Consider the following 47,228-nt stretch of genomic DNA (forward strand, 5'->3'; position numbering starts at 1 on the left):
CCTTGAAACCGCACCCACGCCGGCCGGCGTGCCGGTCATGATGACGTCGCCGGGCGCCAGCACGAAGAGCTTCGAGAGTTCGGCGATGATTTCAGGCACTTTCCAGATCATCTGGTTGAGGTCGCCGTCCTGGACGCGCCTGCCGTTCTGCTCCAGCCAGATCCTGCCTTCCGCGGGATGGCCGAGGCGGCTTGCCGGGACGATCGCCGAGACTGGGGCGGAATGTTCGAAAGCCTTGGCGAGCTCCCAGGGGCGGCCGAGCTTCTTGGCCTCGCCCTGCAGGTCGCGGCGGGTGAAATCGATGCCGACGGCATAGCCGTAGATGCAGTCCAGCGCATCGGCGGCCTGAATGTTGGCGCCACCCGATTTCAGCGCCAGCACGCATTCGACCTCGTAGTGCACGTCTGATGACAGCGGCGGATAGGGGAAGGCGTTGCCCGGCGGCAGCAGGTTGTCGGCATTCTTCTGGAAGAAGAAGGGCGGCTCGCGAGAGGGATCATGGCCCATCTCGATCGCATGATCGGCATAATTGCGCCCGACGCAATAGACGCGGCGCACCGGAAAGCGCTCGTCGCTGCCCTCCACCGGCAGCAGAACCGGTGCGGGACGCGGGATGACGGTGGCGGGATGGGGCATGGCGGGCCTTCCTGTGCTTATCGAGTCTTCGCTCATCTTAGACGGAAAACAGCAGGCCGGGGAAGCATCCTTGGCACGTTGACGATGTCGCCGCCGAGCGATAACGTCTCTGCCATGAGCAGGATTTTCGCAGTATCCACGTCGTCTACGACCACCGCCTGGCGGTGGGTGGCAGACGCGTGAACTGAATTCCGTTCATTGCAGAAGACACCAACCCGCCGGAAACGAGCGGGTTTTTTGTTGCCGCTCGTCTCCCGCATTCGAGGACGAGATCGTGGACGATATCCAGAAGCATCATCTAGCCGAGCGGGCGCTCGCCGCCGCCTGCAGCTGTGTGGCCAGCCGCTATGCCGGAGCCGCCTTCGCCTATGTCTCCGGCTCCATCATGCGCGGCGAGGGGACCGCGTTTTCGGATATCGATCTGGTCGTCGTGTTTCCATCTCTCAAACGGGCGTGGCGGGAGTCGTTCACGCTGGAGGGTTTTCCCGTCGAAGCCTTCGTCCACGATCCGCAGACGCTGGCGCACTACCTGCATGCGGATGCAGACAGCGGCTATCCCATCATGGCCAATATGGTGGCGACGGGCAGTATTGTCGGGCAGGATATCGAGCGCGCCCGCGCCATCCAGGCAAAGGCAGCAGGAATGCTGGCGGCAGGGCCGGAACCTCTTGCCGGTCCTGCCTATGATGTGCTGCGCTATCATGTGACCGATCTTGCCGACGATCTGCGTGGTCAGCGCCCGCCCGAAGAGATCGCCGCCATATCAGCACATCTCTACCAGAAGCTCGGCGACCTGATCCTGCTCGGACGCGGCACATGGGCCGGCCGCGGCAAATGGGCGCCGCGTCTGATGCGCAAGCTCGACGCGCAGCTGGCAGCCGAATTCGAAGCGGCGTTCAGGCTGGCGGCAGCGGGCGACTGTGCGCGGTTCCTGGCTCTGGCCGATCGGGAACTTGCCCTGCACGGCGGACGCTATTTCGATGGCTTCAGGCAGGAGGCTCCAGTGGAGGCGCGACGTGTGGAATAGGTGCGAGCGCTCAAGAGAGCCTCACCCTGAGGTGCCCCGAAGGGGCCTCGAAGGGCGAGGCGGGTGCGATGAATGCAAGGAGCAGCGCTGCGGCGCGTGCTTCGAGGCTCCGCCCTGCGGGCTGCGCACCTCAGCATGAGGAGCCTTGGAGAATGCCACGATAGCCCCTCACCGAGCGGTCACCGGGAAAACCATTGCGCTCGCCCTCAGGCTTTGGTCGCCGCCGCTCCGGCCGTTTGCTTCAGCAGGATGATGAGAAGCAGGCCGGCGACGATGAGTGCGGCGCCTTCGAGATGATAGCGTTGCAATTGTTCGCCGAGGAACAGGTAGGCGAGCACGGCGATAAAGATCGTCTGGATGTAAAGCAGCACGCCCGCCCGCGCCGCTCCCAGGGCCTCGATGCTGCGATTGAAGAGATAGTACATGACCGCGCCGCCGGGGATCGCGACATAGCCGAGCGCGATAAGGCCGCTGACATTCAGCGTCGAGCGCTCGTCGGAGACAAGCTCAGAGAGGTAGAAGGGCAGCGCCGTCAGCACCGCCGCACCGAGGAGGAGTACCAGGAGCGCAAGGCGATTCAGATCGAATTTCGCCCGGCGGAGCAGGACGGTATAGAGGCTGAAACAGAACGCGCCAGCGACGATCCAAAGCTCTCCGGGATTGAGGTCGAGACGCAAGAGTGCTGCCGGGCTGCCCTTGACGATGATGACGACGATCCCGAGAAAGGCGAGGATCGATCCGATCACCTGCCAGCGTCCCATCGGCTCAGCCAGAATGAAACGGGCAAGAATCATGGTGATGATCGGGATCAGGGCGATGATGATGCCGGCGGTCGTGGCATCGGCATGTTCGAGGCCGACAAAAATCAGGCCCTGGCAGATCGCAAGCCCCATACCACCGATGGCGAGCAGCTCGAGGCCGCGCGCCCGCACGAGTGCGACCATGGCGCCGAAATGCCGGTACACGATCGGCATCAGGATCGCCCAGGCGATCAGCACGCGCCAGAAGCAAAGCGCCCAGGGCGGCATCTCTGAAGAAACCCATTTGGCGGCGATATAGACGCCGGCCGACAGCAGCCAGCAGAAAACCCCCACGGAATAGGCAGCTGCAAGCGAACCGCCCGCCGCCTGTTCCGTCCCGACCGTGTCGCGATGGACCGCCAAGACATGTATCGCCATGGCCCAGTTATGCCACAATTCCCGAGCGCTGCACAGATGAAGGCGGCGGCACTTCGCCTATTGGGAAAGGACGACCTCCATCGTCGGCGGCCGGCTACGATTTCCCGATGCCTAGACGCTGGCTGCTTGGGACCGATTGCCGACGAGCCTCGGCCAGGTTAGCATCCAAGGTCGCCCGCGGCGGCGATGATCTCCGCTGCAGTCGGGAAGGTGGAGAGGCTGTTTGGTCCGTCCAGCGCCTCGATTTGGGCCCAGCCGATGGTGCCGTTCGCATCGACCAGGAAGTGCCCGACGAGCTGGGTAGCGTGGTTTGCGAAGATCGCGTGATCGGCTTCATCAAGCTCGAAGCCGTCCTTGGCGTTGAGTATCGTGTTGCCTTCCATCGGGTGTAGCGGTTGCGACAGCTCGCCCGTGGGGTTGATGCGTGCCGCCTGGAACTGCGCCATCGTCGCGGTATAAGGCCATTCGGGCTGCTCGCTGCTCCCATCGGGCAGGAACTCGGCATGCGGCACGCCGTAGGCCCGATGCGTCTGGCAGTCCGGGTCGCATAGTAGCGTTACCGGCGTCGGACGGTGGCGGAAATACAGGCGGGCGCGTTCCACCGGCGCGTTGATAACAGCCACGGTCTCCACCCCGGCGGCGCGCAGGGTCGGCTGTACGACGGCAAGCTGTTCTACCTGACGCCGGCAGAACGGGCAGTACAGCCCGCGAAAGAAGCCGATCAAGAACGGGCGACCGCTCAAGTCGGCGAAGGAGACCGTTCCGTCGAAGTTGGCGGCGGCGAGTGCGAACGCGGGCGCCGCTTCTCCAGGTTGCAGCGGATGCTTTTGGTCTCCCATGGAATAGTTCCTCTCTCGTATCGTCTAGGGTGAAACGACCGAAATTGAACTATATCACTTCTCGCAAGAAGGCCCACCGCTTCGACGGGCGTCAAAGCCGCCGCCGCGTCTTGCCTCTCCGTCCGGTAGAAGGCCCAACAGTCCGCAAGAGGACGAGGTGGAAGATCGTTCACTTCCGGAATGCGCCATAAGGCCATTCCGCCCCATGCGGGTGATCAGATCACGAATTCCTCCTCGTACGTCTTTGGCTCGGGAACGACTGCAACCTCGACCGGAATGATCCAATTGGCCGCGTAGCTCTCGGTGTCGGAACGCTGGAGGTCGGGCTGCACGCGCCCCGCTCCATCGGTCGCGCGACATTGCAATGTATGTCGCCCCACGTCTTCAGGGGTCCACATGTACTCCCACAAGCGCCATGCAAAGGGACGTTCTGCTTCGAGGAGCCTTGCCTCGCGCCAGCCCCTGCCATCTCCAGTGCAGACCTGCACCTGCCGGATAGCAGTCTCTCCGCTCCAGGCGGCTCCGAAAATCCGGTACGGTTGGCCGACGACGAGATGCGCGCCCTGTACGGGACGCGCGATCTGCGATTTGACCTCCATCTCCGCAAGGGGGACCAGCCCGGGTTCCCCGAGGCTGCGCTCCCAACGGAAATAGTCGCGCGCCTGCCAGTAGCCAAGGAACGGTTGCTCCACAACAGTGATATCAGTGATCCACTTGACCCAAGCCATGCCGAACCAGCCACCCACGACCGCGCGTAGCGGGTAGCCGTGATCGCGCGTCAACGGCTCTTCGTTCATCGAATAGGCGAGGATCGTGCTGTCAGCGATGGCCTTCTCAAGCGGTAAACTGCGCGCAAAAGCGATGGGGCCGGGAGAAGCCGTTTTCTTGTTCGCGTCGACGACGCCGCTGTCGGCGCCTGTGAGCAGAACCTCACGTGCGGTTGGCCTAACGCCCGCCAGTTCCAAAATCTCGCGCAGAAGAACACCTGTCCACGCGGCATTGCCGACGGCTCCGTTCTGCCACTGCAACCCTTCTCTCGGCGGCACATAGTAGACGCGCCCGTTCCCTGCGCACTCGACGACCGCTGATAAAGTCGTGCTCCGCATCGCCTTGATGCTGTCGAGGTCAAGTTCGATCGGCCGCTCCACCGCCCCGCCAACACGCAATCTCCAGTCTCGCGCATCGAGGTCCGGCGAGGGGAAATGGTTTCGCACGAAGAACTGCCCGGTTGGGATCAGCCAATCGGAGAGCGACGCAAACGGAAACTCGATGTTGGGTGGAGATTTCTGTCGAACTATCAGACTGGGTTGCTGTGGTGTCGGCATCGTCCTCGTCTCCCCTTGCAAGCACAACGTCGGCTTTCGGCCGTGCGAATTCCGGTTCGATCACACCGCCCCTCGCAGTGCGTCTGTCGCATTCCGTCTTCGGGCCACATTCTAGCACATACCGCACGTTCCTCGGATCGACCTCGAACGGCAGCAAAGGGCCGCTAGCGGTCGAAGCGTCACGGCAATTTTGTACCGATCGCGGACGCCACGCCCCTGCAACGAACCAACCTAACCAACAGTGCCTTGCGCGGCACAAATCCTGTCGATCAGCGCATCGAGTTCACCTCTCGGCGGACGGCTCTTCGCCAGGCGCTGCTTGAGATGCATGATCGGCTCGGCGAGGATCTCATCAAGGCTCTCGGCGCAGATGAAGTCGCCGGCCACGCGCTTGACCTTCGAATTGTCGAAAATGGCCGTCCAGGCCTTGTCGCCGAGGAGGGGGCCGATCCATTCGGGATTGTATTTGATCAGCGTGTCCGTCGGGACGTGGAGGATCTTTGCTTCGACGCCCAACAATCTTGCGATCGTCTTCTGGATATCGTCCCAGATGTGGGCGCGATCGGAGGTGATGTGGAAAATCTCGCGGAGCGCCGCCGCCTTGCCGAAAAGCCCGACGAAGGGCACGGCGAAATCGACCGAGCGGGTCAGCGTCCAGGGCGTGTGGCCGTCGCCCGCGACGATGGTGGGCTCGCCGTCCAGCATGCGTCTTGCCATGATGTCGCTGTCACCCATCATGATCGGCAGGCCGGTGCGAACGGTGTGGCTGGGGCGGACGATCGTCCATGTGAGATTGCCGGGTTTCCTCAGTAGTTCCTCGCAGGCGATCTTGGCCTGGCTGTAGGGCCAGTAGGGATTGATCGCCGGCGTCTCCTCGGTGATCACGTAGTGACGCGGGGGCTTTTCGTAGACCGAGGCCGAGGAGATGAAAATGTATTGGCCGCAATTGCCCGAGAAGACCTCGATGTCACGCGCCACCTGATCCGGCGTGAAGGCGATGAACTGGCAGACGACATCATAATTCGCCCTGGCGAGATCGGCATAGGCGGCCGATCCAAGTTCGCCGACGATCGAGGTCACGCCAGCGGGCAGGGGTGCGCTTCTCAAGCCGCGATTGAAGACGCTGACATGATGGCCCGCGGTTACGGCGCGCTCGACGCATGGATAGGAGATCTGGCCGGTGCCGCCAATGAAAAGGACTTTCAAAGCCATGGAGTGACCTCAGGGTCTGATGGGCGGGATATGCGGTCACTCTTCATAGCGCGAAAGAGCTTGATCGTCTTCCGCAAATCTCGGGCATCCCTGATTGCGGCGCCCGGCCTTTCGACGGCGGCAAGCGGCTTCGAACTTGCCGCCGCAGGGCCGGACAGCGTCTATGCTTGTGCCCTGCGATAGGCTGCGACGACGAGCCAGATTGCCGATAGCAGGAAGTAGAATGCGCCGAAGCCCGCATAGGGGACGATGTCCAGGATCGTCGGCGCTGTGGAGGCGAGGGACTGGCTGATCATGAAGCCGCCGGCAAGAGCCGATTGGGCGCCGCTCAGGATCATCACCCATTGGGCGCCGTAGAGGCGCCAGCGCCTGACGCCGGTATAGAGTTGCAACAGGCCGGAGAAGATCGCCCAAACTCCGAATACGGCCAGAACCGCATAGGTGCTGTTGCCAACGGCGATGACGACGGCGAGCGTCATGATCGTGCTGACCACGACATTCAGCGCCTGCGACGGGTTGGCCTTCAGGCCGCCGTTGACCCGGGCGTCGACCAGATTGGCGAAGGCGTCCCAGGCGGGGTAGATCACCAGCAGGAAGGCGGTGGGGCCGGGCTGACGCCCCAAGAGAACGGCGGCGGAAATCCAGATCAGAGAGAATGCGGCGCGCGTGAAATAATAGGATCGCAGCCAGTTAGTCTGGCTTGAAGAATGGCTTTGCATTGGAAGGTTCCTTTGTTGTTTGCCTACCTACTAGTAGGAAGATTGACTCCGTGAGTCAACGCGGCGTCTGAACACCTTCTTGTGAGAGGGCGAAATGCGGGGCAGGCTTGACAATCTGCCTACCAGAAGGTAGGCGATGCTATGAAATCAATGGCTTCGACTTCTGATAAAATCCTCGATATCGCCCAGTCTCTCATCGTGGCGGGAGGCTATAACGGCTTTAGCTATGCCGACATCTCGGCTGCGATCGGCATCCGGAAGGCAAGCATCCACCATCACTTTCCCACCAAGGCCGAGCTGGTCTCGATGCTGGTGGATCGCTACAGGAAGCAGGCGGAGGCGGGTTTGCAGTCCCTGCGCGAGCAGGCCGCAAGCCCTGCCGATCAGCTGCAATTCTACATCAACTATTGGCAATCATGCGTTGAGAACGCTTCTCAACCCTTCTGCGTCTGCGCGATGCTCGCAAGCGAGATGCAGATGCTGCCGGAGGAGGTCGCCTCGCGCGTCCGCGCCCATTTCCAGAATCTCGCGGGCTGGCTAACCGCGGTGCTGCAGGCCGGAGTCGAGCAGGAGCTGTTCCGCTTGGACAGGCGGCCGGAAGAGCAGGCGCAGATGCTGATGGCCTCGGTTCATGGGGCGATGCTCTCGGCGAGGGCTTTCGGCGATCCCGGGTTGTTCATCGCAATCGTCGCGCCTGAGGTTGCGAGGCTGCGGACAGCGGATCGCTAAGGGAACCGCCTGAGAAGATCGGCACCATGCTCACGCGGGACGATGTGCGTCTTCGAGGGGCGCCGGTTCTGCCCCTTCCACATTGTCGGTAAGCGCCCTGCCAATCACAGCTGCGAAGGCGCGGGGGTTTTCGACCTGCGGCAAGTGCCCGGCCTTCGGAACGGAGAACATACGCGCGCCCGGATGGGCCGAACAGAATTTGCGGCCATCGGCGATTTTCATGTTCGGCAGGCCATCCTGTTCGCCCCAGACAAAGTCAATCTTGGACGATGGTCGGCCGGAGGTCGTCGTTACGGAATAGAGGAGGCGGAACATGATTTTCGCCATCTCGCTACCCGATTCCGAGAGATTGACTCTGACTGCCTCGGGGATGTTGGCCGGACTGAAGAATGCGGTCTTGAATACCGCAGGACCATAGAAGTTCGCGACAAGGCTCCTGAGCGCCAGTGAACGGAAAGGCCAAAGTCCGAGGACTTTGCGCATCGGGAGCTGAGACGGGGGTAAACCGTTGACCATGATCAAGCGTCGAACGAGATCGGGACGATTGAGCGCGAGTTGCCATCCGACACTTGCACCCAATGAATTGCCAAGCACGGTCACGTCGGTGAGTTCGAGCGCAGTCAAGAGGTCGGCGCAGGCTCCGGCATAGTCGCGGTAGCTCGCCAGCGACTTTTCAAATTCACGCCATATGCCCGGTAGCTCGATGGCAATGACCGTATGCTGCTTTGCCAAGTGCAGCCACACCTGATTCCAATGAGCTTCGGCTCCGGCCCAGCCGCCGTGGATGAGTAACAGGGGCGAGCCCTGGCCGCCAATCCAGCAGCCGCGGGAGCCAGATGCCGTCGCCACTTCAGCCAACTTCATCGCGACCCCTCCGCGCTAAAATAGGACCTGAGCTCGGAGAGAACCCTTGCGGCCGCGCCGAGTTCTTCATCGCTTCTTTGGCTCAAAGCTTGTGCAGACACGTTGGCCTCAATTGCCAGCACTTCAGCTATCAGCCGCGCGCCCGATTCCGACAGCCGAAAGCGATCCGATCGTTTGTGAGACGGATTTGGCTCCCGCTCAAGCAGCTCCAAGCGCTCCAGTTCATTGACCAATCGAAGCGCGAACTGCCTCTGGACAAGAAGGCGCTGGGCCAACATGGGAACTGTTTGTGCACCCTGCTCGAGCAAACATTGAAGCATGCCGCGCTGCGGCACGGACAACGACCTCGTCTTCAGATTTTCCTCAGCTGCTTTATACAGCCCGTGAAATACCGGCCTGATCAGATCTGTGATGGCCTTGATATCCTGCTCACGTCCCATCGAAGCCTCCATTGACAACTAGATTGTCATTAAGACAATCTAGTTGTCAATGTGATCTGAGGGCCGATGTCCGCTATGGGCGGAAAGTAGCCGCGGCGGCATTGGCTCGACCTCTCCTGCTCGAAAACGACATCGCCTCAGCAATTCCATGCTAGTCTCGCGGGCCATCAGCGCATGGAGGGCGATGCAGTGTTGGAAACGGACAAGGTGTTTTCCGGCTCGGTTCCGGAAAATTACGACCGCTATATGGTGCCGTTGATTTTCGAGCCCTATGCTGCGGATCTTGCAGGGCGGGCGGCGTCCTTTTCGCCGGGCGCCGTTCTGGAAACTGCGGCGGGCACCGGGGTCGTGACCCGTGCCTTGGCGCCAAGGCTGCCCGCTGGCACAAGCTATGTCGTCACCGATCTCAACCAGCCGATGCTCGATTACGCCGCTTTGCGGCAAGCGCCCGACAGCCGCATCCAGTGGCGCCAGGCGGATGCGCTGGCGCTGCCGTTTGAAAATGCGGCTTTCGATCTCGTTTGCTGCCAGTTCGGCGCGATGTTCTTTCCCGACCGCCCGGCTGCCTATCGCGAGGCAAGGCGAGTTCTGAAATCGGGAGGGCGATTTTTGCTGAGCGTATGGGATCGCATCGAGGAGAACGTCTTTGCCGATGACGTGACGAATGCTCTCGCCAGGATTTTTCCCAACGATCCGCCGCGCTTTCTGGCGCGCACGCCGCACGGCTACCACGACAAGGACCTGATCCGCTCAGAACTCATCAGCGCGGGCTTCTCCCATGTGGCGATCGAAACGAGGGCTGAACAAAGCCGCGCATCTCAGCCCCGCATTCCAGCCGTTGCCTATTGCCAGGGAACGCTTCTTCGCAACGAAATCACAGCCCGGGACCCGACGAAACTGGAGGCCGCGACCGACTATGCCGCATCCTGGATTGCGGAAAGACATGGCATCGGCGAGGTTGCCGCCAAAATTCAGGCACATGTCATCGTGGCTGTGGTCTGAAAGCACGCGTCGGGAGATCAAGCAGGAACGTAGGTCAGCCTGATCACGTCCTCGTCGATCCGATCGCTGGCTGTCAGGCGGAGCGGCGGGCGGGGGCCGGCGAAGAATGGCCTGCCGCGGCCAAGTACGACAGGGCAGAGGTAGAGCCGATATTCATCGACCAGGCCAAGTTCGGTCAGGCTTCGCGCCAGGTCGGGACCGGCAACTTCGATCTCTCCGTCGCGCTCGGTCTTCAGCGCGCGGATCGCGCCCTCAAGGTCGTCCTCGATGAGCGTGGCGTTGGGGCCGACGGATTTCAATGTGCGCGAGACGACCCATTTCGGCTGGCGTTGCCACGCCGCCGCGAAGGCCCGCTCCTCCGCATCCCATTCGGGATGATCGTCGTCCCAGTAACGCATGACCTCATACATGCGGCGGCCGTAGACGCTGCCGGCCAGCCGCTGAACCTCCTCGATGAAGTGGCGAAAGAGCGTGGGGCCTGGCGCAAAATTCATATGGTCGACGTAGCCGTCCAGGGACTGCATCATTCCGAAGACAAGCTTCGCCATGCCCTCTCTCCCCAGCCGCCGAGCCACCCCAGTTCTGATTGGCGTATGCAGTCAATTATAGGATATCTGTACTGGTTTTATATTACAACTCGCTTTTGGAACGGATGCGAATGCTCGCGCTATCGAGGCGCCGGCCTGCGGATCAGCGTCATTCCTGGCCGTCGGCGGCCAGCGCATCCCGCACGAGCGCGTAATAGCCTGCAAGCTCGGGAATATTAGCCGCGAGCGTCTCGAAGGTCGCGTCGGATGGCGCAAGCGCGCCGGCATATTTCGCCTCGATGAAGGCCTGGTGGGCGGCCAGCGCTTGCGTGTCGGCCTTGTGCACGACGGTGAAGACGGGCGAGGGGACGGTGCGGCCCTTGACGATGATGCGGTCGAGTTCGACGACGATATAGGTCTCAGTGACCAGCCTTGCGGTTTCCTCGCCGAGCAGGAGTGCTACGCCGTAATTCTTCGAGGCGCCTTCCAGGCGCGAGGCGAGGTTGACGCTGTCGCCGAGGCAGGAATAGTCGAAGCGGCGGTTCGAGCCCATGTTGCCGACGATGCATTCGCCGGTGTTGATGCCGACGCCCATCTTCAAGACGTGCGGCTTGCTGCCGCGTGCCGCCGCCTCGCGCTCCAACTGGCTGTTCAGCCTCGATATCGCCGCCTGCATGGCGAGCGAAGCGCGCACCGCGTGGAGCGCGTGGTCGGGGTCGTCGAGCGGCGCATTCCAGAAGGCCATGATGCAGTCGCCCATATATTTGTCGATCGTGCCGCCGTGATCCATCACCACGTCGGAGAGCGGCGTCAGCAGCCGGTTGATCAGGCCGGTCAGCTGCTCCGGATCGTCCTTCAGGGTTTCGGCGATGGTGGTGAAGCCGCGAACATCGGAAAACAGCACCGAGAGCGTGCGCCGCTCGCCGCCGAGCTTCAGCTGCGAGGGATCGTTCGACAGGCGGCGGACGAGATCGGGCGAGATATATTGGGCAAAGGCGCGGATGATCTGCCGCTTGTTGCGGCGCTCCTCGGCATAATCGAAGGCGGCCTGGCCGAAGGCGACCGAGATATAGGCGACAACGGGCCCGAGCGGCGAGACGAAGATATGGGCAAGCCGGATGCCGGCAAAGCTGACGGCTGCAAAAGCGAGGACGGCGGCCGCGCTGGTGACGATCGTCAGCCATCCCGTCGAGCGCCAGACGGTGGCGGCGGCCAGCAGCACCGATATCAGAATGCAGGCGGCAACCGTCGGCAGGCGGGCTTCGGCGATCGACAGGCCGCGGCGGATATTGTCGTAGATCGTCGCCTGGACCTCGACGCCGGAGACGAGCTTGCCGGTGTGAACCGTATAGGGGGTCGCAAAGGCGTCGACGCCGCCCTTGTCGATTTCAGGCGCATTCTGCAGGCTGAGGCCGACCAGCACGACGCGGTCCTTGAAATAGTCAGGCGGCAGCAAATTCTCCGGGTCGAGCGCCTGGTAATAGGAAACCGTGGGATAGCTGCGGGCCGGGCCGAAGGATTGGATCAGCCGGCCGGCCGGCAAGGATGCGTGGGCCGCTCCCGACGCCTTCGCCAGCATGGCGGCAAAGCCGTCCTCATAGCCCGGAATGCGCCGGAAAATGGCGTCGCCGCTGAGATCGATCGAGGCGATGCCGGTCACGGCACCCGCTTCGGTGAGCTGCGGCAGCGGTGTCGCGCGGATCAGCTGCGAGGCCTGCGGCGTCTCGATCAGCGTTTCGTCGCCGGCGAGCACGATATCGGGGCCGACGGCCTTGGTGATCGCCGCGTCGTTGCCGGGATTCGAGGGCTCGGCCATGATGATGTCGAGGCCGATGACGCGGGCGCCGGCGGCGCGCAGCTGGGTGATGAGTTCGGCGTGCAGGCTGCGTGGCCAGGGCCATTGCGCGTTGATATCGGCAAGCGAGGGCTCGTCGATCGCGACGATGACAGGCCCTCCCGGTGGCGGGCGCGGGTCGTCGACGGTCGAGAGATAGTCGAAACTTCTAAGTTCCAGCAGCGACCAGGCGGGCAGGCGCGACAGAAGCGAGATAGCGACCAGCACGGCAAGCGACAGCACCAGTAGCCTCACACGGCGGCTGCCCGTCTGCCCGCCGCTCAGCCCGGTCTGCCCTGGGTTGTCATCAGCGCGCATCAGAAGCGGACTTTGAGCGTGCCCTTGAAAGCGCGGCCCCAGCCGGGCACGCCGGGCGTGATCTCGAATTCCTCGTCGAGCAGGTTATAGGCGGCCGCTTCGAGCGCGATGCGCTTGTCGAAGGGCTCCCAGATCAGGTGCGCGTCGAGGCTCCAATAATCGTCGAGCTTGGTTCCGAGATCGTCGCCATCACGCTCGCCGATATAGTTGGCCGCCACCGTCGCCTTGACCTTGGCCTCGTTGACCCAGGTCAGGGCGATCTGGCCCGAGTTTTTCGGGATATAGGGCAGATTGCCGCCGAAATTCGGCTCCAGCGGGTCCTTGTTCTCGGAATCCATATAGGCATAGGTGGCGGAAAGGCCGAAACCATTGCCGAGCGCGACGTTGCCGGTGACGGCGGCGCGATCGATGCTGCCGCGCGACAGCGGCAGGCTGTCGACCGCCGGCAGCGCGATCAGCGGCAGATCGATCGAGAAATCATGCAGTTCCTGGTGCTGGTATTCGACCGAGGTGAAGAGGCGGTCGGTCCATTCGGCATCCCATTGCAGAGCGACCGTATCCGTATAGCCTTGCGGATCGGCGGAAAGCTGGTTGGCCTGCAACCCGAGTATGCCGACCGGGGCAAGGGTCGGCACTCCGGTATCAAAGCTTTGACGCATGAAGGCGGCACGCAGCCAGTGGTTTTGAACCGGTGACCAGGCGAGACCGAAGCGCGGTTCCAACCGGCTTACATCGACTCCGTCCCCCTCCAGCCGCGTGCCAAACAGAGCGTATTCGCCCTTCAGGTCGGGCGTGATCTCGTGCAGCACGTCGATGTAGGCGCGGGCGATGTTGACGTGGCTGCTTGCTTCGAATGGGCCGAAGGTTGCTTCATCGACAAAGCCCGGTACGAGTACATCGAGATGCTGAAGAGACTTGCTGTTCGCGTCGGACCAGCCGCCCTCGATGCCATATCGCCAAGTCAGCGCGTCATCGCCGATGCTGTGACTGATCGCGGCAATATAAGTCCTCGAGTTGGTTTCCTGGCTTCTTTCAGCATAGGGAAACAAATCCGGCGCGGGGGCGCCGGTAAAATCCGCTGCATCGAAGGTGAAATCGTAGTTCGTCTTCACCTTGGTGCCGGAATAGAGAAGTGCTGTATTGAGCACATTCCTGTATGCGAAAGTATGGCTCCAGCCTAATCCCGCATTGGTTCTTTCCACCTCGTCATATCTGTTTCGATAGAGCGGCAGGTCCATCGTCGTCAGAGGAAAGCCCAACAACGGTATGAAAAGCTCATCATTGAGGCGATCGGTCAAAGCGGTGCTCTTCGTGAGCGCGTTCAGCGGCCCATACGTCTTGCCATAATTGATGAAACTTACGACGCGATCGTCAGGTGTCAGCGTTGCGGTCAAATAGCCGTTGCCGCCGAAGATCTTGTTGTTGTTGGAGAAGCCGCCGAAGTCGCGATAGTCGCCGTCAAGGGCAATTTCTTCCCAGTTCAGGTTACCAAAGAAGCTGATCGGAATGGTCGAATTCGAATAGCCCTGGATTTCCGCTTCACCGATGCGGCGCGTGTGGCCGTCGACGCTGTTGATGCCGCCGCCGAGCGAGCCTTCGATGAAGGGCACATCGAAAAACGTTGTCGAGCGCGAACGGCCGGACAGCATGTGCGGAGAGAGCAGCAGGCCTTGGATGAAGGATGAGTAGCTCGACGCATTGCTGCGATTTTGGATGACATTGTCTTCGCTGAAGCTGGTTGCGTTGACGAAAGGAAAGATGCTGCCCTTGATAAACTGGTCAATGTAGCCGCTGCCTTCGAAGGGATCGAAGACGGCATCGCCATAATAGCGGCCCCAGGCATCCAGACCCTGCAGGCGGAAGGCGTTGTTAAGCGTCGAGCCGGCATCCTCGTTGGCGCCGAGAGCGCTGTAATCTCCGCCGCGCGCCCGCGAACGGCGCAGGAATTCCTGGGCATTGCGAATTGCGCCATCGGCATCGTAGTCGTCGATATCGACGGCCGTGCGGAAGGCGGAGATGGCGGGATCGTTTTTGTCGAGCCGGTCGGCATTGTCGACCGCCTGGCTGGAGGGAACGCGGTCACCCTTTTCCAGATGAGCGATGGCGAGCCCCAACTGCGACGCTGAATAGCCGGGATTCGCAGTCGAGGCGGCCAGCATATCGTCAAGCGCTTTGTCGGTCTCCCCGTTCTGGAGGTAATAGCGGCCGCGCGCAAGCAGGGCGAGGTCGAAGGAGGGATCGACAGCAAGGGCGGCGTCGATCTCGCGCTTGGCTTCCTTCATCCTGGACTGGTCGAGATAGAGAATGGCGAGATTGGCGTGTGACACCGGATCCTCGGGATCGAGTTCGATCGCCTTCAGGAAGGCTGCCTCCGCTTCGCCGTTGGCGTCGCGGTCGGACTGGAGCAGACCGAGATCGTTCCAGTTCATTGACGAGCCCGGCATGTCGGCAAGCGACCGGTTGAGATCGGCAAGCGCCCCTTTGGTGTCGCCTTCATAGCTCGCGCGATAGCGCGCCCGCGCCTGCAGACCGTCGGGATCGCCAGGATCGATAGAAAGTGACCGCTCGACCGCTTCCTTCATCTGAACGCGGTCGTCGATGAGCTGGGCCAGCAGCGCGCGCCGCGCCGGCAGAGTCGCATCGCCGGGATATTGTTTTTCGGCTTGTTTCAGTACCTCGATGGCAGCGGGGATATTCTCCAGGAAGCCAGCGGTATAGGCCTTAGCGATGGCGCCATTCGGGCCGATGGCGGCAGCGGCCGGTGGGATTTCCACGCGTTGCGGATCGGCGAGCGCACGCGAATAATAACCGCCATAGGCTGCGACGGCGCGGCGTTGTGGATCAAGATGCGGCAGCGCTTTCGCGAAAAGCTTGGCAGCATCGGCATAACGCTTCTGCTTGCCGGCGATCAGGGCCTCGATCAGCTCGGCGCGGGCGCGCTGGGCGGCCGATAGCGGCAGGGCGCGGGCGCGGGCGAGGGAAGCGAGCGCATCCTTGGCGCCATCGGTCGTCAACTGCACTTCGGCAAGAGTCAGCCAGTCCGCAGCACTGCGGCTTTGCGCCGGCACAGCGGCGATGCGCCTACGCTCGCTGCGCATGGTCGCGCTCGGCAGCGGTGAGGCGGGCATCAAGTTAAAGCCGTTGCGGAGGGTCAGATAGAAGAGCATCTGCTCGCGGTCGTCGGGCGTGACGATGACGACCTTGCGCGGCGCCTGGCCGATGGTGGCCACGGCGCCTTCGCCCTCGTTCACCTCGACGCTACCCTGCGGGTTGCTGAGCGCGACGCGGCCTTCGAGTACGATCATCGAGGTTTGGGCGCCCTTGACGGTCATCGTCCAGTCGGTGCCGCGGATGGCGGCTGCGGCCGCGGGGGTCTCGACCGTCAGGCCCTGGCCGCCGCGCTCGGCGCGCGCCCAGATCGTGCCGGACTGAAGCTCCAGCACCGTATCGCCGCTCGTGGCCATCCTCTTCACCTGCAGCGATGAATTGCGGCCGAGGCGGACCTGCGTGTGGTCGGAAAAGACGATGGCGAGCTGGCCGTTGGCATTGGTGCGCAGCACGTCGCCGGTCAAAAGATCCTGGTGCAGATCGACGACGCGCCAGTTGGACACGTCGATGAAGCGGACCTCCTCGCCGGTCTTGCGGGCGATGACGGAGCCGGCGACCGGTGTTGCACGCTGCACGGGATCGGCCATCGCCGACGACGCGAAACAAGGCAAAGCAAGCGCCAACGCCATGCCGGCGCGGCCGATGTTATTGGAATAACCCCGCATGATCTCACCCCTAACCCCACTTCCCCTTTGTCCGTGTAGAGTGAAAAAGTCAAGCGTGATGCACACGTGTTCTTGATTTCGTTTCAAAGTGTACTATCAGGGAAACACTTCTGGGGTGGAGTATTCATGTGAGCGATTTCGAAAATGCAACTGATGTTATGCTGAGCGAGCCTTCCAGCGGCGATATCGGCGTCGAGTATTTCGACCACATCAAGAAAATCAACGATATATTCTACGATCAGATCAAGATATCCGATCAGAAGGCCGCCTATATCTTTACTTTTATGCTCGCCTTTTTGGTAAGCTCCAGCGAGGTGAGGGCGGTCTTCAGCCCGGCGCGCTACATCGCAGGCTCTCCGGGGGGCGTGCTGTTCTCCGGCCTGCTTGCCGCGGCCTCGGTCTTTTCCATCCTGTCGGCGATCCTCGTCGTGCTGCCGCGGCGTTTAGGTGCCTCGACCTCGCTCTTCTGGGGCGCCTGGCCCGCTCATCGCGACCTGTTCTTCGACGCGGCGCTGAGACGCGACGAGCGCTATCTTTTCGACCAGTATCTCGAAAACGCCAACATCCTCTCGACCATCGCCCGCAACAAATACCGCTGCGTCACCTTTGCGTTTCGCGGGTTGATGGTGAGCGTGATTGCTTATGTGCTGTTGCTGGCGGCGGTGTGAGAAACCCTCAAGAGAGCCTCACCCTGAGGCGCCCCGTAGGGGCCTCGAATGGCGGGGCGGGTGCATCGACGGTTGATGCATGCAAGAAGTAGCGCTGCGGCGCGTCCTTCGAGGCTTCGCCCTGCGGGCTACGCGCCTCAGGATGAGGGGCGTCGGAGGATGCCGCCGCCCACACATTCTTCATTCAATCCTCGACCTCAAGCACAAGCTCAACCTCGACCGGCATGCCGAGCGGCAGGCTGGCGACGCCGAGGACGACGCGGCCGGAGAGTTTTTCCTTGCCGAAGACCTCGAGCAGCATTTCGGATGCTCCATCGGCAACCCTCGGGTGGTCGCGGAAGTCGCCTTCGGTGGCGATGTAGACGCCGAGCTTGACGACCCTGACGACCTTGTCCAGCGAGCCGAGATAGTCCTTGGCGGCGGCAAGGCCGCTCAAGGTTGCCGTTTCGGCGGCCTTCCTGCCGTCCTCCGTCGTCAGCGTGCCGCCGACGCGCCCGATGTAGCGGGGCTCGTGGCCGACGACCGGCAGCATGCCGCTGAAGAAGACCAGCTTGCCTGATCGGACCGCCTCGACATAGGCCCCGAAGGGTGTCGGCGGCGGGGGAAGGGTGATGCCGAGCTCCTGCAGCCGCTGTTCCGCACCGGCTGCCTGCGCGCTTCCATGGTTTACCATCTGCCCAGATGTGCGCCGCCGTCGACGTGCAGCACCTCCCCGGTGACACGCGGAGCTTCCGTCAGGAAGAGGACCGCATCAACGATTTCGCCGACGTTCGATATGCCTGCCATCGGCGACAGCGTGCTCAGGAAATCCTTCGGATTGTCCTTGTGCAGCGGCGTGTCCACCACACCGGGAGCGACGATATTGAAGCGAATTTTCTCGTTCGCATATTCCATCGCCAGGTTCTTGGAGATGGCGTTGATGCCGCCCTTTGTCATCATCGACACCGAAGCGGAGAAGCCGGCGATCGGATGATCGGTCAGTGGCGTGGTGATGCTGACGACGCTGCCGCCTGACTTCTGCGCGACCATCTGCCTGACGACCAGCTGGGTCAGATGGATGAAGCCTTCGAGATTGGTCGAGGACAGCGCTGCGAAGTCGGTCATCGTGAAATCGACAAACGGCTTGGCCAGGAAAATGCCGGCATTGTTGACGAGGCCGTCGATCGAGCCGAAACGGTCGATCGCTGTTTTGGCGACCCGTGCCGCGGTTTCTGCGTCACCGATGTCGCCGTCGACGAGGGCCAGCCGGTCGGAGGCCTCAAAGGCATCCGAGGCACTGACCTGGCGCGAGGTGGCGACGACATTGTAGCCGCGTGCGATGAAGGCGTTGACGAGGCCTGCGCCGATACCCTGGGAGGCGCCCGTAACGATGACAGTCTTTCTGGTAGTCATGTTGAACTCCATGATCTGGTTCGGGCAACGTCGAGCCTGATCGGCCGGGTCGCTCGAGATGGGGCGCCGCGATCGCGCCGCCATCGGGTTGTGATTTGTTTTCGCAAGGTGAATATGGCGAAAACTCCATTCCCCGATTAGATGGAAATATCTGGATTCTCTTTTGCATCAGTGCAAAAGTGAGGGCATGCCCGATTTGAACGACATCGCCGTTTTCGTGAAGGTGGCGCAGTATGGCAGCTTCAGCCGTGCGGCCCATTCGCTTGGCATGCCGGTTTCAACCGTCAGCCGGAAAGTAACCTCGCTCGAAGAGCAGCTCGGCGTGACGCTGCTGCTGCGGACGACGCGCAAGCTCAGCCTTACCGCGCAGGGCCGGGCCTATTACGACAGGTGCAGCGAACCGCTCGCCCATCTCATCGATGCCGAGCAGGCGCTGACGGAAACACAGAGAAAGCCGGAAGGCCTGCTGAAGATCTCCGTGCCTGTCATCTTCGGGCAGGAGGTCTTTTACGAATTCATCTCGGCCTTCCTGAAGGCCTATCCCGAGATCCAGGTCGATCTCTTCGTCACCAACCAGTTTCTCGATCTGATCGCCGAGAATATCGATCTCGCCATCCGCTTCGGCGAACTCAAGGATTCCTCCATCGTCGCGCAGCGGCTCGGCAAGAGCGTGCGCTATCTGGTTGCAACACCCGATTATCTCAGGGGCAGGGCGCTTCCCTCAAAACCCGAAGACCTGAAGGACCATCAATGCGTCCTCCTGAACGGTCGCAACGGCGAGGCCGAATGGCATCTCGTCAGCGGCCGTAAATCGATCGACATTCGTGTCTCGGGCCCGGTCTCGAGCCGGGATTTCGAGGCCGTCAGCGCCTTCACCTATCGCGGCCACGGCATCGGGCTGCTGCCTTCCACCTATTGCGACGCAGAGATCAAACGAGGCGAGCTCATCCGCCTGCTGCCCGACTGGTCGTCACCGGAGATTTTCGTCCACGCCGTCTATCCCACCCGCCGCTTCCTGCCGCTCCGCCTGCAGGTTTTTCTGGAAGCGCTGAAGGCGTGGAAAACCCCGTTGTGGCTGCCTTTGCATTGAGGCTCGCTCTCCGCGAGAGGAGGCTGAGAACGCTCATATCTCCCTCCCTCATTCCTGTGCTTGTCACAGGAATCCAGCCACCGCGCGTCCGCGCGGTGAATGACTTCCGGCGGCAGTCAAAGGAGTCTCCCGCGCCCAAGGACTTGGGCGCACTGGATTCCTGTGACAGGCACAGGAATGAGGGAGGAGAAGTATGCGCACTCAACGAAGGACGGTGGGGAAGCGCCATGGGGGCGTCCACCAATCACGGCAACTTTTAAAGGGCGAGGCGCACCCCTGATATCACCGAAAATTGAAGCCCGGCGGGCGGCCCGGCGTCCCGTGCCGGCCAAGCTGTGTTACAGTTTCCTGGCCTGGGAATGGCGTAAGGATTGGATAGCCAATGCTGACGACACTTGCGGTGCTGATGGGTCTTTCCGGCGTCGCCCCGGTCGCAGAGGTCGGGAGAAGCGAGGTCGATGTGGCGCTGGTGCTTGCCGTCGATACCTCGCGGTCGATGGATTTCGAGGAGATCGGCATCCAGCGCCAGGGTTATGTCGAGGCGCTCAAGCATAAGGAATTCATCGATGCGGTCAAAGGCGGGCTCACCGGCCGCATCGCCATCAGCTATTTCGAATGGGCGGGCTATGTCGTCCAGGATTCGGTGATTGATTGGCAGGTGATCGAGACGGAAGCCGATGCTATCGCCTTTGCCGACAGGCTGGAGGCCCGGCCGGTCGCCACGCAGCGGCGCACCTCGATCTCCACCGCCATCGCCCAGGGCGCCAGCATGATCATCGCCGGTCCCTTTCAGGGCAGGCGGGAGGTGATCGACGTTTCCGGCGACGGCCCGAACAACTCCGGCAATCCCGTGACGCCAGCCCGCGACAGGGCGGTGGAAGCAGGCATGGTCATCAACGGCCTCGCCATCATGCTGCGGCCCTCCGATGCGCCCGACGGTCTCGACAGATATTACGCCGATTGCGTCATCGGCGGCCCCGGCGCCTTCGTGCTGCCGGTCCACAAGATCGAGGATTTCGCGATCGCCGTGCGCCGCAAGCTGGTGCTTGAAATCAGCGGTCTTTCGCCGCCGGCGACGGTGCGCGAGGTAGCGGGGGATGCGCCCGCGGCCGACTGTCTGGTTGGCGAGAAACAGTGGCGGGATTTTTTCGAACGCTGACCGACTTGCCCTGAGTGCACGTGGATGCGCACATCTGTTCCTCCTTCCCAGCGCCTTCATGACCCTCGTTTTGCTAGGCGACGCAGATGCCTGGAACCGCGACCTTCTGGAAGAGATGCGGCGAGGCGAGGGCCGACGATGGGTAGGAGGAGAGCTTCGCCCTGAATTCCGGATGCAGGAATGCCGCCCTGAAATCGGCGGTCGATTCCCATACGGCGTAGTTGAGATAGGCGGGGCTTTCGCCGATGGCGCGATGCAGCTGGGTCGAGATGAAGCCCGGCTGCCGTTTCATGAATGCTGCATCGTCCTGCCAGGCATCAAGGAAGGCCTGCTCGTCGGCCTTGTCGAGCGTGAAGAGGTTGATGAGAACGACTGGGGAGGCATCGAGCGCGATTTGACGATCGATCGGGAAGGCAGGGTCCATCGGGCGCATGTGTGACATGGTCGACTCCATCTAATTTGGTTACATGATGTCAATCTGGTGATAGAGATACATACTCATTTTGACATCATGATGTCAATACAGCCATATGGTGACAAATGCGCGAGCCTCAGCGAAGCCCTGCCGGAACAGCCTTGACCAACCTCATTCTGGACCTCTTCCGGCTCAATAACCGGATGATCAACGCGGGCGACAAGCTCGTCGACGGGCTTGGCCTGACGAGCGCCCGCTGGCATGTCCTCGGCACCGTCGTCACATCGGACCGGCCGCAGCCGGTTGCATGGCTGGCGCGCGACATGGGGGCAAACCGCCAGAACGTCCAGCGCATCGTCAACGATCTGGAGAAGGAAGGGCTTCTGGCATTCCAGCGAAACCCGCACCACCGGCGGGCGCAGCTCGTCGTGCTGACGGACAGGGGACATCAGGCATATGAGGCCGCCATGCATCTGCAGGCCCCCTGGGTCGAAATGCTCGCGGAGGGGCTTCAGGTCGAGGATCTGAAAACCACGCATGCCGTCATGAAGGCGCTGCGCAGAAAACTGGAAGCAAATGGAGATGTTGACGAGCAGGCCTGATCGCCATGGCGTAGCCACACATCAACACGCGCCTCGGCGCGGCATATGCCGCCATCCGCCGAGACGCTTCCCAGTGATGCCGCCGTCTGTAATAGCGCCGCTACCTACAACGGCAGCGCCCTGCCAGCCCGTTCGCTGACCATGTATTCGGCGTACCAATCCGGCCAGTTGTCGTCGTGTTTGCCGCCGTTGCGTTTCTCATGTTCGCCGTGGGCGGTGGCGGCACGGCGCAGTGCCGCGGCAAGGTCGTTCGATGTCGAGAAGGCCGTCTCGTCGGCGTCGATGCGGCCGGGCAGGCGGGTGGTGACCTCCTGGAACAGCCATCCGTTGCCGTCGGGATCCTTGAACGAGGCGAAGGAACGGTAGCTGCGGTGGTCTGGATCGCGTCCGGCGATCCTGAGGCGTCCGAACAGATAGGGTTCGTCCTTGCCGGCATAGACGCCTGCTGCGTCGTGGAAGACTTCGCTCACCTCGACGCCGCGGGCCATGAGATCGCGCCGCGCAGCCTCGATGTCGGAGACGACGAGGTAAAGGCCCTGGGCCGAGCCGGGGGCTGCGGCGGTGATGTTTTTGCCGAAGATGATCGCGCAGCCGGAGCCGGGCGGGGTGAACTGGATCACCCGGAAATCGGCATCATTGGCGAAGTCGGCGTCGAGCCGCCAGCCGAGGCCGTCGTAAAAGCGTTTGGCACGATCGACGTCCGAAACGGGGATGACGATCACTTCGAGCTTGGTGTCGACGGGTCGTGTTTTCGGAATTTCGGTGGGGGTTTCACTGCGCATTGCATTGCTCATCTTCAGCTCCTTGAGGTTTGGACGCATTAAGAATGGCGATACATGTCGGGATCGAGTGGACCACAGCGCGGCGAGGGCGTCGAATCAATTATTCTGTCTGATGCGGCCGGCACCGGGCGATCCGTGGTCGAGGGGCGGCGGGTGCTGTTCCCGCCGCCTTCCGTTCGCAGCACCCGCAATTATGCGGCAAGAGCGGCGCGGGTTTTTCCGATCATCAGAGCCGCGCGTGCGGCCTCGCGGCCCTTCTCGACGAAGTGGGCGCGGTAGATCTGCTGGTGGTGTTCGGTTTCCTGATAATTGTGCGGCGTCAGCGAGACCGACAGTACCGGCACGCCGGTATCCATGCCGGCGCGCATCAGCCCGTCGACCACGGCCTGGGCGACGAATTCGTGGCGGTAGATCCCGCCGTCGACGACGAAGGCGGCGGCGATGACGGCGCCGTAGCGGCCGCTCGCGGCAAGATCGCGCGACAAAAGCGGCATCTCGAAAGCGCCTGGAACATCGAACACGTCGATCTGCTCGGCGGGAACAAGCTGTTGGAAACCTTCGAGCGCACGGTCGACGATATCGGCGTGCCAGCCGGCTTTGACGAAGGCATAACGGGTGGGTGTCATAGTAATCTCCTTTGGCGTACAGACACGTCACCCAAGGCGATCACGAGCGTTCGCCGGCTGCCCGGAGGCAGCAGGAACGCGCGTTCTCTTTCATCCGGACTATGACCGTCGGCTCAGGCATCTCACCTGATCTGCTGACCCTTCCGAAGAAGGCGCTCGCGGGCTCGCAATCGAAACTGCATACCGCCGGTAGGGACTTTCACCCCGCCCTGAGAACGGCGCGACAATAGGGGCAAGGCAGCGGGCTGGCAAGAGGCGGAAGATGGTTTCGGGATGGGTGCGGGTTGCGACCCCAAGAGAGCCTCATCCTGAGGTGCCCCGCAGGGGCCTCGAAGGACGAGGCGGGCACGCTGACGGTGGATGGAAGCAAGAAGCGGCGTTGGCGCAGCTCCTTCGAGGCTCCGCCCTGCGGGCTGCGCGCCCTGAGGATGAGGGAGGCTGGAGGGTGCCGCGCCGGCATTCTCTGGTGAGGTCGCGCCAGCACTCAAGAGAGCCTCACCCTGAGGTGCCCCGCAGGGGCCTCGAAGGGCGGGGCGGGTGCGCCGGTGGCTGATGGATGTATGCCCCACCGCCCTTGCTGAGCGTGCCCTTGCGCCTAAATGCTTCCCGTGAGGATATCCGTGTCGAAAAAGCATGTCGCGCCGCGTCATAAGAGGCAGAGCAGCAACCATGGGAGAATGTGATGCCAGATCCCTTCGTCGTGCGCCGCGAAGCGCACATCGCTGCACCGCCGGCTGCGGTGTTCGCACTGATGACCGATCCGGAGAAGATCCTGCGCTGGATGGGAACGGAGGCTGAGATCAAGCCTGAGCCGGGCGGGCTCTATCTCGTCAATGTCACCGGCGCCCGCTTCGCGCGTGGTTCGTTTCGCGAGGTGGTGCCGGTTCATCGCCTGGCCTACAGCTTCGGCTGGGACGGCAGCGAGGAGGTGCCGCCGGGCTCGAGCCTGGTCGAGATCGATCTGATCGAGCAGCCCGACGGAACGCTCCTGCGACTCACCCATAGCGGCCTGCCGAGTGCCGCCCAATGCGCCGGCCATACGGAGGGCTGGGTGCATTACATCGGGCGGCTGGCCGAGGTCGCGGCCGGGCGCGATCCCGGTCCGGATATCTTTAGCGGCAGGAAATGAACGGTTTTCCGAGGGCGTCGCCAAGCCGGCAACGGCCTGTGATTGCGGGAAAATCGGCCGGGCGGCGCGCTGCCCGGACACCGGAAACGCTGTTTTTTCGCCCGCAAACATGAACACGCAATTCATCCCCAGTTCAATTTGGCCGTCCTACGTTCGGTACGGCTGGATTGAATTGGAGTTTTCGATGAAGGCACTTTCACTCGCGGCTGCCTTGCTCGCTGGCAGCCTCTCGATCGGTACGGCTGAGGCAATGCCGGTCGGGTCGATCAACGTTCAGAGCAATATCGTCAAGGCCGACTACGCCTGCGGTCGCGGCTGGCACCTGACCCCATGGGGCGAGTGCCGGCGGAACTGGCGCCGCCCGCCGCCGATGGCCTTTTATGGTGGCCCGCCCCGCTGGGGCTGGGAGCGGCATCATCGCCGGGACTGGGACGGCGGCTGGCGTGAGGGACGGCGTTGGGATCGGGATCGCGGCGGGGACGATCGTCGCTGGTATGGCGATCGCCGCTGGGATCGCGATCGTAACTGGGATTGATATCCCGGGTAGATCCAAAACGATGGAGGCCGGCGCGATCTTCGCCCGGCCTCTTTTCATGCCGGGCGCTTGGGCTCTAGAGCCTTTCCGGGTTAGATTGCAGCATTCTGCCGGAGCAGGTTTTCGTCAGGGCAAAGGCGATTGGCGAAGGGCATACCGCTTGGTACGTCCGAGCCGATCGCCTTTGATCCTGGCGGAAAAATGCCCGGCCCTTCGGGTTGGCTGAAACGGGCCGGCTGATCGACCGGAAGGCTTGGCCGTAGAGCTGGGCTACGACGCGCGCCGGCCGGTCGACCATCCGACTCCGTTTGAGCCAACAGAATGCTGCAATCTAACCCGGAAAGGCTCTAGATCGGGCTGACGAGCCAGTGCTTGTCGTTGATCAGTTCTTCGAGTTCGACCGGATCCTTGACCCCGAACTCGAACCATTCGACCAGTTCCCTGGCCTTCCGCCTGCTCTCTTCGGCGGTGAATTCGATTCCGTAGCGCGCGCACCAGCGCCGAAGGATCGACGTCAGCAGCGTCATGTCATTTCCGTCAAGCGGATCTTTCGGCCAGTACGTCGTGCCCATCGCAACCCCTCAATCACACGATGATGAACGGGCGCATAATGGAATCAAATCCGCACAAGTTTAAAGTGTTATTTTCTTTGTTTTCCACCGCGGTGAATGGTTTTTCCACAGGGTTGTTTGGCGGTGGGGTTGACAGGGTTGCGGGGCGCGGCAGCGGGCGCAAGAGCCGATAGGAAGCGGAGCATCCGCAGGCGGATGCTCCGGGGGTTGCTCGCGTCCTGTTGCGGTGCCAATGTTAACATATGGATCTGCCTTCCTCCCTTGCCTGGCTGGTTGACGAGGCCGCTCAATCGCCCGCTCCCGAGCGGTTTCTGGCCGAGCTTGGGCGTCGGCTGCTTGCCGATGGCCTGCCGCTTTCGGGCGGGGCGCTGACGCTTTCGGTGCCGCATCCGATCATCGCGCGGCGCACCTGGCTGTGGCGGGCAGAGACCGGGGCTGTCATCGAGGCGCTGGCCTTCGCCGCAGCAGCACCCGTCGGGGCCGGGCGCGAGTGGCTGGCCGGGCTCGGGCCGGTGTGGGAAGAAAGGATCGGGCCTTCTCAGGACGATCCCGTGCTTGGCTGGGCGGGCGTTGCCAACGGGGCAGAGGCCTTCGCGGCCGATGACGTGGCCCGGCTTTGCGATGTCGCGCGCTTTGCCGCCGCGCCGCTCGCAGCCCTTGCGGCGCGCGAGGCGCGGGCAGCGCTGCTGGAAGCCTATCTCGGCCGGCGCAGTGCGGCCCGGGTGCAGGCCGGCGCGCTTGCCCGCGGTACCGGCGAAATCATCCGCGCCGCTCTTCTCTGCGCTGATCTCAGAGATTTCACCGCGCTTTCCGAGGTGACGGAGCCGTATGCGATGATATCAGCGCTCGACGCTTATTTTGATCGTGTCGCCGGCGCCGTCCATGCCTTCGGCGGCGAGGTGCTGAAATTCATGGGCGATGGCGTGCTGGCGATCTTTCCCGTCACGGGCGCCACAGGCGAAGAGGCCAGAGGTGATCGCAATGCCTGCGAGGCGGCGCTGAGGGCAGTCGCCGCCAGCCGCGCCGGCATGGCCCATCTCGACCAGCTGCGCCAGACGCAGGGGCTGGCGCCGCTGCCCTTCGGCGCCGCACTGCATTTCGGCGAGATCCTCTGGGGCAATATCGGCGCAGCCGACCGGCTTGATTTCACCGCCATCGGCCCGGCGGTCAACCTCGTCAGCCGGCTGGAAGGGCTCTGCAAGCCGCTTGGCCGCAGCGTGCTGATTTCGGGCGCGGTGGCGGCGAACACCGGGGCAGCCCTGACGCCGCTTGGCGAGCACGCGCTACGCGGCATCGCCGAGCCCTGCGCCGTCTTCGCCTTGCCGGAAGATTAGCGCGATGCCCCGCATCGGTGCGGGGCGCGCGGCGATCAATCCGGTGCCTGCAGGCCTATCCCTGCGTTGCAGACTTTCAGCCAGGACTATGAGACGAGGCTTCTAACTCATTGTTCTAGCAATAAAGAACTCTCAACATATGGTTGTTATTTTTTCAAGTATATTTTGGGTGTTTGATAAATATAGATTTGACTGTGACAGGATATTTCGTTTTTTATCTCCGCGGCTGGGCCGATGTTGAACCTTTTCAGGGGAGGAAATGGTATGCCTGTAAAGCCCAATGCTGTGGATGATTCCGCCAGTTTTTTCGAAACCGATGCAATCAGCGGCAATATTCTCGATAATGATGTTGCCGGATCGAACGGCAAGAAAATCCTGAACTTCTTTGATGGCGAGCGTGTCGATGCCAAGGCGCCGGGCGTGATCACGACCATCGAAGGCGAGCATGGCACATTCTTCGTCAAGGCGGACGGAAGCTATAGCTATGAGCTGCATGCTTCCGAGAAGCCCGGCTTCGAGGCCGGCGAAAGCCTTTTCGAACATATCAGCTATAAGATTTCCGACGGCGGCGGCAACACCGATACCGCCGTATTCAACCTGGAAATCAAGGGCGTCACGTCGAAGCCGGTTGCGGTCGACGACCATCTGTCGTTCTCGGAAAATGACGCGATCTCCGGGAATTTGCTGAGCAACGATATCAATCCGGGCGGGTCGACCCTTTTTCTCCGCTTCTTCGACGGCGTTCGTGTCGATGCCAAGTCGGGTCCGGCGCACGAGACCATCGTCCAGGGTGACTATGGCACCTTCAAGCTGCAACCGGACGGGTCGTTCACTTATGAACTCGACCATTCGCTCGATGCCGTGCAGAACCTCGGCGCGGGAGAGCACCTGACGGAGAGGGTGAGCTACAAGTTGGCCGATGCCGCCGGCCATACGGATGTCGGCGTGCTCGACCTGACGATCAACGGCAGCGATGCGACGCTCCTGAGCTGACGGTTTGCGATGTCGAGCTCCGTCCGACGGAGTTATGATTGTCGCGGTTGATGAAATTTCTGCAGCTTCGTCACCGGCAACCGGCCATTACCGGTTGCCGGTGACCGCGGCCGTTCGTTGGGATTGAAGAGATCCGGAGCGCGGCGGCGGCTCGCGTCGCGACGGTATCTCCGGACTACAATGCGAGTTTGCAAAGATATGTTTGCAAAGGTTCCTTTGCAATATATGCTTGGGGCATGAAAGATCCGCACCCTCAACCTGCTCATGCCGAATCCTCCCGCACCGTCAGCCGGGTCGTGCCGGAACCGGCTGCGCTGAAGGCGCTGGCGCATCCGGTGCGGCTGCGCATGCTCGGCATGCTCCGGGTCGATGGTCCCGCGACGGCAACGCAGCTCGCGGTGCGGCTCGGCTTGAACAGTGGTGCGACGAGCTACCACCTGCGCCAGCTTGCCCAATACGGTTTCATCGAAGAGGCGCCGCATGCCTCCAGGCGTGACCGCTGGTGGCGCGCAAGCCACGAACTGACCACCGTGCCGGCGAGCGAGGCCGAGGGGGAAGCGCTCGATCTCGATCTCGCCTTCAACCAGGCGGCACTCTCCCTGCAGGTCGGCCAGATGCAGCAGGCGCTGGAGGAATATGCCGAGCTGCCGGCCGAATGGCGCAAGGCGAGCACGACGAGCGACATCATCATCCCGATGACGGCAGAGCAGGCCGAAGCCCTGACGAAGCGGCTGACCGACATCATCCTGGAAGCAATGCGGGCGGCCCCGCCGCTGGGGGAGGCGGCGTCCAGCAGTCCCGACATGGTTCCCTTCTCGGTCATGCTGCACGCCTTTCCCTATCCGGGCCGCCTGCCGCACCGCGAGGGGGAGGACGAGTCGTGAGGCGGGGCAGGCCCTTCCTGGCGCTTGCCGCCGCCGAGACGTTTTCGCTTTCCGGCACCCGGCTTTCGACCATCGCCATTCCCTGGCTGGTGCTGAGCGCCACCGGCAGTCCCGTGTTGACGGGGCTGACGGCGATGATGGAAATGCTCCCCTATGTGGCTGCCAAGGCGCTTGGCGGGCCGCTGATCGACCGGGTCGGGGCCAAGCGCATCGCCATCATCTGCGACGCCGCCTCGGTCATCGTGGTGGGGCTGGTGCCGCTTCTTGATCTTTTCGGCCTGTTGACCGTGCCGCTGCTGCTGCCCGTCGTCTTTGTCATGGGCGTGCTGCGCGGTCCGTCCGATGCCGCCAAGCAGGCGATGGTTCCCGATATCGCAGCACTCGCCGACGTGCCGCTCGAAAGGGTGACCGGCGTCGCCAGCGCCATCGAGCGGCTGGCATCGACAGCGGGTGCGGCCGGCGCCGGCGCGTTGATCGGGTTGATCGGCCCGGGCCAGGCGCTCCTCGTCAATGCGGCCACCTTCGCCGCTGCCGCGCTGATCGTTGCGGCTGGTATACCCAGGATGCGGCGTGCACGTGCTACCTCAGACGTCCGGCCGGGAAAAGCGTCTTCCTATCTCGACGATCTCCGCGAGGGCTGGCGCTTTCTGCGCGGCGATGCGGTGCTCGTCAGCATCGTCGCCATGGTGGCTGTCACCAACCTGCTCGACCAGGCTTATGGGGCGGTGCTGCTGCCTGTCTGGACGCGGGAATCCGGCCATGGCCCGGAACTGCTCGGCGCGATGCTGGCCGCCTTTACGGGCGCCTCGATCGCCGGGGCTGTGATTGCCGCTGCGATCGGCGAGCGCATGCCGCGCCTTATGGTCTATACGGTGGCGTTCCTGCTGACCGGATTTCCGCGCTTTTTCGTGCTTTCGGTGGATGCGCCGCTTGGCCCCGTCTTCATCACCCTCGCAATCGCGGGATTTGCCTCGGGCTTCCTCAACCCCATCCTGTCGGCGGTGATCTTCGAGCGCATCCCGAAGCCGCTGACCGGCCGCGTCACGGCGATGAGCACCGCCCTCTGCTTTGCCCTCATCCCCTTCGGCGGCCTTGTCGGCGGCGCGCTGATCAGCACGATCGGCCTTGCGGCGGCCTTGCTGCTTGCCGGCATTGCCTATCTCGCCGCAACGCTTGCGCCGCTGGCGCTGAGGAGCTTTCGCGGATTCGACAAGGCGCTCGCCTGATACCTAGCCACGGCGTTTGAGCTCTTCGACCATCAGGTCGATAAAAGCACGCACGCGCGGTTCGAGCAGGCGCTTGTCGGGATATAGGGTCACGATCGTTGCCTCGTCGGCCTCGACATCAGGCAGAAGCTGCCGGAGGCGGCCGGCGGCGAGATCGGCGGCAACGAGAAAATCGGGGAGGAGGGCGATGCCGAGCCCTGCCAGCGCCGCGTCGCGGAGCGCTTCGGCGCTGTCGAGCCGCAGACGGCTCACCCCCGGCGCCTTGACCCAGGCGCCGCCTTTGCTGCGAAGGCGCCAGGCCTGCCGTTGATTGCGGCTGGTGAAGAACAGGCAGTCATGGGCGGCGAGATCTTCGATATCGCACGGCTCGCCGCGCTCCGCGAGGTAAGAGGGTGAGGCGCAGAGCCGCGCCTTATGGGCTGAGATCACCCGCGAGGCGAGCCTGGTGTCCGACGTCGATGCGCCGGCGCCGATCCGGATCGCAAGGTCGAAGCCTTCCTCGATGATGTCGGTCAGGTGATCGGTGAAGCTCACCTCGACCTGGATGTCGGGCCAGGCGCGAAGATATTTTTCAATCAGCGGCAGCACCACCAGCCTCCCGAAGGCGTCGGGAACGGTGAGCCGGAGAACGCCGCGCGGCGTGCGGCTGCGCCCGGCGACACTGGCTTCCGCCTCGTCGACCGAGGCGAGGACCTGCAGGCCACGCTCGTAGAACAGACGCCCTTCGTCGGTCAGGCTCAGCGTCCTCGTCGTGCGGTTGAGCAGGCGCGCGCCCAGCCGGTCTTCCAGCCGGATGACGGCCTTTCCCGCCGCCGAACGCGACAGACCCATGGCCTGGCCGCCGGCAACAAAGCTTCCGGCATCGACGACGGCCATGAAGATCAGAATATCGTTCAGGTTGGTGCGCGGCATGAGGCAACTCGAGCAGGTCTACAGCCATAACTCGGTCAGCCATGTGATGGTTCAAGGCTTGGGGCGTTGATGCTCGTCGAGGCGGTCAGGCCGTGGCGACGAATGTTTGCCGCCTTTCGCTGCCCCGTGCCTGAAGGTGAGGGTGTAGAAGTCCCCGCCCCAAACCCCTCCCCACAAGGGGGAGGGGCTTAACCTGCCGCGCCGGCTTATTAAATCTTCGACGTTTCGGGAGGAGCCAAGCGGTGCCTGAGGTTAGCCCCTCCCCCTTGTGGGGAGGGGTTGGGGAGGGGACTCGTCTCGGCTGGACACAGGGCAGAGGGTGCGAACGGCATTCCCATCCTCGCTCTTTGGCAAGCACGGAATGGGCCAGGTGATACTCGCGCCCAAAAGCCTGTTCGCGGATCAAGCCATCATATAGCCGCCAACCTCAGCGCCAACCCATCGCCGGGGCGACGTGGGTGAGGATCGCTTCGATGACATGGGCGTTATACTCGACGCCGAGCTGGTTGGGCACGGTGAGCAGCAGCGTGTCGGCCTCGGCGATCGCCTCGTCTTCGGCGAGCTGCTTGATGAGTGCGTCCGGCTCGGCAGCGTAGCTGCGGCCAAAGATTGCCCGGGTCTTCTCGTCGATGAAGCCGATCTTGTCTTCGCCCTCGTTGCCGTAGCCGAAATAGGCGCGGTCGCGGTCGTCGACGAGCGCGAAGATGCTGCGGCTGACGGAGACGCGCGGTTCACGCGCATGGCCGGCCAGCTTCCAGGCCTCGCGATAGGCGCGGATCTGATCGGCCTGCTGGACGTGGAACGGCTCGCCGGTTTCATCGTCCTTCAGCGTCGAGCTCTGCAGGTTCATGCCGAGCTTGGCCGCCCAGACGGCGGTGGCATTGGAACTTGCGCCCCACCAGATGCGCTCGCGCAGGCCTTCCGAATGCGGCTCGAGGCGCAGGAGACCGGGCGGGTTCGGAAACATCGGCCGCGGGTTCGGCTTGGCAAAACCTTCGCCACCCAGCACTTCAAGGAAGACTTCGGCGTGATGGCGAGCCATATCGGCATCGCTCTGTCCCTCCGGCGGGGCATAACCGAAATGCCGCCAGCCGTCGATCACCTGCTCGGGCGAGCCGCGGCTGATGCCGAGCTGCAGCCGTCCGCCGGCAATGAGATCGGCCGCACCCGCATCCTCGGCCATATAGAGCGGGTTCTCATAACGCATGTCGATGACGGCGGTGCCGATCTCGATCCGGCTGGTTCTCGCGCCAACGGCTGAAAGCAGCGGGAACGGGGCTGCGAGCTGCCGGGCAAAGTGGTGCACCCGAAAATAGGCCCCATCAGCGCCGAGCTCCTCGGCCGCAACCGCAAGGTCGATCGACTGCAGCAGTGCATCACCCGCCGAGCGCGTCTGCGATTGGGGCGAGGGCGTCCAGTGCCCGAACGAGAGAAAACCGATCTTCTTCATGGCCAGGCCTCTATCCGTTGCGTCTCAAGGTGGATGGGTCATGGCATAGTTTTGGGGAGGAAGACAATCGGGGGCGGGCGCGTGAACATCGCCCCGTCCTCCCTCATTCCTGTGCTCGTCACAGGAATCCAGCCACGGCGCGTCGGCGCCGTGAATGACTCTTGCCCGGCGAGGAAAGTTTTCCGCGCCCAAGGACTTGGGCGCACTGGATTCCTGTGACAAGCACAGGAATGAGGGAGGACGGGAGAGGTTCGAGCGCTACGCATAGTAGTGGACGGCGCCGAACGCGGCCATTCGATCTTGCACCCGAAAGACCTGGAAACGGCCATTCATGCTGAAAAGGAAGCGGATAGGCCCTCTACTAACGTTTACCTTGAAAACGACTGTTCGATGGATTGCTCCTGCTCATCAAGTGTGGGGAACCGGGCAGCAAAGACTTCCTTGGCTGCGAACAAGCCGTTAAGCGCCGCAGGAAAACCGGCGTAAACGGCCATCTGCATCATAATCTCGGTAATTTCCTCCCTGGTCAGGCCGACATTCAGGCCCGCCTCTATATGAACCTTCAGTTGCGGAGCAGCGGTTCCCATCGCAGTCAGCGCCGCGATCGTCGCGATCTCGCGGGCGCGCAGATCGAGGCCAGGGCGGCTGTAGATGTCGCCAAATGAAAACTCGAACACGTAGTTTGCGAAGTCGGGGGCGATGTCCGCCAGAGCGGCGATGACATTGTGGCCGGCCGCGCCGTCGATTTCAGCGAGCGCCCGCTTGCCGCGTTCCAGCCGGCTTTCGCCTGTCTTCGGGGATTGGTGCGTCATGGTCATTTTTCCTCTGTTCCGTGCCGGAATATCCGGCAATCTTGGTGTCGAGGACGAGAAGGCAGGCTTGCAGTTCGGCCACATGGGCACGGACACGCTCGCGGTGCTGTTCAAGCAACGCGCCGCGCTCTAATTCCGAGCCGACGCCGCGTTCCCGCAGAGCTGCATAGCGCAGCATTTCCCGAATAGGCATCCCGGTCGATTTGAGACGCTCGAGAAATTCCATCCAGGTCAGGATTGATGCGTCGTAATCACGTTGGCCCGATTGGTCTCTGTCGGCATGAGGAAGCAACCCGATCCGCTCATAATAACGGATGGTGTAGGCTGACAGCCCCGAACGCTTTGCCAGTTCGCCAATCTTCATAAACGCCCTTCTTTCGTCACGACGCATGGGAAGCTACCGGTTAGAGCGCACTCTAAGTCAACCCACTAAAAGCAAAAATTCGCGAACCGGCATTTGTTTCCCGACTTTGCGGTCGCAAGATCCGCCTCCGGCGCGAGGGACGTGATGGGTGCTGCGCAGTCGAAAGCTCAATGAAGCGTGTAGAGAAGCGTGCCATAGCCAAGCTGATCGAAGCCGCCGCTGTTTGGTCCGTAGTCGCCGCCCCCGCCTTCCGGGCGGGCCAAGGTGGTGAAGGTGGAAATGTAAGGAGCGTCGAGCCCCTTCAAGACGACGTAATGGTTGTAGAACATCTCCCACATAGGCCTGAGATTCGGACCTCTGCTTCCATCCGAAATTACGGTCTGAGTGGTGTCGCTGTTTTTGTAAGTGGTATATGGCACGTCGTAACCGAGGTTGTATTTGGCCACATATTCCGCGCCTGCAAGCACGAGATTATTGTCGTAGCCAAAGAGATCGTCCCCTTGCGACCAGGCCATTTGACAGATCGCGCCGATGAGGGCGATATCGAGCATCGCATGCCCCTGGTCGCGCCCGGCTTCCTGGCCCTGGGCCAATCCCCCGTCGTAGACCTTCCAAAACATCTTGTGGAATGCTCCGTTTCCGGCGCCGTTATAGAGGTAGTCGATCGCTTCCTTGTAGATGTCTTTTCTATCGGTCAGGACGCCAATGGCCAGCATGGAGGCGATGTTGCACAGGTCCCAGTTGGCCCAGTAATGGTCGATCTTTGCGCCGTTGTGATTGACCAGGAAATCATGATTCATGCGGTAGAATATCGTGAGCATCATGTTCTGAAACTTTGAGAAATCATCGGCGGACCATCCCTTGTAGGTTCGCATGATCTCCGCCGCATTGGCCAGTTCATAGCCGTAGATGCCGGATGCCAGAAACTTGTCGGAGCTGCCGTCCACCGCCGTCAATGTCGACGACCAGGCATTCAGCACCTTGATGGCTCTGTCGGCATAGGCGTCGTCCCCACCGATTTTCCAGCGCAAGGCCAAGGCATAGGCCGCAGCCGCGTCATTGAATAGCAGCGCATAGTTTTCGGGGTTGGAAGGATTTTTCCCGCGGACAACAAGCAAAACCGGTCGAGGCGAGTATTTTAGCGACGAATGGCTATTGTTGATCAACCTTTGCCAGCCGCTGACCGTCGGCTCAGATTTCGCCTTCAACTGCGCTATGATGCGGTCGAAATCAGACTGGGTCTGCAGCAGGCCGGGATGCACAAACGTCTTGCCGCCGCCCGGGGTCACCGTATCTGCGTTGGAATTGCCCCCCGAGGAAGCGTCTCCGGATGTCGCGCTACCATTCCCCGGCGATGTCGGCGTTCCCGAGCCTTGCTCAGGAGTTGTTGTGCCGCCAGCCGATTCCGAATTTGGCTGGGTCGTCCCGGCACTGCCTTTTCCGTCGCCGTTTTTGGTTGAAGCGGTCGCTTCGGTATCGGCGTCCGGCAGATTTTTGGATAGGGCCGCGACGATCACATTGACAAGCGGCATAACGGGGTTCCGGTTCTCGCAGCTCTGGAGACCTAAGCAGAGGCTTACGAGAACGGCCAAGCCGATCCGCACTCTTCCGTGCCCGTTACGGGCTGGGATGTTCGTGCTCCTCCGCCCAGGCGATGAACGGCGCGAAGCGATCACCAACGTCCGTCTATTCGTCATATCGGCATCAATTCCTAATTACATCAGCAGTGTCCGACCCCTGCCGGGCATCGAAGCTGCGATTCATCGGCGATGAGCAGACCCCGCATGAAGGGAGCAATTGGGACATGCCGGCGGGCTGCGGCGCGACCGTCCATGACAGGGGTTATCAATTTATTAATCGGCTGCTCTGTTCGAAATTCATCCGCGCACCTGGGACATGCCGCGCATTATTTGGATATCGATATGCCTTCGCCTGCGTGCCGTGATGGGCGGCGATCGGGGTGCGAGTCTCATTGCGTCTGCGCCAAGTCACATGCTGCTGGCGCTGATCGATTTCCTCAAGCGGAGGCAGAGGGAATTGGCATAAGTGGCTGAGCGGGAGTCGGTTTTGGGTTCGACGCGCTCGATTTCAATAAAAGGCCGATTTGAACGGGGCGATGGCGGCGCCCATGGCCGAGGCGTCGGTTGCGATCTCGGAGATGACAAGCTTCGGGCGGGGGCGGCCGACGCCGTAGCGCGGGCGGTCGTAGATCTCGGTGCGGTCGATCAGCATCTGCGCGATAGCGGTGGGAACCTGGCCGCCGAAGACGATGCCCTGCGGGTCGAAGATCGCCCAGATCGCATTGATCAAGCGGCTATAGGCAGGGGTCACCTCGTCCACCCATTCCGTCACCCCCGGCCACTTCGGATCGAAATGTTTTCGCATATAGGTGATCGAGGGGACTTCGACGCCGTTGCGGTTGAGTTTCTCGATCAGGTATTGCAAGGCCGGCCGGCGCTTGTTTTCCTCGGCGTCATATATGCCCGAGAATTCGCCGGCATTGCCCATGCCACTATGCAGCAGCTCGCCATTGCTGACGAGGCCGCCGCCGAAGCCGTGGTTGAAGCTCAGATAGGCGAAGTGCTTCATGTAGCGGCCGGCGCCGAACATGGATTCGGCGACCGTTCCCGCCTTGCCGCCATTATGCGCCCAGATCGGCTTGCCGAAGAATTCCGACAGCAGCGGCCCGAGTTCGATCAGCGACCATTCATGCAGCGGCAGCGGCGCATTGTACCGCGTGCCGCTGACATGGAAGCCGGCGATGGCAAAGCCGATCCCGAAGAAGGTCTCGTCGGTGAGATCGTTCTGCCGCTGGTGTTCGGTCAGCTGCTCCTGGACGAGATCGAGCGCCTGGGCCATCGACCGGTCGCGCAGGGCGACGCTGCTTTCGGCAAGCACCTTGCCCGAAATATCCATCAGGCAGATGCCGATCACATCCGTATTGACCGAGATGCCGCAGGAATAGGCGTAGCTTCCATTCAGCCGGAGCGTCGGGCTCGGCTGGCCGCGGCCGGCGCCGGGTTTCGGCGAGCCGAAGGAGACGATGCCGCGTTCCTCCAGCTGATCGATGATCCTGTAGACGGATTGCTGGGTGAGATCGGTATGGCCCGTCACCTCGGAGCGGGAAAGGCCGGGATGGCGCCAGATGAGCTTCAAGAGGTCGCGCTCGTTCGAGGAAACGATGCTGCTTTCGCCCGGCCGCAGGAAGCGCGGCGCGATCAGCGTCTCCGGAAAATAGGCCATATCAATACTTTCTGCGCCAAAGCAATTACCAAACAGGTGTAATAATCGATCTTCGGCGTTTTGGCCGCTCTGTCGTGCAACCTTATAGCAGCGCGTTTTTCCGGCTACAAGCGCCTTGAGGTCGTCGCAAAATTGTTACACATTATGTGTAATAAAGCGCCGTCACGATGCCGGGAGCGAACCCGGCCGATCAAAACAGGCGAGGGCAAGATGAGGATTTCCATTCTGGCGGCTGCGGCCGCGCTGATGGCGGGCGCATGTTCTGCGCAGGCCGCCAATATCGAATTCTGGTACGGCAACACGGGTGTCGCCGAGACGGCGATCCAGGCCGAGTGCGCCGCGTTCAATTCAGCGCAATCGGCGCATCACATCACCTGCGTCGGCCAGGGCAGCTATGAGGTGTCGATGCAGAAGGCGATCGCTGCCTTCCGCGCCAAGAACCATCCCGTCCTCATCCAGTTCTTCGACGCCGGCACGCTCGACCTGATGCTGTCGGACGCCGTCGAGCCCGTCGAGGATGTGCTGCCCGATGTGAAATGGGACAATTACATCGCCGGCGCACGCGCCTATTACGAAACCTCCGGCGGCAAGCTCTTCGCGCAGCCCTACAATGCGTCGACGCTGCTCTTCTACACCAACAAGACCGAGCTCGAAAAAGCCGGCGTCATGAAGACGCCGACCACCTGGGAAGAGATCATCGCTGCCGCCGGCAAGCTGAAGGCTTCAGGCCATGCCTGCCCCTTCGTCACCGATGGCGATACCTGGCGCGTGCTCGAACAGTTCTCGGCCCGTCATGGCCTGCCGATCGCTTCGAAGCACAACGGCTATGACGGCCTCGACGCCGAATATGTCTTCAACACCACCTTCGTCGCCAAGCATCTCCAGAACCTGGTCGACTGGCGCAAGGAGGGTCTCGTCAGGCTCGGGACCGATACCAAGGCCGGCAATTTCACCGCCGCCTTCAATACCGGCGAATGCGCGATGATGGAAAATTCCTCGGGCTCCTACACGGCGTCCGTCAAGGCTTTCGACGGCAAATACGAAATGTCAGTCGGCATGGCGCCGATGTATGAGGGCCATGAGCGCCACAACACGTTTGTCGGCGGCGCATCCATTTACGTCATGAAGGGTCATAGCAAGGCGGAAATCGAGGGCGCCAAGGCCTTCCTCGATTTCGTGCGCGATCCCAAGCAGCAGATGTCGTTCACATCGGCCACCGGCTACGTGCCCGTCACCAACGACGTGATGGAAGCGATCGCCAAGAGCGGCGAGGCCAATCCGCCGAAATATGCGACGGCTGCCGTCGGCATCGACTCGATGAACCAGCCGCGCACGCCCGATACCCGCGGCATCCGCCTCGGCTTCTACGTGCAGTTCCGCCAGGTGTTCATGGAAGAAACCCAGAAGGCATTCGCCGGAGAGCAGACCATGCAGGTGGCGCTCGACAATGCCAAGAAGCGCGGCGACGAGCTGCTGCGCCGCTTCGAGCAGACCTACAAGGGCGTGACGCTGCGCTGATCGCAACCTGATCCAACCCCACGCATGGGCGCTCGTAGCGCCCATGCGTCAGGCACGGGGCGTCTCGGCTCGCCCCGTGCCGATCCTCCACTCCAGGGTGCTGTCATGACGTCGGAATCTTCGCTCTTCAACCATCGCTGGCTGCCGTTTCTCCTGCTGGCGCCGCTGATGCTCTTGATCGTGCTGTTCTTCTACGTGCCCGTTTTCCAGGCCTTCTACTGGTCGTTTTTCCTCGAGCGTCCGTTCGGCGGCGGCTCGATGTTCGTCGGCTGGGACAATTTCGCCCGCGTTCTGTCCGATCCCGAATTCTGGGAGGCCGGCTGGCGCACGGTCATCTTCATGGTCACCGGCTCCTCGCTTGCGGTGCTGATCCCGCTGATCCTTGCGGTCGCGGCCGACCGGAAGATCCGCCTGGCGCTGCCGGCGCGCAACGTTCTGGTCTGGCCGAAGGGGGTGGCGGGCGCTTCGATCGGCGTCGTCTTCGCCTTCGTCTTCAATCCCTTCGTCGGCATCCTGGCGCCGCTCAACAGCGCCTTTCCCGGCATCTGGGCGCCCGGCATCAACGGCACCGATGCCTTCATCACGCTGATCGCAGCCCATGTCTGGGGCGGAATCCCGTTCAATTTCGTCATCCTGCTCGCCGGCCTGCAATCGATCCCGCGCACCATGCACCAGGCAGCGGCGATGGACGGGGCAGGGCCGTGGCGGCGCATCCTGGATGTGCAGCTGCCTCTTATCATGCCGCAGCTCTTCCTGACGCTGGTGCTCGAGTTCACCGAAAGCGTCACCTCCGCCTTCGCGCTGATCGATACGATCACCAAGGGCGGCCCGGGCGGCTCGACGACGCTGCTCGTCTACAAGATCTATACCGACGGCTTCACAGGCTACGACCTTTCCGGCGCCTCGACCCAGACGGCGATCCTGATGGTCTTCGTCGTCCTCCTCACATCAGCCCAGTTCCTCTTCCTCGGCCGGCGCGTCAATTACGAGCGGTGACCCATGATCGAAAACGCACGTTCCCTCAATATCGCCGCCAGCCTCATCCTCGTCGCCGGCATCGTCTATATCCTCGGGCCGCTCTACCTGACGCTCGCGACCGCCTCGCAATCCTTTGAGTTCATGCTGCGCAACGGGCTTGCCTGGTATCCCGGCACCGCGCTTTTTTCCAACATGGCGCGGGTCTTTGCCGAGACGCATATCCCGATCCAGATGGTCAACAGCATGCTGACCGCCTTCAGCGTCGCGATCTTCACCTGCATCCTGTCGTTCCTGTCGGCCTATGCGATCGTCTATTTCCGCATCCGCTGGGCGGGCGTTGCCTTCGCGCTCATTCTCGCGACCATCATGCTGCCGCTCGATATCCGCGTCATCACCACCTATCAGGTGGCTTCGAACGTGTTTTCGCCGGTGAATGCCCTGCTTGACGTTACCGGTCTCAACGATCTGATCGCAAACATCTTCGGTGCGCCGGTGAAGCTCGAATGGAGCGTGCTGAACACGCATCTCGGTCTCGTCGCGCCGCTTGTCGCGCATGGCACCGGCACGTTCCTGTTCCGCCAGTTCTTTCTCACCCTGCCGAAAGACCTCTTCAAGGCGGCGCGCATGGATGGGGCAGGGCCGATCCGTTTCCTGTTCGATATCCTGCTGCCGCTCGCGCGCACCAGCTTCGCCGCGCTTTTCGTGCTCACCTTCCTCAGCGGCTGGACGCAATATCTCTGGCCGCTCGTCGCCGCCTCGACACCCGATATGCAGACGGCGGTCGTCGGTCTTGCGCGGCTCGTTCCCGATGCCGATGGCGCGGTGCCTGATTTCCCGATGATCATGGCCGCCACCGTCATCGTTTCCATCATTCCGCTCGCGATGATCGCGCTGCTGCAGCGCTACCTCGTCCAGGGCCTCGTTCTCACGGAGAAATAGCCATGAATGCCATCGACATGGCCATTCGCGCCGCTGCCGCCAACATCACGCTCAACGATGTCACCAAGGCCTATGACACTGAAACCGTCGTCATCCCGCCGATGGATGTCGAGCTCCGCGCCGGCGAATTCACCGTCGTGCTCGGGCCTTCGGGCTGCGGCAAGTCCACGCTCTTACAGATGATCGCCGGGCTGGAGCGGGTGAGCGGCGGCAAGATTCTCATCGGCGGGCGCGAGGTGCAGAATCTAGAGCCGAAACATCGCGGCTGCGCCATGGTCTTCCAGAACTACGCGCTCTATCCGCATATGAGCGTCTTCGACAATATCGCCTACAGCCTGAAGGTCTCGGGCATGGCGAAGGCCGAGCGCATCGAGCGGGTCGGCGCCGTCGCAAAGATGCTCGGGCTTGCCGATTACCTCTCTCGCAAACCCGGCCAATTGTCCGGCGGGCAGCGCCAGCGCGTGGCGATCGGCCGCGCCATCGTGCGCGAACCCGGCGTGCTTTTGTTCGACGAGCCGCTGTCCAATCTCGATGCGCAGCTGCGCCACGACATGCGCGTCGAACTTGCCGAACTGCACCGGCGCATCGGCGCTACCACCGTCTTCGTCACCCATGACCAGGTGGAGGCGATGACGCTCGCCGACCGCATCCTCATCCTCAACAAGGGCCGGATCGAACAGTTCGACACGCCGAAGGCGATCTATCACCGCCCGGCCTCGGTCTTCGTCGCCAAATTCATCGGCGCGCCGCCGATGAACATTCTGCCGGTCACCGGCGACGGCCGCGTGCTCCGGCTTGCCGACGGGCAGGTGGCGGCGGAAGCGCCGCTCACCGGCGCCTATCAACTCGGCATTCGACCCGAGGATATTCTTGTCAGCGGCCAGGCCGAGGGGCGTGCCGTCACGTCCACCCTGCGTTTTCGCGAGGATCTCGGTTCGCACGCGATCCTTGCGGCCGAACTCGGCGGATCGGTGGTCAGGATCGCGACACCCTTCGGCGTCGATATCCCGGATCACAGCCAGCTTTCTCTCAATCTCCCTCCCGCCCGCCTGCATCTCTTCGATGCGGAAAGCGGCAGGGCCATGCCAGGCGTTTTCAGCGCACATTAAAGGAAGACCCATGAAATACATCGACCATATTGCCGACCCCGCGCGCGCCTGCGCCATCGTCGCCCATCGCGGCGCCTGGCATCACGCTCCGGAAAACAGCCTTGCCGCAATCGAAAACGCAATTGCCGGCGGCTACGACATCGTCGAGCTGGATATCCGCCAGAGTGCGGACGGCGGCTTGTTCATCCTGCATGACGAAACGCTGGAACGCATGGCCGGCATCGACCGCATCCCCGAGGAGATGACCATCTCCGAGCTCACCAGCCTCAGGCTGCGCATGGCCGACGGCGGCCCGGACCAGCCGTTCACGACGCAGACCATTCCGACCCTCGAACAGGTGCTCGAAACCGTCCGGGGCCGGATCTTCGTCGATCTCGACCTCAAGGATCGCGAGATGATGGGCATCGTCGCCGCCAAGGTTAGGGAACTTGATATGGCCGACCAGGTCGACCTCAAGGCGCCCGCCGGCACGCCGGAAGCGCTCGCCTGGCTTGCCGGGCAGCGCGGGATCGACGGCGTCCCCTTTATGGGCATGGCCACCTTCCGGGAGGAAAGTGCCGAGCAGACCGCCGAGGCGATCATCCTCGCGCGTCCCTTCATGTGCGAAGCCAAGTTCGACCGGCTGGAGACGCTGGCCGGCCAGCATCAGCGCCTTCGCGAGGCGGGAATCTCGCTCTGGGTCAATACGCTCGATCCTGTCTCCTGCTGCGGCCTGACCGACAGTGCGGCGCTCGCCGATCCCGATGCGGTCTGGGGCCGGATGATGGCTGCTGGCATCAGCGTCATCCAGACCGACCAGCCGGCAGCGCTCAAGGCCTATATCGAGGCGCGCCCGAAGTGAGGGAGATTTCCGATGCGCTTTTCTCCGCGCTGATGGAGGATATGCGCCGGGCGGCGGAGGCAGAAATCCTGCCCCGCTTCCTCGGCGTCACCGCCGAAGGCATCCGCACCAAGACTGCGCCCGACGATCTGGTGACCGATGCCGATACCGGCGCCGAGCGGCGGCTGACCGAGGCGTTCTCGGTGCGTTTCCCCGGAGCGCTCATCGTCGGCGAGGAGGCGGTCTCGGCCGATCCCGCCCTTCTGCCGCGGCTTGCCGAGGCCGATCTCGCCGTCGTCATCGATCCGGTCGACGGCACCTGGAACTTCGCCCACGGCGTGCCGCTCTTCGGCATGATCGTGGCGATCGTCTCCGGCGGAGAGACGGTCGCAGGGCTGATCCATTACCCCCTGACCGGCGATTTCCTCGTCGCCCGGCCGGGGCAGGGCGCATGGCATATCGCGCGAGACGGCGCCCGGACACGGCTCTCCGTCGCGACGCCGACGCCCGTTTCGGAAATGCACGGCTCCGTGCCACTGCACATGTTCCCTAGCGAGGACCAGCCGGCCTATGCCCAAGGCCTGCTGCACTTCGCCCGCACCACGACCTGGCGCTGCTCGGCCTTCGAATACCGCGCAGTGGCGACAGGGGCGATGAGCTTTTCCCTCAACGCCGACCTCAAACCCTGGGACCACGCCGCCGGCGTGCTGATCCACCGCGAAGCCGGCGGCTATAGCGCGCTGCTGACCGGCGAGGCGTATCGGCCTGGCATGACCAGCGGGCGGTTGCTGCTGGCGCCGGATGCGGAGAGCTGGGAGGCGATTGCGCGGAGTTTTAGTAGGGCGTGATTGTTTGTTTTGAGGCGCAAAAGCGGCTGGCTGATTCGTTTTTTCAGTCTCCGACTTGGAGAGCCGCTAGCCACGCATTTCCGACGTTCGTGGATCTTGCAGCCCAACCAAAAAATGCCGATGCTCTTCGGAAGCATTTCAGATCGCCGCGGATATCAGGAGATTGGACTTTGGGAGTGGAGATAGTCCGAGTTCCGGCCGATTGGCATCACCCGGAAGAAGAAGGTGAATTGGTGGTGGGGGCGCATCATGAGCCGCTCTACTACATCGACGCCGCTGAAAAGACTGCCTTCCAGCTCTACGAAAACGTCAGCGAAGGGTCTCCCGTGAGCCCGGTCTTCACCACCCGTGAAGGGCTCGCAGAATGGCTGGGGCAGCAGGGGTGGCCGGCGGAGTCCATCGAGTTCCTGCTTGCAAACGGACATGCGCCCACCAAAGTCGTGCGCCTGTGAAGAACCATGTCGCTGGCGCGATGAAACGTCTCTGACGCGCGTCGGGATGATCGAGGCTGTATCCTCCGACGTCCCTCATCTTGAGGAGCGCATGCCGAAGGCCGCCGGAGCCTCGAAGGATGCGCGTCAACATTGCTTCTTGCATCTATCTGGTGTCGGCGTGCCGTGTGGCACCCCCCTCTGCCCTGCCGGGCATCTCCCCCACAGGTGGGGAGATCGCAAGTGGCTTGAACTTCCTGCCTATCTTCCGTTCCGCCGTGCTGCACGCTGATTGTTTGGGGAAACCACTGCGCCCATCCGATCTCCCCACCTGTGGGGGAGATGCCCGGCAGGGCAGAGGGGGGTGCCACGCGGTATGCGCTCTCGGTCCAGCGCGTCAGGCAATGCCGAACCGTCACTGGCGGCCGAAGCCTCCCCGACCGGCAAGCCGCAGCCACGGCGAGAGGTGGAAGCCGCTCATCAGCAGGTACATCGGCACCATTCCGGTGAGCGGAAAAGCATCCGGCGTCGTCATGCAGATCATGTCCGCGTTGCCGGTCGCCGCCGTCAGCAGCGCCATGAGTGCGAATGTCGGCGCTGCGGCGAATGACAACCAGTCGGCGGCAAGCGCGGTGTGGCCAACCCGGGCAATTCTTCTAGCGCCCGGGACAGGCTTGCCGGCCGATCCATCTGCGGCGGCGGCCAGCGACAGCCATTCGGCGGCGTTGAGAGCGGCGTTGCCGTCCGGCACAGCCGCCATGCCCGAGCCGACCGCGGCATCCGAGGCGGCGAAATCGCCGCCTCTTTTCGTGCTGTGGAGGGAAAGGATCATTGCCGTCACTCCGTGCCGTAGCGGTCATGGTGGCGCCACCAGATGCCGGTTTCGTTGCGGCCCTTGGGGGCGCGGTCGAGCCATTGGTACATGCCCCACATGCCGTCGAGGCCGCGCGCATAGGTGGAATAGCTGTGGTAGACGGCGCCGTCGATGAGTTCGAAGGCGCTGACGCCGGGCCGGTCGCGGGTGTAGGTGGGAACGTCGGTGCCGGTCTGGGCGGCGATCTGGCCGACCGGTCCTTCGCCGTCGCGGCTCTGCCATTCCGCGACCGTCTTTCCCGCAAGCGGCTCGGGGGCGGGCGGTTCGCGGCGGTAATTATACTCTATGCCGCCTCCGCGCTGTTGCTCGGGCGTGAACAACACGCTGAAATCGGCGTTGAAATCGCTGGGGGCTGATGAGGCCCAGGGAAAGCTCCAGTCCATGCGCCGCTTGAAGGCCTGAAGCTTTTCGAGCGGGGCGCGCGACACCGTCCAGAAGGCGACGTCGTGGTTCTGGAGATGGACGAAGAAACCGTTGAAGCCGTCGGCGATCGACGAGCAGGACGGGCATCCGGCGCTATAATCCGGCCCGAACATGAAGTGATAGACGAGAAGCTGCGAGCGCCCGCCGAAGAGATCCTTCAGCGAGGCATCGCCGCCTTCGGTGTCGAAGCGATATTGCTTGTCGATCCTGACACGGGGCAATTGCTGGCGTTTGGCCGCCAGCGCATCGCTTTGCCGTGTCAGTTCCTTCTCTTCCTCGAGCAGATCGAGTCTCGCCGCCAGCCATTCCTTGCGTGTTGCATTCAGTTGTGCCGTCATGGGGCTTCTCCTTTGCCTGTCAATCGTCGTAGCATCCGGCGCGGTTGCTGCCGGTCGAGAGAAGATTACGGCCGGGCGAGGGGATGGCGGGAGTGACAAGTGTGACGGGATTTGAATGGACTCGCTGATCACGGCCGCCGCATTGGCGCTGGCATCGGGCGATGCGCTGGGCGCCTTGAAACGGGTGGCGCTGCGTGACGATGCGCCTGCTTTGGCGCTGCGCGGCATTGCCATGGCGCAGCTCGGCGATCTCATCCGCGCCAAGGCGCTCTTGAAGAATGCGGCGCGCGCCTTCGGGCCGCGGGAAGCGGTGGCACGCGCCCGCTGCGTCGTCGCCGAGGCCGAGATCGCACTCGTTTCGCGCGATCTCACCTGGCCACCGAAGGCGCTGGAGGTGGCGCGAAAGGTGCTGGAAGCGCATGGCGACCGGGTCAATGCCGCCCATGCCGGCAATATCGCCATTCGCCGGCTGGTGCTGATCGGCCGGCTTGATGAAGCCGAGCGGGCATTGGCCGCGCTCGACCCGACGCCGCTGCCGCCGCCATTGCGGGCAGCCCATGAGCTTGTCGCCGCCGGCATCGCCGTTCGCCGCCTGCGGACGGAGGCGGCGCGCGCCGCACTCGACCGGGCGGGGCTTGCGGCGCGGCAGGCCGGCATGCCGGTGCTGACGGCGGAGGTCGAAACCGCCGCCCACGTGCTCGACCTCCCGGCGGCGCGGCTGATTTTGCATGGGGGCGAGCGCCCGCTGCTGCTTGCCGAGGTGGAGGCGCTGTTTTCCCGCACGCTCGTCGTCGATGCCTGCCGCCATGTCGTGCGCGCGGCCGGCGCGGTCGTGCCGTTGGCGAGCCGGCCGGTGCTTTTTGCGCTCGCTCGGACGCTTGCCGAAGCCTGGCCGGCGGATGTGTCCCGCGGCATCCTGATCGCGCGCGCTTTCCGCGGCAAACATGCCGATGAATCGCATCGCGCGCGGCTGCGCGTCGAGATCGGCCGGCTGCGGGCGGAACTTGCGGGGCTCGCCGAGGTCTCGGCGACGAAGCGGGGCTTTGCGCTTTCGGCGCGCGGCGCGGGCGAGATCGCCGTGCTCGCCCCGCTCGTCGAAGGGCCGCATGCGGCAGTGCTCGCTTTTCTCGCCGATGGCGAGGCGTGGTCGAGTTCGGCGCTTGCGATCGCGCTTGGCGCCAGCCCGCGGACCGTGCAGCGGGCGCTGGATTCGCTCGCCGGCGAGGGCAAGGCGCAGGCGATCGGGCGCGGGCGGGCGCGCCGTTGGATGAGCCCGCCGCTCTCCTCTTTCCCGACGATCTTGTTACTCCCCGGAGCGCTGCCGAGCGACTAGTATGAGACAACCCACAAGGAGGAAGAGATGAAGACATCGGCTGCGACGATCCTGCGTGAATATGGACCCTTTCCGGATGCCGACCGCGTCAACGGCGTCACTTTCGACGGCCGGCACGTCTGGTTCGCCTCGGGCGACCGGCTGAACGCGCTCGATCCCGATAGCGGCGAGGTGGTGCGCTCGATCGAGGTCGCCTCCCATGCCGGGACGGCCTTTGACGGTGAGTTCCTCTATCAGATCGCCGAGACGGTCATTCACAAGGTCGATCCGAAGACCGGCCAGATCCTCACCACCATCCCGGCCCCCGGTAATGGCGGCGATTCAGGCCTTGCCTGGGCCGAAGGCACGCTCTGGGTCGGCCAGCATCGCGGCCGCAAGATCCACCAGATCGATCCCGAGACCGGCAAGATCCTGCGCACCATCGAATCCAACCGCGTTGTCACGGGCGTCACCTGGGTTGACGGCCAGCTCTGGCACGGCACCTGGGAAGGCGACGACAGCGACGTCAGGCGTATCGACCCCGTGACCGGCGAGGTGCTGGAGCGGCTAGACATGCCCGAGGGCGCCGGCGTCTCCGGCCTCGAATCCGACGGCGCCGACCGCTTCTTCTGCGGCGGAGGCGGCAGCGGCAAGATCCGCGCGGTGCGCCGGCCGGTGTGACGTTATTGTATCCGCTTTTGGATGTTGTGCCGTGCAGCCCCCTCATCCGACCCTTCGGGCCACCTTCTCCCCGCTGGGGAGAAGAGGAGGGAGGCCGGCGCGGGCACGCATCACCTGCCCTTGTCCTTCGAGGTGACCCTTCGGATGTGGATGTGGGTGAAAGGAAGTGTGCCGGCGCGGCAGCTGTCTTCTCCCCAGCGGGGAGCAACCATGTTTCAATTTTTCCGGTATTGTGGCGTCCATTCGGCCTTTCGAAAGAGGATCGAATTGGCGAGAACGATGAGTTTTCGTGCGACGGCGATGACGGCGCACAGGTGATCCTTTCCGTTCTGACGCAAGCGGGCGT

At 62.8% G+C, this 47,228-nt stretch carries 47 protein-coding genes, 1 pseudogene and 1 riboswitch (1 of these 49 only partly in view); of the genes and pseudogenes, 22 read left to right on the forward strand and 26 right to left on the reverse strand.

The window, feature by feature from the left end:
- Window positions 1-636, reverse strand: the 5' portion of a protein-coding gene (locus EFQ99_RS17460) for a fumarylacetoacetate hydrolase family protein (RefSeq protein ID WP_126922248.1). 60 nt of this gene lie to the left of the window's left edge; only the first 636 of its 696 coding nucleotides appear in the window; it begins with the start codon at window positions 634-636; its stop codon lies beyond the left edge, outside the window.
- Window positions 637-910: 274 nt separating this feature from the next.
- Here EFQ99_RS17460 and EFQ99_RS17465 point away from each other — a divergent pair, with 274 nt between their 5' ends.
- The gene (locus EFQ99_RS17465; protein WP_126922249.1) at window positions 911-1,663 is read left to right on the forward strand and encodes a nucleotidyltransferase domain-containing protein; all 753 of its coding nucleotides are present in this window, start codon (window positions 911-913) and stop codon (window positions 1,661-1,663) included.
- 206 nt (window positions 1,664-1,869) lie between these two features.
- Here the strand turns inward: EFQ99_RS17465 and EFQ99_RS17470 are convergent, their stop codons facing one another.
- The 5 genes from EFQ99_RS17470 to EFQ99_RS17490 all read right to left on the reverse strand — a co-directional run bounded on the left by EFQ99_RS17470 (window position 1,870) and on the right by EFQ99_RS17490 (window position 6,936).
- Window positions 1,870-2,841: a DMT family transporter gene (locus tag EFQ99_RS17470; protein WP_126922250.1), complete on the reverse strand. Its 972-nt coding sequence runs from the start codon at window positions 2,839-2,841 to the stop codon at window positions 1,870-1,872.
- 158 nt (window positions 2,842-2,999) lie between these two features.
- Window positions 3,000-3,680: a redoxin domain-containing protein gene (locus EFQ99_RS17475; protein ID WP_126922251.1), complete on the reverse strand. Its 681-nt coding sequence runs from the start codon at window positions 3,678-3,680 to the stop codon at window positions 3,000-3,002.
- Window positions 3,681-3,895: 215 nt separating this feature from the next.
- A complete protein-coding gene (locus tag EFQ99_RS17480; RefSeq protein WP_126922252.1) occupies window positions 3,896-5,005 on the reverse strand; it encodes a sulfite oxidase in 1,110 nt (369 codons plus the stop codon).
- A gap of 231 nt (window positions 5,006-5,236) precedes the next feature.
- Window positions 5,237-6,217 (reverse strand): SDR family oxidoreductase, encoded by a 981-nt coding sequence (locus tag EFQ99_RS17485; RefSeq protein WP_126922253.1) that lies wholly within the window; start codon window positions 6,215-6,217, stop codon window positions 5,237-5,239.
- A 161-nt stretch (window positions 6,218-6,378) separates the two neighbouring features.
- Window positions 6,379-6,936 carry a DUF308 domain-containing protein gene (locus EFQ99_RS17490; protein ID WP_126922254.1) on the reverse strand — a complete coding sequence of 186 codons (558 nt, stop codon included), beginning with the start codon at window positions 6,934-6,936 and terminating at the stop codon, window positions 6,379-6,381.
- Window positions 6,937-7,077: 141 nt separating this feature from the next.
- On the opposite strand from EFQ99_RS17490, the gene EFQ99_RS17495 reads away from it, so the two are divergent.
- Window positions 7,078-7,665 carry a TetR/AcrR family transcriptional regulator gene (locus tag EFQ99_RS17495; RefSeq protein ID WP_126922255.1) on the forward strand — a complete coding sequence of 196 codons (588 nt, stop codon included), beginning with the start codon at window positions 7,078-7,080 and terminating at the stop codon, window positions 7,663-7,665.
- Window positions 7,666-7,695: 30 nt separating this feature from the next.
- On the opposite strand, the gene EFQ99_RS17500 is transcribed toward EFQ99_RS17495, so the two are convergent.
- Both EFQ99_RS17500 and EFQ99_RS17505 read right to left on the reverse strand, forming a co-directional pair.
- Window positions 7,696-8,529, reverse strand: coding sequence for an alpha/beta fold hydrolase (locus EFQ99_RS17500; RefSeq protein ID WP_126922256.1), 834 nt, complete (start codon window positions 8,527-8,529; stop codon window positions 7,696-7,698).
- Window positions 8,526-8,969 (reverse strand): MarR family winged helix-turn-helix transcriptional regulator, encoded by a 444-nt coding sequence (locus EFQ99_RS17505; RefSeq protein WP_164736391.1) that lies wholly within the window; start codon window positions 8,967-8,969, stop codon window positions 8,526-8,528. The genes EFQ99_RS17500 and EFQ99_RS17505 overlap by 4 nt, the downstream gene beginning before the upstream one ends.
- Window positions 8,970-9,158: 189 nt before the next feature.
- Between EFQ99_RS17505 and EFQ99_RS17510 the strand changes: the two genes are divergently transcribed.
- Window positions 9,159-9,971: a class I SAM-dependent methyltransferase gene (locus tag EFQ99_RS17510; protein WP_126922258.1), complete on the forward strand. Its 813-nt coding sequence runs from the start codon at window positions 9,159-9,161 to the stop codon at window positions 9,969-9,971.
- Between the two features lie 17 nt (window positions 9,972-9,988).
- Here EFQ99_RS17510 and EFQ99_RS17515 read toward each other — a convergent pair whose 3' ends face one another.
- The 3 genes from EFQ99_RS17515 to EFQ99_RS17525 form a co-directional block, all read right to left on the reverse strand.
- A complete protein-coding gene (locus tag EFQ99_RS17515; RefSeq protein ID WP_126922259.1) occupies window positions 9,989-10,519 on the reverse strand; it encodes a dihydrofolate reductase family protein in 531 nt (176 codons plus the stop codon).
- A 148-nt stretch (window positions 10,520-10,667) separates the two neighbouring features.
- On the reverse strand, window positions 10,668-12,650 hold the full coding sequence (locus tag EFQ99_RS17520) for an adenylate/guanylate cyclase domain-containing protein (protein ID WP_126922260.1): 1,983 nt from the start codon (window positions 12,648-12,650) through the stop codon (window positions 10,668-10,670).
- Window positions 12,650-16,423 (reverse strand): FecR domain-containing protein, encoded by a 3,774-nt coding sequence (locus EFQ99_RS17525; RefSeq protein ID WP_126922261.1) that lies wholly within the window; start codon window positions 16,421-16,423, stop codon window positions 12,650-12,652. The genes EFQ99_RS17520 and EFQ99_RS17525 overlap by 1 nt, the downstream gene beginning before the upstream one ends.
- A gap of 128 nt (window positions 16,424-16,551) precedes the next feature.
- Here EFQ99_RS17525 and EFQ99_RS17530 point away from each other — a divergent pair, with 128 nt between their 5' ends.
- The gene (locus tag EFQ99_RS17530; RefSeq protein ID WP_126922262.1) at window positions 16,552-17,091 is read left to right on the forward strand and encodes a Pycsar system effector family protein; all 540 of its coding nucleotides are present in this window, start codon (window positions 16,552-16,554) and stop codon (window positions 17,089-17,091) included.
- Window positions 17,092-17,275: 184 nt separating this feature from the next.
- Here EFQ99_RS17530 and EFQ99_RS17535 read toward each other — a convergent pair whose 3' ends face one another.
- Together EFQ99_RS17535 and EFQ99_RS17540 are read right to left on the reverse strand one after the other, a co-directional pair.
- Window positions 17,276-17,764: a RidA family protein gene (locus tag EFQ99_RS17535; RefSeq protein WP_126922263.1), complete on the reverse strand. Its 489-nt coding sequence runs from the start codon at window positions 17,762-17,764 to the stop codon at window positions 17,276-17,278.
- Complete coding sequence (locus EFQ99_RS17540; protein WP_126922264.1) at window positions 17,758-18,483, reverse strand: SDR family NAD(P)-dependent oxidoreductase; 726 nt, start codon at window positions 18,481-18,483, stop codon at window positions 17,758-17,760. The genes EFQ99_RS17535 and EFQ99_RS17540 overlap by 7 nt, the downstream gene beginning before the upstream one ends.
- A gap of 187 nt (window positions 18,484-18,670) precedes the next feature.
- Between EFQ99_RS17540 and EFQ99_RS17545 the strand changes: the two genes are divergently transcribed.
- Both EFQ99_RS17545 and EFQ99_RS17550 read left to right on the forward strand, forming a co-directional pair.
- Window positions 18,671-19,573: a LysR family transcriptional regulator gene (locus EFQ99_RS17545; protein WP_126922265.1), complete on the forward strand. Its 903-nt coding sequence runs from the start codon at window positions 18,671-18,673 to the stop codon at window positions 19,571-19,573.
- A gap of 382 nt (window positions 19,574-19,955) precedes the next feature.
- The gene (locus EFQ99_RS17550) at window positions 19,956-20,732 is read left to right on the forward strand and encodes a DUF1194 domain-containing protein (protein ID WP_126922266.1); all 777 of its coding nucleotides are present in this window, start codon (window positions 19,956-19,958) and stop codon (window positions 20,730-20,732) included.
- Window positions 20,733-20,805: 73 nt separating this feature from the next.
- Here the strand turns inward: EFQ99_RS17550 and EFQ99_RS17555 are convergent, their stop codons facing one another.
- Window positions 20,806-21,174: an antibiotic biosynthesis monooxygenase family protein gene (locus EFQ99_RS17555; protein ID WP_208722775.1), complete on the reverse strand. Its 369-nt coding sequence runs from the start codon at window positions 21,172-21,174 to the stop codon at window positions 20,806-20,808.
- Between the two features lie 98 nt (window positions 21,175-21,272).
- Between EFQ99_RS17555 and EFQ99_RS17560 the strand changes: the two genes are divergently transcribed.
- Complete coding sequence (locus EFQ99_RS17560; protein WP_126922268.1) at window positions 21,273-21,749, forward strand: MarR family winged helix-turn-helix transcriptional regulator; 477 nt, start codon at window positions 21,273-21,275, stop codon at window positions 21,747-21,749.
- 104 nt (window positions 21,750-21,853) lie between these two features.
- Here the strand turns inward: EFQ99_RS17560 and EFQ99_RS17565 are convergent, their stop codons facing one another.
- Both EFQ99_RS17565 and EFQ99_RS17570 read right to left on the reverse strand, forming a co-directional pair.
- A complete protein-coding gene (locus EFQ99_RS17565; protein WP_126922269.1) occupies window positions 21,854-22,543 on the reverse strand; it encodes a VOC family protein in 690 nt (229 codons plus the stop codon).
- 179 nt (window positions 22,544-22,722) lie between these two features.
- Window positions 22,723-23,157, reverse strand: a complete 435-nt coding sequence (locus EFQ99_RS17570; protein ID WP_126922270.1) for a 6,7-dimethyl-8-ribityllumazine synthase — start codon at window positions 23,155-23,157, stop codon at window positions 22,723-22,725.
- Between the two features lie 78 nt (window positions 23,158-23,235).
- Window positions 23,236-23,378: riboswitch (FMN riboswitch) on the reverse strand.
- Window positions 23,379-23,839: 461 nt separating this feature from the next.
- Here EFQ99_RS17570 and EFQ99_RS17580 point away from each other — a divergent pair.
- Window positions 23,840-24,286: an SRPBCC family protein gene (locus EFQ99_RS17580; protein WP_126922272.1), complete on the forward strand. Its 447-nt coding sequence runs from the start codon at window positions 23,840-23,842 to the stop codon at window positions 24,284-24,286.
- Window positions 24,287-24,470: 184 nt separating this feature from the next.
- Window positions 24,471-24,821: a GCG_CRPN prefix-to-repeats domain-containing protein gene (locus tag EFQ99_RS17585; RefSeq protein ID WP_126922273.1), complete on the forward strand. Its 351-nt coding sequence runs from the start codon at window positions 24,471-24,473 to the stop codon at window positions 24,819-24,821.
- Between the two features lie 347 nt (window positions 24,822-25,168).
- Here EFQ99_RS17585 and EFQ99_RS17600 read toward each other — a convergent pair whose 3' ends face one another.
- Window positions 25,169-25,393 carry a hypothetical protein gene (locus EFQ99_RS17600; RefSeq protein ID WP_126922274.1) on the reverse strand — a complete coding sequence of 75 codons (225 nt, stop codon included), beginning with the start codon at window positions 25,391-25,393 and terminating at the stop codon, window positions 25,169-25,171.
- A gap of 242 nt (window positions 25,394-25,635) precedes the next feature.
- Between EFQ99_RS17600 and EFQ99_RS17605 the strand changes: the two genes are divergently transcribed.
- The 4 genes from EFQ99_RS17605 (at window position 25,636) to EFQ99_RS17620 (ending at window position 29,830) form a co-directional block, all read left to right on the forward strand.
- Window positions 25,636-26,727, forward strand: a complete 1,092-nt coding sequence (locus tag EFQ99_RS17605) for an adenylate/guanylate cyclase domain-containing protein (protein ID WP_126922275.1) — start codon at window positions 25,636-25,638, stop codon at window positions 26,725-26,727.
- 264 nt (window positions 26,728-26,991) lie between these two features.
- Entirely contained in the window at window positions 26,992-27,720 is a 729-nt protein-coding gene (locus EFQ99_RS17610) for an Ig-like domain-containing protein (protein ID WP_164736392.1), read from the forward strand.
- 236 nt (window positions 27,721-27,956) lie between these two features.
- The gene (locus EFQ99_RS17615) at window positions 27,957-28,604 is read left to right on the forward strand and encodes an ArsR/SmtB family transcription factor (protein WP_126922277.1); all 648 of its coding nucleotides are present in this window, start codon (window positions 27,957-27,959) and stop codon (window positions 28,602-28,604) included.
- Window positions 28,601-29,830, forward strand: a complete 1,230-nt coding sequence (locus EFQ99_RS17620) for an MFS transporter (RefSeq protein WP_126922278.1) — start codon at window positions 28,601-28,603, stop codon at window positions 29,828-29,830. Before EFQ99_RS17615 ends, EFQ99_RS17620 begins: the two co-directional genes overlap by 4 nt.
- A 3-nt stretch (window positions 29,831-29,833) precedes the next feature.
- Here EFQ99_RS17620 and EFQ99_RS17625 read toward each other — a convergent pair whose 3' ends face one another.
- From EFQ99_RS17625 to EFQ99_RS17650, 6 genes are all read right to left on the reverse strand, one after another.
- A complete protein-coding gene (locus tag EFQ99_RS17625; RefSeq protein WP_126922279.1) occupies window positions 29,834-30,742 on the reverse strand; it encodes a LysR family transcriptional regulator in 909 nt (302 codons plus the stop codon).
- A gap of 427 nt (window positions 30,743-31,169) precedes the next feature.
- On the reverse strand, window positions 31,170-32,192 hold the full coding sequence (locus tag EFQ99_RS17630; RefSeq protein ID WP_126922280.1) for an LLM class flavin-dependent oxidoreductase: 1,023 nt from the start codon (window positions 32,190-32,192) through the stop codon (window positions 31,170-31,172).
- Between the two features lie 368 nt (window positions 32,193-32,560).
- Complete coding sequence (locus EFQ99_RS17635) at window positions 32,561-33,004, reverse strand: carboxymuconolactone decarboxylase family protein (RefSeq protein WP_126922281.1); 444 nt, start codon at window positions 33,002-33,004, stop codon at window positions 32,561-32,563.
- Window positions 32,940-33,368 (reverse strand): MerR family transcriptional regulator, encoded by a 429-nt coding sequence (locus EFQ99_RS17640; protein WP_126922314.1) that lies wholly within the window; start codon window positions 33,366-33,368, stop codon window positions 32,940-32,942. The genes EFQ99_RS17635 and EFQ99_RS17640 overlap by 65 nt, the downstream gene beginning before the upstream one ends.
- 167 nt (window positions 33,369-33,535) lie before the next feature.
- Window positions 33,536-34,900 (reverse strand): alginate lyase family protein, encoded by a 1,365-nt coding sequence (locus EFQ99_RS17645; protein ID WP_126922282.1) that lies wholly within the window; start codon window positions 34,898-34,900, stop codon window positions 33,536-33,538.
- Window positions 34,901-35,456: 556 nt separating this feature from the next.
- Entirely contained in the window at window positions 35,457-36,611 is a 1,155-nt protein-coding gene (locus EFQ99_RS17650; RefSeq protein WP_126922283.1) for an ROK family transcriptional regulator, read from the reverse strand.
- Window positions 36,612-36,821: 210 nt separating this feature from the next.
- On the opposite strand from EFQ99_RS17650, the gene EFQ99_RS17655 reads away from it, so the two are divergent.
- The 7 genes from EFQ99_RS17655 to EFQ99_RS17685 all read left to right on the forward strand — a co-directional run bounded on the left by EFQ99_RS17655 (window position 36,822) and on the right by EFQ99_RS17685 (window position 43,275).
- Window positions 36,822-38,129 carry an extracellular solute-binding protein gene (locus tag EFQ99_RS17655; protein WP_126922284.1) on the forward strand — a complete coding sequence of 436 codons (1,308 nt, stop codon included), beginning with the start codon at window positions 36,822-36,824 and terminating at the stop codon, window positions 38,127-38,129.
- Window positions 38,130-38,234: 105 nt separating this feature from the next.
- Window positions 38,235-39,125 carry a carbohydrate ABC transporter permease gene (locus tag EFQ99_RS17660; RefSeq protein WP_126922285.1) on the forward strand — a complete coding sequence of 297 codons (891 nt, stop codon included), beginning with the start codon at window positions 38,235-38,237 and terminating at the stop codon, window positions 39,123-39,125.
- Between the two features lie 3 nt (window positions 39,126-39,128).
- Window positions 39,129-40,046, forward strand: a complete 918-nt coding sequence (locus EFQ99_RS17665; protein WP_126922286.1) for an ABC transporter permease subunit — start codon at window positions 39,129-39,131, stop codon at window positions 40,044-40,046.
- 2 nt (window positions 40,047-40,048) lie between these two features.
- The gene (locus EFQ99_RS17670; protein WP_126922287.1) at window positions 40,049-41,155 is read left to right on the forward strand and encodes an ABC transporter ATP-binding protein; all 1,107 of its coding nucleotides are present in this window, start codon (window positions 40,049-40,051) and stop codon (window positions 41,153-41,155) included.
- 10 nt (window positions 41,156-41,165) lie between these two features.
- Window positions 41,166-41,996: a glycerophosphodiester phosphodiesterase family protein gene (locus EFQ99_RS17675; protein WP_126922288.1), complete on the forward strand. Its 831-nt coding sequence runs from the start codon at window positions 41,166-41,168 to the stop codon at window positions 41,994-41,996.
- The gene (locus tag EFQ99_RS17680; protein WP_126922289.1) at window positions 41,993-42,823 is read left to right on the forward strand and encodes an inositol monophosphatase family protein; all 831 of its coding nucleotides are present in this window, start codon (window positions 41,993-41,995) and stop codon (window positions 42,821-42,823) included. The genes EFQ99_RS17675 and EFQ99_RS17680 overlap by 4 nt, the downstream gene beginning before the upstream one ends.
- A 170-nt stretch (window positions 42,824-42,993) precedes the next feature.
- The gene (locus EFQ99_RS17685) at window positions 42,994-43,275 is read left to right on the forward strand and encodes a hypothetical protein (RefSeq protein WP_126922290.1); all 282 of its coding nucleotides are present in this window, start codon (window positions 42,994-42,996) and stop codon (window positions 43,273-43,275) included.
- Window positions 43,276-43,669: 394 nt separating this feature from the next.
- Here EFQ99_RS17685 and EFQ99_RS17695 read toward each other — a convergent pair whose 3' ends face one another.
- Together EFQ99_RS17695 and EFQ99_RS17700 are read right to left on the reverse strand one after the other, a co-directional pair.
- The gene (locus EFQ99_RS17695; protein ID WP_126922291.1) at window positions 43,670-44,086 is read right to left on the reverse strand and encodes a hypothetical protein; all 417 of its coding nucleotides are present in this window, start codon (window positions 44,084-44,086) and stop codon (window positions 43,670-43,672) included.
- 5 nt (window positions 44,087-44,091) lie between these two features.
- The gene (locus tag EFQ99_RS17700; protein WP_126922292.1) at window positions 44,092-44,889 is read right to left on the reverse strand and encodes a DUF899 domain-containing protein; all 798 of its coding nucleotides are present in this window, start codon (window positions 44,887-44,889) and stop codon (window positions 44,092-44,094) included.
- A 115-nt stretch (window positions 44,890-45,004) separates the two neighbouring features.
- Between EFQ99_RS17700 and EFQ99_RS17705 the strand changes: the two genes are divergently transcribed.
- Both EFQ99_RS17705 and EFQ99_RS17710 read left to right on the forward strand, forming a co-directional pair.
- The gene (locus EFQ99_RS17705) at window positions 45,005-46,222 is read left to right on the forward strand and encodes a helix-turn-helix domain-containing protein (protein WP_126922293.1); all 1,218 of its coding nucleotides are present in this window, start codon (window positions 45,005-45,007) and stop codon (window positions 46,220-46,222) included.
- Window positions 46,223-46,249: 27 nt separating this feature from the next.
- Window positions 46,250-46,882, forward strand: a complete 633-nt coding sequence (locus tag EFQ99_RS17710) for a Vgb family protein (protein ID WP_126922294.1) — start codon at window positions 46,250-46,252, stop codon at window positions 46,880-46,882.
- Window positions 46,883-47,097: 215 nt separating this feature from the next.
- Here the strand turns inward: EFQ99_RS17710 and EFQ99_RS35535 are convergent.
- A pseudogene (locus EFQ99_RS35535) lies at window positions 47,098-47,228 on the reverse strand (IS110 family transposase); the annotation flags it as partial.

The sequence above is a fragment of the Rhizobium vallis genome (assembly GCF_003985155.1).
Lineage (GTDB): Bacteria > Pseudomonadota > Alphaproteobacteria > Rhizobiales > Rhizobiaceae > Rhizobium > Rhizobium vallis.

What these genes read in the sequence shown, in the direction of transcription:
- EFQ99_RS17580 (WP_126922272.1), top strand. Translation starts at nt 23,840, where the DNA reads ATGCCAGATCCCTTCGTCGTGCGCCGCGAAGCGCACATCGCTGCACCG.
- EFQ99_RS17480 (WP_126922252.1), bottom strand. Translation starts at nt 5,005, where the DNA reads ATGCCGACACCACAGCAACCCAGTCTGATAGTTCGACAGAAATCTCCA.
- EFQ99_RS17490 (WP_126922254.1), bottom strand. Translation starts at nt 6,936, where the DNA reads ATGCAAAGCCATTCTTCAAGCCAGACTAACTGGCTGCGATCCTATTAT.
- EFQ99_RS17615 (WP_126922277.1), top strand. Translation starts at nt 27,957, where the DNA reads ATGAAAGATCCGCACCCTCAACCTGCTCATGCCGAATCCTCCCGCACC.
- EFQ99_RS17665 (WP_126922286.1), top strand. Translation starts at nt 39,129, where the DNA reads ATGATCGAAAACGCACGTTCCCTCAATATCGCCGCCAGCCTCATCCTC.
- EFQ99_RS17520 (WP_126922260.1), bottom strand. Translation starts at nt 12,650, where the DNA reads ATGCGCGCTGATGACAACCCAGGGCAGACCGGGCTGAGCGGCGGGCAG.
- EFQ99_RS17655 (WP_126922284.1), top strand. Translation starts at nt 36,822, where the DNA reads ATGAGGATTTCCATTCTGGCGGCTGCGGCCGCGCTGATGGCGGGCGCA.
- EFQ99_RS17525 (WP_126922261.1), bottom strand. Translation starts at nt 16,423, where the DNA reads ATGCGGGGTTATTCCAATAACATCGGCCGCGCCGGCATGGCGTTGGCG.
- EFQ99_RS17550 (WP_126922266.1), top strand. Translation starts at nt 19,956, where the DNA reads ATGCTGACGACACTTGCGGTGCTGATGGGTCTTTCCGGCGTCGCCCCG.
- EFQ99_RS17470 (WP_126922250.1), bottom strand. Translation starts at nt 2,841, where the DNA reads ATGGCGATACATGTCTTGGCGGTCCATCGCGACACGGTCGGGACGGAA.
- EFQ99_RS17560 (WP_126922268.1), top strand. Translation starts at nt 21,273, where the DNA reads ATGCGCGAGCCTCAGCGAAGCCCTGCCGGAACAGCCTTGACCAACCTC.
- EFQ99_RS17485 (WP_126922253.1), bottom strand. Translation starts at nt 6,217, where the DNA reads ATGGCTTTGAAAGTCCTTTTCATTGGCGGCACCGGCCAGATCTCCTAT.
- EFQ99_RS17650 (WP_126922283.1), bottom strand. Translation starts at nt 36,611, where the DNA reads ATGGCCTATTTTCCGGAGACGCTGATCGCGCCGCGCTTCCTGCGGCCG.
- EFQ99_RS17660 (WP_126922285.1), top strand. Translation starts at nt 38,235, where the DNA reads ATGACGTCGGAATCTTCGCTCTTCAACCATCGCTGGCTGCCGTTTCTC.
- EFQ99_RS17605 (WP_126922275.1), top strand. Translation starts at nt 25,636, where the DNA reads ATGGATCTGCCTTCCTCCCTTGCCTGGCTGGTTGACGAGGCCGCTCAA.
- EFQ99_RS17585 (WP_126922273.1), top strand. Translation starts at nt 24,471, where the DNA reads ATGAAGGCACTTTCACTCGCGGCTGCCTTGCTCGCTGGCAGCCTCTCG.
- EFQ99_RS17570 (WP_126922270.1), bottom strand. Translation starts at nt 23,157, where the DNA reads ATGACACCCACCCGTTATGCCTTCGTCAAAGCCGGCTGGCACGCCGAT.
- EFQ99_RS17600 (WP_126922274.1), bottom strand. Translation starts at nt 25,393, where the DNA reads ATGGGCACGACGTACTGGCCGAAAGATCCGCTTGACGGAAATGACATG.
- EFQ99_RS17610 (WP_164736392.1), top strand. Translation starts at nt 26,992, where the DNA reads ATGCCTGTAAAGCCCAATGCTGTGGATGATTCCGCCAGTTTTTTCGAA.
- EFQ99_RS17515 (WP_126922259.1), bottom strand. Translation starts at nt 10,519, where the DNA reads ATGGCGAAGCTTGTCTTCGGAATGATGCAGTCCCTGGACGGCTACGTC.
- EFQ99_RS17675 (WP_126922288.1), top strand. Translation starts at nt 41,166, where the DNA reads ATGAAATACATCGACCATATTGCCGACCCCGCGCGCGCCTGCGCCATC.
- EFQ99_RS17710 (WP_126922294.1), top strand. Translation starts at nt 46,250, where the DNA reads ATGAAGACATCGGCTGCGACGATCCTGCGTGAATATGGACCCTTTCCG.
- EFQ99_RS17475 (WP_126922251.1), bottom strand. Translation starts at nt 3,680, where the DNA reads ATGGGAGACCAAAAGCATCCGCTGCAACCTGGAGAAGCGGCGCCCGCG.
- EFQ99_RS17505 (WP_164736391.1), bottom strand. Translation starts at nt 8,969, where the DNA reads ATGGGACGTGAGCAGGATATCAAGGCCATCACAGATCTGATCAGGCCG.
- EFQ99_RS17695 (WP_126922291.1), bottom strand. Translation starts at nt 44,086, where the DNA reads ATGATCCTTTCCCTCCACAGCACGAAAAGAGGCGGCGATTTCGCCGCC.
- EFQ99_RS17640 (WP_126922314.1), bottom strand. Translation starts at nt 33,368, where the DNA reads ATGAAGATTGGCGAACTGGCAAAGCGTTCGGGGCTGTCAGCCTACACC.
- EFQ99_RS17670 (WP_126922287.1), top strand. Translation starts at nt 40,049, where the DNA reads ATGAATGCCATCGACATGGCCATTCGCGCCGCTGCCGCCAACATCACG.
- EFQ99_RS17625 (WP_126922279.1), bottom strand. Translation starts at nt 30,742, where the DNA reads ATGCCGCGCACCAACCTGAACGATATTCTGATCTTCATGGCCGTCGTC.
- EFQ99_RS17555 (WP_208722775.1), bottom strand. Translation starts at nt 21,174, where the DNA reads ATGTCACACATGCGCCCGATGGACCCTGCCTTCCCGATCGATCGTCAA.
- EFQ99_RS17565 (WP_126922269.1), bottom strand. Translation starts at nt 22,543, where the DNA reads ATGAGCAATGCAATGCGCAGTGAAACCCCCACCGAAATTCCGAAAACA.
- EFQ99_RS17630 (WP_126922280.1), bottom strand. Translation starts at nt 32,192, where the DNA reads ATGAAGAAGATCGGTTTTCTCTCGTTCGGGCACTGGACGCCCTCGCCC.
- EFQ99_RS17540 (WP_126922264.1), bottom strand. Translation starts at nt 18,483, where the DNA reads ATGACTACCAGAAAGACTGTCATCGTTACGGGCGCCTCCCAGGGTATC.
- EFQ99_RS17535 (WP_126922263.1), bottom strand. Translation starts at nt 17,764, where the DNA reads ATGGTAAACCATGGAAGCGCGCAGGCAGCCGGTGCGGAACAGCGGCTG.
- EFQ99_RS17500 (WP_126922256.1), bottom strand. Translation starts at nt 8,529, where the DNA reads ATGAAGTTGGCTGAAGTGGCGACGGCATCTGGCTCCCGCGGCTGCTGG.
- EFQ99_RS17495 (WP_126922255.1), top strand. Translation starts at nt 7,078, where the DNA reads ATGAAATCAATGGCTTCGACTTCTGATAAAATCCTCGATATCGCCCAG.
- EFQ99_RS17645 (WP_126922282.1), bottom strand. Translation starts at nt 34,900, where the DNA reads ATGCCGCTTGTCAATGTGATCGTCGCGGCCCTATCCAAAAATCTGCCG.
- EFQ99_RS17545 (WP_126922265.1), top strand. Translation starts at nt 18,671, where the DNA reads ATGCCCGATTTGAACGACATCGCCGTTTTCGTGAAGGTGGCGCAGTAT.
- EFQ99_RS17700 (WP_126922292.1), bottom strand. Translation starts at nt 44,889, where the DNA reads ATGACGGCACAACTGAATGCAACACGCAAGGAATGGCTGGCGGCGAGA.
- EFQ99_RS17705 (WP_126922293.1), top strand. Translation starts at nt 45,005, where the DNA reads ATGGACTCGCTGATCACGGCCGCCGCATTGGCGCTGGCATCGGGCGAT.
- EFQ99_RS17635 (WP_126922281.1), bottom strand. Translation starts at nt 33,004, where the DNA reads ATGACGCACCAATCCCCGAAGACAGGCGAAAGCCGGCTGGAACGCGGC.